This is a genomic window from Haladaptatus sp. CMSO5, from assembly GCF_036689885.1.
In the GTDB taxonomy this organism is placed as follows: Archaea; Halobacteriota; Halobacteria; order Halobacteriales; family Halococcaceae; genus QDMS2.
The window spans coordinates 2,597,516-2,650,819 of record NZ_JBAHVW010000001.1; the positions used below are offsets into that span (position 1 = coordinate 2,597,516).

The following is a 53,304-nucleotide window of genomic DNA, read 5'->3' on the forward strand; positions in this document are numbered from 1 at the left end:
AGCGGGCATCGGTGGCCAAATAATCGCGTACGTGTACTGAACCATGGCACGAGTAGAACTCGAAATTCCAGACGATGTGACGGCCGAAGTCGACCGCTTCGACCTCACAGTAAGCGGCCCAGAAGGATCGGTAACGCGCCGACTCTGGTACCCGAACGTCACCGTCTCCGTTGACGACAACGTTGTCGTCGTCGAGAGTGACGTTGAGAAAGCCAAGATGAACGCCACCATCGGGACGTTCTCGAGTCACATCGAGAACATGTTCCACGGCGTGACCGCAGGATGGGAGTACAAGATGGAAGTCTTCTACTCTCACTTCCCAATGCAGGTTCGCGTCGAAGGTGACGACGTTGTCATCCAGAACTTCCTCGGTGAGAAGTCCCCGCGACGGACCACCGTTCACGGCGACACGGAAGTTCAGATTGACGGCGAGGAGCTGACGCTTTCCGGTCCCGACAAAGAACACGTCGGCCAGACCGCAGCGGACATCGAACAGCTCACGCGCGTCAAAGGCAAAGACACTCGGGTGTTCCAGGACGGCGTCTACATCATCGAAAAACCACAGCGAGGTGACGCCTGATGGCAGACGAAGACCAACCACAAGAACTGACCGACATCAGCGGTGTCGGCGAGGCAAAGGCAGAGGCACTCCGCGAAGCAGGCTTCGATACGGTCGAAGCCGTCGCGCGCGCCTCCCAGTCTGAGCTCGCCGAGGTTGATGGCATCGGTAACGCCCTCGCCGCCCGTATCAAAGCGGACGTCGGCGGGCTCGAAGTCTCAGAGGAGACGGAAGCCGAAGTCGAAGACGAAGACGCGGAAGCCGAGGAGGCAGCCGCAGAAGACGTCGAAACCGAACTGCAACCACGCGGCCTGGTCGATAAGACCCCCGACCTCGACGACGAGGAAGCACGCCTGCTTCAGGCGCGTTCCCGCGCGGGCAAACCGCAGTTCAACCGCCAGGACTACCACAAGAAAAAACGCACGCCGACCTCGTGGCGCAAGCCACGCGGTGGGCTCTCGAAGCAGCGCCGCGGCATCAAGGGCAAGGGCCCGATGGTCGAGGCAGGCTACCGCACCCCGAAATCGATTCGTGGGCGGCACCCAAGCGGCTTCGAAGAAGTGCGCGTCTTCAACGTCGATGACCTCGATGGTCTCGACGGTGACACGCAGGCAGCCCGTATCGCTGGCTCCGTCGGTGCTCGCAAACGCGAACGCATCGAAGAGGAGGCAGAGGAGATGGGCGTCCGCGTGCTCAACCCAACCTACGTCGAAGTTGAGGTGACAGAAGAATGAGCGACCTGAAAGCCCAGCGCCGTCTCGCAGCCGACGTCTTAGACGTCGGGAAGAACAAAGTTTGGATGGACCCAGAGGCCTCAGCCGAGATTGCAGAAGCAATCACGCGCGAGGACATCCGCGAACTCGTTGCGGACGGCTCCATCACGGCAAAGGACAAGCGCGGGAACTCCCGCGGTCGTGCCCGTGAGCGCAACAAGAAGCGCGCCTACGGACACCGCAAAGGCCCCGGTTCCCGCAAAGGGAAGGCTGGCGCACGGCAGAACAAGAAAGCAGACTGGACGAGCCGCATTCGCGCACAGCGAAAGAAGCTCAAAGAACTCCGCGACGAGGGTGAACTCAACCGCACCCAGTACCGCTCGCTTTACAACAAGGCAAGCGGTGGCGAGTTCCGCAGTGTCCAGTACCTGCTCAACTACATCGAACAACAGTACGGTGACGAATAATGGCTAACGGACCACGATACAAGGTTCCGATGCGGCGCCGCCGCGAGGTCAGAACGGACTACCATCAGAGGTTGCGCCTGTTGAAATCCGGCAAGCCTCGTCTGGTCGCTCGAAAGAGCAACCAGCACATCAGGGCGCAGCTGATCACGGCTGGAGACGAAGGCGACGTGACACTTGCGAGTGCAACGTCTGCCGACCTCGCCGATTTCGGCTGGGAGGCCCCGACTGGTAACCTGCCTGCAGCGTACCTGACCGGCTATCTCGCTGGCAAGCGTGCGCTCGCAGCAGGCCTCGAAGAGGCAGTGCTTGACATCGGCCTTAACACGGCAACCCCCGGCAACAAAGTGTTCGCAGTTCAGGAAGGCGCAATCGATGCAGGACTCGACATCCCGCACAACGAGAGCGTCCTCGCTGACTGGTCTCGCACCCGCGGCGAACACATTGCCGAGTACGCAGAATCGCTCGACGAACCACTCTACAGCGGAGAGTTCGACGCGACCGAACTCCCCGAGCACTTCGACGAAGTGCGTGAACGACTGGAGAACGAACTATGAGCAGAAACAACAACGGCTGGGAGCCACGAACCCGTCTCGGTCGGAAAGTCGCAGAGGGCGACATCACCACGATGGAAGATGCCCTCCGCTCGGGTCTCCCGCTTAAGGAGCCCCAGATCGTCGACCAGCTCCTCCCGGGGCTCGAAGACGACGTGCTGGACATCAACATGGTCCAACGCATGACTGACTCCGGCCGCCGTGTCAAGTTCCGCTCGGTCGTCGCCATTGGTAACCGCGATGGTTACGTTGGCTACGCCCAGGGCCGGGACGACCAGGTCGGTGGCTCCATCCAGAAGGCAATCGAGCGCGCAAAACTGAACATCATCGACGTCTCGCGTGGCTGCGGGTCGTGGGAATGTGGCTGTGGGCGACCCCACACCGTCGCACTCCGCACGTCCGGTAAGGCAGGCAGCGTTGAGGTCGAACTCCAGCCCGCACCACGTGGGCTTGGACTCGCGGGCGGGGAGACCGTCCGTTCGGTGCTCGAACTCGCCGGTATCGAAGACATCTGGACGCGCTCGTCGGGGAACACCCGCACGACCGTCAACTTCGCAAAAGCAACCTTCAACGCGCTTCGCAACACGGCTGAGGCCCGCGTGCCCCAGCACGCCCGCGAGCAGCGTGAGGTGATCGAATAATGCGAGCACTCGTCCAGATTCGCGGTGAAGTGAACATGAAACAGGGCATCCGCGACACGCTCTCCATGCTCAACATCCACAAAGTCAACCACGCGACCTTCGTCCCCGAGACGGAGGCCTACCGTGGCATGATCACCAAGGTCAACGACTACGTTGCCCACGGTGAGCCAAGCAAGGACGTCGTCGTCACGCTCCTTCGGACGCGCGCAGAGCCGCTCGAAGGCGACGCGACGGTCGACGACGAGTGGGTGGCAGCAAACACCGACTACGACGACATCGAGAGCCTCGCAGACGCGCTCTTTGCAGAAGAGACGAACCTCCGCGAGCAAGGCCTCTCTCCCGTGCTTCGCCTGCACCCCCCACGCAAGGGACACAACGGCATCAAGCACGTCACTAAAGAGGGTGGCGAACTCGGTAAGCACACGACAGAGGAGATCGACCAGCTCCTCGAGGCGATGCGATAACCATGACCAGTAAGAAACGACGCCAGCGTGGCTCGCGCACCCACAGCGGCGGTACCCACAAGAACCGGCGTGGTGCCGGAAACCGTGGTGGCCGCGGTCGCGCCGGTCGCGCAAAACACGAGTTCCACAACTACGAACCGCTTGGTAAACACGGGTTCACCCGGCCGCCGTCACTCCGCGAAGACGTCCGCACTGTGGACGTCCAGACGTTAGACGAGAACGCGGTGCTCTACGCCGCAGACGGTCTCGCAGAAGAGACCGACCACGGCTTCAAGCTGGACGCCCGCGACATCGTCGAAGACGGTCACGACGTCGATGTCGTGAAGGTGCTCGGTGGAAGCCAGATTCGTAACCAGCTCGTCGTAACGGCTGACGACTTCAGCGAGAGCGCACGCGAGCTCATCGAGGGCGAAGGCGGCGACGCCATCCTCAGTGAGCGCGGCCAAGAGCGCCAGGCTGAACTCGAAGCAGACGACGAAGACGAAGACGAGGACGCGGAGTAGACCCATGGGCTGGAAGGAGGCTGCTGAACCGGTGCTCACCCGAATGCCGTCGGTACGCAGACCGGAAGGTCACGTGCCGTTCCGGCGCAAGCTTGGCTGGACAGCGGGCATTCTGGTGCTGTATTTCTTCCTGACGAACGTGTTCCTGTACGGACTCGGCTCCGGACAGTCGGACGTGTTCGGGCAGTTCCGCTCCATCCTCGCGGGTGGTCAGGGAACCATCCTGCAGCTCGGTATCGGTCCGATCGTCACCGCAAGCATTGTGCTGCAGCTACTCGGCGGCGCCGACCTCTTGGGCCTCGATACGAGCAACCCACGAGACCAGATTCTGTATCAGGGCCTCCAGAAGTTCCTGGTGGTCGTGATGATTTGTCTCACCGGCCTCCCGATGGTGTTCGCAGGAAGCTTCCTGCCCGCAGACCCACAGGTCGCCCAGAGCCTCGGCATTGGACTCACGGGCGTCAAGTGGCTCATCTTCGCGCAAATCTTCGTCGGCGCAATCCTCATCCTGTTCATGGACGAGGTCGTCTCGAAATGGGGCGTCGGCTCGGGGATTGGCCTGTTCATCATCGCCGGTGTCAGCCAGAGTCTCGTGGGTGGCTTCTTCGCCATTCCCGGACTCGGCTCGAACGAAGCAGGGCTGTTTGCGACGTGGTTTGGCATGCTCACCGGCAGCGTGGACATGCCAAGCATTCTGTCGCTTTCGGGCCTCCAGGTGCTGTTCGTCGGTGAAGGGCAGATTCTCGCGCTCATCACGACCCTCCTCATCTTCGGTGTGGTCGTGTACGCAGAGAGCGTCCGCGTCGAGATTCCCCTCTCGCACTCGCGCGTGAAGGGTGCTCGCGGGCGCTTCCCGGTCAAGCTCATCTACGCGAGCGTCCTGCCGATGATCCTCGTTCGTGCGCTCCAAGCGAACATCCAGTTCCTCGGGCGCATCTTAGAGGCCCAGTGGGCCGGCATGCCCGGCTGGGTCGGCACGTACGCCCAAGGCCAGCCCGTGAGCGGGCTGTTCTACTACCTCGCGCCCATCCAGTCACCCGGACAGTGGATGTGGTGGCTTGGACAGACAACGGCCGAGCCGTGGATGATCATGATCCGCGTGCTCATCGACCTGACCTTCATGGTCATCGGTGGGGCAATCTTCGCCATCTTCTGGGTGGAGACCACCGACATGGGGCCGGAAGCAACCGCGCGTCAGATTCAGCGCTCGGGGATGCAGATTCCCGGCTTCCGCCAGAGCCCCGGTGTCATGGAAAAGGTCTTAGAACGCTACATCCCACAGGTCACCATCATCGGCGGTGCCCTCGTGGGCCTGCTCGCCGTCATGGCGAACATGCTCGGCACCATCGGTGCCGTCTCCGGTACGGGCTTGCTGCTCACCGTCTCCATCACGTACAAACTGTACGAGGAGATCGCAGAGGAGCAACTCATGGAGATGCACCCGATGATGCGCCAGATGTTCGGCGGCGGCGACTAACTCCGGTTCGCAGTTTTTATTTTTTGCAGTACCGTTCAGAGAGACGCGGCTGAAGCGGCTCGGTTGAAGTTTTCACCAAGATCTCGGCGGATGAAATGATTATTCACTGAATAATAACAGTGTGTCTCCAGAGTTGTCAGCGTGGACATAATGAAACGACTATTAGTCGCACTTACTGCAGCACTTGTTATCACCTCGACAGCGGCGGGGGCATCGCTTGCATTTTCTTCACCGGTTGCAGCGACAGAACCGACGACGATAGAGTCGTGTACCACCATCAACGCCTCGGGCGAGTACGTACTCGCCAACAACATTACCGGGGCACAGGATGGGTGTATTCAGATCACTGCCGACAATGTGACCCTAGACGGTGATGGGCACGTGTTGGACGGGGAGGGGGAGAATTACGAGCGGGCAATTGTCGCAACGGATGTAGAAAACGTAACCGTTCACAATGTGAGCATCACCGAATGGGCGGGTGAAGGCATCTTGTTCGAATCGGTCACAGGTGGGGAGGTTCGTGAGTCCTCCTTTGAGGTGGTTGACCGGGGAGCTGTGGTTTCAGATTCAAGCAATGTTACCGTTGTGGACAACCACATCTTCGACGTCAATATTGTCGGTGTCGAACTGGAACGAACTAACAATAGTCACATTACAGCGAACCTCTTTGAGGAGAAATACATCTACGCAGGCATCGAGTTATCACACTCACACAACAATCTGATTGACCAGAATACGGTCAGAGATATCGGTGGGAATGTGCTCAACGCCAAGGAATCGAACAGAAACGTGATTGTGAACAATACCGCAACGGACACCTACGGTGGCGTCATCATGCGAGATTCAGACGGGAACCGAATCTCTGAGAACACGCTTTCGGATACTGATACGGCCGTCTCTGTCCGTGGAGCGAAAAACGTCATCAGCAATAACACTGTAATTGGTGGCTTCACTGGCATCAGCGTCGGTGGGTCCGAGGATACGGTGGTAAAGAACGACGTGTCCCACACAATCGACTTCGCAATAACAGTTGATGGGACGAACCAGACAATCACAGACAATCACATCCGCGGAGGCGGTGAAGGTATCTCCGGAAGTGGAGGTGGCGTCCGTGTCGAAGGGGCAAATCAAACCATCGCGAACAACAATATCACGGGTGCAGTCAATAGCGTCAAAGTCCAGTTTTCCAATGGAACTATCGAAATTGTCGACAATAACCTCGAAAGCTTCCAGCGTGGTGTCTGGGTTGCGGATAAAGAGCGTGCAGTCTGTGGACAGAAAGAAAGCACCAATGCAAGCTTCGTAGAGGTTCACGGCAACGCAATCGCCGATGACGGCTACCACTTCTACGGCGTGTTGAACGAAGCAAACGGCACCGTCAATGCAACCGGAAACTACTGGGGAGCAACAGACGGCCCTTCGAGCCCTGAGGACCAGACCGTTACCGACCCGAAAACCGGTCGCCAAGCGAACGGAAGCGGGACAACCGTCTCAGACGGTGTGCGATTTGACCCCTTCCTTACAACCGACCCGACCACAGACGACGCGCAGTCAGAAGCATAACCAACTCACAATCGAATCAACGAGATTTTTTCGTGACTTGAGAGACGGAACTCGTAGAGCGGTTCACTCGCAAAGACGGTGCCCTCATACGGACGTTTATCCACTCGCACACGAATCCGAGAGCATGCGCGCTGCAGTGTTGCGAGAGTACGGAGAACCGCTCAAAATCGAAGAGCGCGAGCCACCGACACCGGAGCCACACGGCGCGGTCGTCGCCGTAGAAGCGTGTGGCATCTGTCGCAGCGACTGGCACGCGTGGATGGGCCACGGCGAGTGGGCCGACGACCAAGTGCCCCGCGGGCAGGTGTTGGGCCACGAACCCGCAGGCGAAGTCGTGGCGGTTGGCGAGCAGGTCACAGCCCTCACAGTAGGAGACCGTATCGCGGTGCCGTTCAATCTCGGTGACGGGACGTGCCACTACTGTCGAAACGGGTACGGAAACGTCTGTGTGAACGACCGGGCACTCGGGTTTCAGCCGGAAGCTCCCGGTGCGTTCGCAGAGCAAGTTCACCTTCCGTGGGCGGAGTACAACGCGATGCGATTGCCAGAGGGCGTCAGCGCCCGCGACGTGGCCGCAATTGGGTGTCGGTTCATGACGGCGTTTCACGGCCTCGCACACCGCGCCGCCCTCGGGCCGGGCGACTGGCTCGCTGTCCACGGCTGTGGCGGGGTTGGCCTCTCTGCGGTGCACGTTGGGAAGGCACTCGGCGCGCGTGTCGTCGCGGTGGACGTAAACGAGAGTGCACTCGGTCGGGCGAGTGACCTTGGTGCGACGGAAGTCGTAAACGCAACCGAGTGCGAAGTTCCCGCGACAATACAGGCACTCACGGACGGTGGGGCACACGTTTCGATGGACGCACTCGGTATCGCGGAGACGTGTCGGAACTCCATCCGGTCGCTACGGCGGCGCGGCGAACACGTCCAAGTGGGACTTTCGACCGACGCAGAACGCGGCGAGGTATCGGTGCCGACCGATTACATGGCGAGACACGAACTCTCCTTTCACGGTTCTCGTGGGATGCCGCCGACGCGTTACGACGAGCTGTTCGGTCTCATGCAGGCAGGTGCGGTCACGCCCGGAAAGCTGGTCAGTCGCGAGGTTGCCCTCTCAGACGTTTCAGACCGCCTCGACGCGATGACTCGCTACGAGGTCGAAGGCGTGGAGGTCGTGACCGACTTTGCGAACTGAGCTCAGTCGAGGCCGTCCCAATCAATCGGTCCGCTCACGAAACGCTCTTTGAGCCGCGGCAACACCGTTTCCGCCCACGCCTCGACGAAGTAGTCGTAGGCCTTCGTCCAGTCTGGGCTTTCACCCCACCCGCTGTGGGTGAGGCTGACCTGCGTGCGGTCGTTCGGGAGGTCACGGAAGCGGACGACGACGCTCGTCCGTTGGTCGCGGACGGTGGGCAGCGAGGGCGGGGCGTTCCACGTGAAACTCAGCATCCGCTCCGGTTCGATGGCGAGGATGACGTTGCCTTCGCCCCCACGGAAGCCGTCCTCGGCCTCGGGATTGAAAAGCATCTCGTAGGCACCCATCACGGTGAGGTCAATGGTACAGTCGGGCGCGAAGAAGCTTCGCGCGCCCGCGTCGGTGGTCCAGGCGTCCCAGACGGCGGCTCTGCTGGCCGGGACGGTAACGGTTGCGTGGATGACGCGCTCTCTGCCGACAGAACGAAGCTGCATGTAGAGCATAGGCTGGCAGAGAGCGTAAAGCCGTGCTCTCGCCACCCTGTTGAGGCAGCCGTACCCAGAGACAAAGACGCTGAGAGTGGAGGCCCCCACACCGAGCGACGACCGTCGGCCGGTCGCTCACACCCCCATTGGATATTGCAATACCCAATATTGGAGACGCGTGCTGAGATATTGAGCGCTACTCAGGGCGATTGACCGGTCAACAGCCGACACTCCGGCGTGAGATTGAAATCCATGGTACGCTAACTCACACCACATGTGGGTGTTAGAAATCGGCCTCGAAGCCGCCGGTGTCGAGACGGGAATGGGAGACCTCGTCGCCGCGGCAGTAATCTGGATGATGGTGCTCGCACTCCCGCTGTTACTGGGAAAAGCCTACGACTTCTGTTATGACTTTTTCAATCCGGTTGTCGAAGACGACTGGGAATAACAAGGGGCGAAACCGGTGGGCGTTAGTCGAAGCTGAAGAGACCGCCGTCAGAGTCGTCTGATTCGGTCGTCGTGGTCGTTGAGGTGGTCTCCTCGGTGGTCGTGGTGGTTGTCGTCGAATCGGTCGTGGTCGTTTCGGTGGTGGTCGTCTCGGTAGTGGTCGTTGATTCCGTCGTCGTTTCTGTAGTCTCGGTCGTCGTGGTGGACTCCGTCGTCGTCGTGTCCGTAATCGTCACCGTTGGTTCGGCGGTTGTAGTCGTCGTACTCGTGGTCGTCGTTGACGTCTCAGTCGACTCGGCTGGCTCGTCGGTCGTCGCCGTCGTGGACGTGGTCGTGTCTTGGGCGGTCGTGGCTTGCGTCGTGGTCGCCGCAGACGTGGTTTGCGTCGGGGTTGCCGTGTTGGCCGTGTCAGATTGGTTGCCCTCGGCGAGGTTGCTGACGGACGACCCCATCTCGGGGGCAAAGGGGGCGATACCCGTCGAGACAGCGATGCCAGAGATGAACAGCAAGAGCCCAACGGCGAAGAGAGATTTTTGTGTCACACCCATCGTTGATTACTCCTTACCTGTCACCCCTCGTTATTATCGGGAGGCTAAACGCGTGAAACGGAAGAAAAAGCGCGGCGGTGTGGTCGATTACCGGCCGAATAACCGCTCGCGAAGGGTGCGACTGCGGCCCTTCTCTGCGAGCAACACCGAACACGAGATGTCGTCGACCACGTCGAGGACGAGCGACCCGCGAACGAGGCGAGTGAGCAGGCCCTTTTCGGTCGCGCCGATGATGACGAGCGAGGAGTCTTTCGCCGCCGTCTCGATGGCGCCCTCGACGTCGCCAGTGGTGTCGATGCGGAGGTTCACGTCCGCGAGGTCGTGTTCTCTGGCCCACTGTTCTAAGAACGCGCGGCCATCTGCTTCCTCGTCGGGTGAGTCGACGGCGTGAAGCAGGGTAATCTCGGAATCGTACTCTGCGCGCAGCATCGTCGCCACGGCCGCAGAGAGGTCTGAATCCGGGCCACCGGCGGTCGGGACGAGCAGCTTCGAGGGGTCGAACCCACGGTCTTTGAGCACGAGGAAGTCACACGGGATGTCCTCGGTGAGTTCGTCTAACGCGCTCTCTGCGCGACCGGGTGCGCCGTGGGAGTCTTCCCCCCACCCCATCACGACGAGGTCTGCCTCGTGGGTTTTTGCCGCGTCGAAAATCTCCTCGAACGACCGGTGTGAGAGGATGGTGTGAGTGTCTACGTCCACGCCGAACGTCGTCGCGTCTTTGTGGGCGCGTTCGAGCAACGTCGAGGACTCCGCGTCGAGTTGGTCTTTGTACGCCGCCGCCCCCGCAAGCGCCGTCTGGTCGGGGACGGTGATGATGTGGACGGCGTCAACGGTGCCGCCTTTCTGTTTTGCCACCGCACTCGCAAGCGAGATGAGGTCTTTCTCGCTCGCGGGGTTTGCAAGCGGCACCATCACGCGATACTGGCCGCCGTCTGGCTGGACGGCCCCTGCCGCGGAGACGGCGGGTTCCGGCATCACGTCAGAGCGGTTCAGGATGTACTGGCTCAGAATGCCCTGTTTCTCCGTGCGCGAACGGGCGTAGAAGACGTACCAGAGCGCGGCGAAGGCGACGAAGGCGAGACTGAGGGCGACGATTTCCGGATTGATGAAGGCGATGAGCGCGAACGAGATGACCGCCCCGAGAATCGGCACGACGGGGTAGAACGGCACCTCGTAGTCGGGTTTGTAGCCCGCCGGATTCGCCTCGCGCATCACGATGAGCGCGATGTTGAGCAGGCCGTAGATGATGAGGTGGAGCGTACTCCCGGCCGTCGAGAGTGTCGCCAAATCACCGAACAGGATGAACAGCAAGATGAACCCGCCGGTGAGCGCGATTGCGCGATACGGCGTCCCGAAGCGGGGGTGAATCGTGTTCAGGTCTTCGGTGACGATTTTGTCCCGCCCCATGGCGAAGTTGATGCGCGAGGAGGCAAGAATCGAGGCGTTCGCACTCGACGCCGTTGCGAGCAGGCCGCCAAAGAGGAGGGCAACTGCGCCAATCGGCCCGAGGAGGATGCGCGCCACGTCCACGACGGCGGTGTCGTTACCCGCGACCACGCTGTTTGGCACGGCGGCGAGGACGACGAGCAAGACAAGCGCGTAGATGGCGGTGACGAGCAGGACGCTCCCGATGACGGCGCGCGGCAGGTTGCGGCCGGGGTCTTTGATTTCCTCTGCGACCGACGTAATCTGGACGAAGCCCAGATAGGAGACGAAGATGATGCCCGTCACGGGGAGCAGCGGTCCGTAGCCGTCCGGCGCGAACGGCCGGAGCGAGGAGATGTCTGCTTGCAGTGCCCCGACTAGCGTGAACACCGTGAGGATGCCCACGAGCGTGACGACGATGATGTTCTGCAGGCGGCCCGTCTCCTTTGCGCCGACGTAGTTGATGAGCGTAAACAGGGCTGCACCGACGAGGGCAATGATTTTCGCACCCGTCAGGGTGAGCGGCCCAAGCGCGAGGGTGGGCACGTCTACGAACACGGAGACGTACTGGCCAAAGCCGAACATGTAGAACGCAGAGGCAAAGGCAAGACCCATCCAGTTGGCCCAACCTGCAATGCTGCCGAACAGCGGCCCGAGGGCGTGATTGACGTAGTAGTACGCGCCCCCGGCTTTCGGCATGGCCGTGCCGAGTTCACTCGCGGAGAGTGCGGTGAGCAGGGCAATCCCGCCACCGAGGACGAACGCCGCGGCGGCGAGTGGGCCGGCGGTTTCGACGGCCACTCCGGGCAGGACGAAGATGCCCGCCCCAATCATGGTGCCCACGCCGATGGTCAGCGCGGCGAGCGGCCCGAGGTCTTTTGCGAGTTCTTCGTCACTCATTTGTCAGTGACGTCCGGCAAGACGACCACCGGCCGGTCGGTGTCGGTCACGAGAGATAGTGCAACGTCCCCAGAGAGCAGGCGAACCCACCGGCTCCCTCCACGCGGCGAGAAGGCGATTGCCGTCGCGTCTACGTCCGAAGCAGTGTCGAAAATCGTCTCTGCAACGTCCGTCCCGTAGCGCAGTTCGGTCTCGACGGTGCCCGTGGTGAGCGTGTCTTTGACCACGGCGAAGATGTCTGCTGCGCCCTCCTGTCGTTGTTCGACGGAGGCTTTGTCGGGTGCGCCACCTGCTTTTTCGATGACGTGAAGCGCCACAACGCGGCTGTCGGCGTCGAGATACGGCGCGAGCGCGAGACACGTCGTTCGCGCGTCGGTCTCGTCAGCGACCGGGACGACGACGCAGTCGACGAGGGAGTTACCCATCGACACCACCGCCCGGTGGCTCGTGTTCGATAGCGAGGCCGTGACAGTTCCCGTTGCTGGCGAGTGAATGGTTCATGATAGGTGCAGACAGACTACTCGAACTTAACTGGTCGGTGTCGTCGGTCGATACGTGAGCAAGTTGCACACTGAGACGGTCTGAGGAATAGAAATGAACTTACCTCCCCCGGCAAAACACGACAACCATGAAGAGTCTCGCTCGTGAGGGGTCTGGATGCGAGTAATCGTTGTGGGAGCCGGTGAAGTCGGCTCCAGTATCGCAGCGAGCCTCGCAGACAGCCACGAAGTGGTCGTGATTGATATTGACCGCGACCGCGTCGAGGCGCTCACCTACTCCCTCGACGTGCTCGCTATCGAAGGCGACGGCGCAGACCTCGACACGCTGAGAGAAGCCGGTATCGAACAGACCGACATGGTCATCGCCAGCACGGACGACGACGAGACGAACATCGTGACCTGTGGCACGGTCAAAACCACGAGTGACGCCTTCACCATCGCCCGGGTGAAGAACACGAAGTATCTCACGACGTGGCAGAGCAAAGAAGGCGCATTCGGCGTCGATTTCCTCGTGTGTACGGACTTGCTGACCGCAGAGAGCATCGTCCGCGTCGTTGGCCTCCCCGCGACCCAAGACGTAGACGCCTTCGCGGGCGGAAGCGTCCTCATGGCCCAGTTTGGCATCTCGGCTGAAAGCCCCATCACCGGTCAGACGATTCGAGACGCAGACCGCTTCGACTCACTCACCTTCGCCGCCATCTTGCGGGGAGATGCGGTCGTCATCCCGCGCGGGGAGACGACCATCGAAACCGACGACCAAGTCATCGTCATCGGCAGCCCCGAGAGCGTCCGCGGCTTTGCGATGGAACTCGCCCCCGGACAGGGCGGCAACGGCCAAGACGTGGTCATCATCGGCGGCAGCGAAATCGCCTTCCAGACCGCCCGCCTGCTCGAAGCCCGCGGCTTTCATCCCCGCCTCATCGAAGACCGAGAGGCGCGCGCGCTCGAACTCGCAGAGCGTCTGCCGAACACCACGGTCATGGAGTCAGACCCGACCGACATCGAGTTTCTCACCCGTGAGATGGTCGGACAGGCAGACATCGTCATCGCGGGCCTCGAATCCGACGAGCGCAACCTGCTCGCCTCGCTGCTCGCAAAGCGCCTCGGGGCAAAGCGTACCGTCGCCATCGTCGATGCCGGCGAGTACGTCGACCTGTTCGAGGCCGTTGGCGTGGACGTGGCCGTAAATCCCCGTGAGGCAACTGCAGAGGAGATTACGCGCTTTACCCGCGACGAACAAGCAGAGAACGTCGCGCTCATCGAATCAGACCGCGCCGAGGTGCTCGAATTCGAAATCGACGCAGACAGCATCCTCGCGGGCCGCCCGATTCAACAGTCGGTCGCAGACCTCCCCGAGGGCGTCGTTATCGGCGCGGTGACGCGCGACAACCGCATGATTACCCCCCGTGGTGACACCGTCATCGAGGTGAACGACCACGTTGTCCTGTTCGTTGACCACGACGCAATCGACGCGGTGACCGCGAGCGTATGAAACGGCGCGTAAACTGGTGGACGAGTGTCAGTCTGACCGGCACCGTCATCAAATATCTCTCCGTTGCGCTGTTGCTACCGCTGTTCGTCGCGCTCGTAGACGGAGAGGGCGTCATGACGTTCGTGGCAACCATCGCCATCACGCTCACCGTTGGCGTGGCCCTAGAACGCTTCGAACGCGACGACGAACTGGGCTTTCGTGAAGGCTTCCTGATGGTCGCACTGACGTGGTTCGGCGTCGCCGTCATCGGGACGATTCCGTACCTCATCGCGGGCTACGGCACCGAATCCATGCTCGCAAATCCCGTGAACGCGCTGTTCGAGTCGATGAGCGGGTTTACCACCACAGGCGCGACGGTGATGGGCGACTTCACGATTCACTCGCGCGCCATCCTCATCTGGCGACAGTTGACCCAGTGGCTCGGCGGCATGGGGATCGTCGTCCTCGCCGTGGCAATCTTGCCCGAGCTGTCTGTGGGGGGCGCACAGCTCATGGACGCAGAAGCGCCCGGCCCCGGCCTCGAAAAGCTCACTCCGCGTATCGCAGAGACGGCGCGGGCACTCTGGGGGGCGTATCTCGGCTTCACCATCCTCCAAATCGTGTTGCTCTACGGGCTGCATCTCGGCGGGATGGCCCCGAACATGGACGTTTACAACGCCGTTGCCCACGCGCTCACGACGATGCCGACGGGCGGGTTCTCCCCGGAAGCCCGGAGCATCGAAGCGTTCTCTGCGGCCGTCCAGTGGGTCATCATCCCGTTCATGGTCGTCGCCGGGACGAACTTCACGCTGTTCTGGCACGTCCTCACCGGCGAGTCAGAGCAGTTATTCGAAGACAGCGAGTTTCGCGCCTATCTCGGCGCGATGGCCGTCCTCTCTGCGGTGATTGCTGGCTTGCTGTTCACGGGTGCGGGCCTCGACGCTATCGCCGGGCAGGTGCCGCCAATCATCGGTGAGAGCGAAGACGCGCTGCGCCACGCCACCTTCCAAGTCATCTCGATTATGACGACGACGGGCTACGCCTCGATGGACTTCAACACGTGGAGTGCGCCCACCCAGTACCTCCTCCTGTTCGCCATGTTCATCGGCGGCAGTGCGGGGTCTACGGGTGGGGCAGTCAAGGTCGTCCGCTGGCTCGTCATCCTCAAATCGCTCCGTCGTGAGCTGTTTACGACGGTCCACCCCGAAGCCATCTCGCCGGTGCGCCTCGGCGGGCGGGTGGTCGATGAGCGCGCGATTCGCGGCATCTACGCCTTCACGCTGCTGTACGTGCTCATCTTCTTCTTCGGCGTGCTGTTCGTGCTCGTGGACATGACGCGCATCCAAGACTCGCTGTCGGTGCTCGAAGTGATGAGCGCCGTCGCCGCGACGCTCGGAAACGTCGGCCCGGGCTTTGGCGCGGCCGGACCGATGAACAACTACCTCGTGTTCACCCAAGAGAGCAAGCTCCTGATGGTGTTCTTGATGTGGGTTGGGCGACTGGAAATCTTCCCGGTGTTCGTCCTGCTCACGTCGGCCTACTGGCGGAGTTAGGGGTTGAGTCCGTAAACGGCCGCCCGGATGAACACGAGGATGGGGATGATTTCTAAGCGACCGACCCACATGTTGAGAATCAACATCCCTTCTGCGAGGCGCGGCATCGTCGGCCCGGTGATGCCGGTCGAAAGCCCGACGTTCCCTTGAGCGCTCGCCACTTCGAACAGCGCGTCTGCGAAGGAGAAATCGGGGCCAGCGAGGTTCGTGAGGACGACGCTTGCGACGAGAAGCAAGATGAGCCAGAGGATGGTGACGATGGCCGCCTCTGCGAACTCGCGTTCCATCTCGTTTCGGTGGAGCGTTCGGCCGTCCATCTTGAGCGTGATGACGGCGTTTGCGGGCAGAAACACCCGTCTGAACTGCCAGCGAATCCCACGGCCAATCGTGTAGCCACGGATGATTTTGATGCCACCAACCGTACTTCCGGCGGCCCCGCCCATCGTCATCGCGCCGGCGAGGATGACCTTCCCGCCTGAAGACCACGTGCCGATGGGTGCAGACTGAAAGCCCGTACAGGTGAGCGCGCTGATGAACTGGAAGGTCGAATCGCGCAACGAAAGCGCGGGCGCGAGCGTGGCGAGGTTCTGAATCGTGAGCACGGCGACACCGAGGCCGAATAGGATGAACAGCCAGCGCGTCTGAAGGTCCGAAAAGAAGTGACGTGGGTCACGCTCTGAGAGGACGAGGTAGTGGATGGGGAACGCTATCGCCCCAATCGCCATCACCGGCAGCAAGACGACTTCGATGAGCGGCGAGTTATAGGTGCCAATCGAGTTGTCAGTGACGGAAAATCCGCCGGTCGAAAGCCCCGTCATCGCGTGGTTTATCGCCTGCCACGCGACTTCGGTCGTCGGGAGTGTGCTGCCGTACTCAGAGAGGCGAATCGCCACGAACAAGAGCGCAATCGACAGGAGGGTGTAGCCGAGGAACATCTTCCAGACGGTTCTGACTGTTGAGACGATGCTCGGGTGGATTTTCTCCTCGCGTGTTTCACTCTGGTAGAGTGCGTAGCTCCCACTGCCGGGGCGGGCGAGAATCGAGACGGTGAGGACGATGACGCCCACGCCCCCGACCCACTGGATGAGCGAGCGCCACCAGAGCAGCGCCTTTGGCAGGGTTGGCTCGTGAACCGCCATCGTCAGTCCACTGCCCGTCCACCCGCTCATCGACTCGAAAAAGGCGTGCAGCGGCGAGCGAAAGTAGGCGAGACTCGAGCCGTAATCGACGCCCGCGGGGACGTAGCTTGCCGCGACGGACTGGGGCACGATGTACGCGGCGAACAGGAAGGGTAACGCACCGAAAATAGCGGTCGCAAACCAGCCTGCGGCGGCGATGACCATCCCGTGTTTCATCAGCGGGGCTGGCGCGTCGTCGAACAGTTTTCTGGCGAGGCCGCCGACACCGGCGGTAACCGTGGCGGCGAGGACGAACGCCCCGGCAACGTAGAGTTCTCCGAACGCGAGCGCCACGCCCGCAGAAAGCGCGAGCAGGGCGGCTTCCATCAACACGAGCGCGCCGACGTCGCGGAAGATGGTGGCGAGGTCGGTCGGCACGATACCGTCGTGGGCTGGGTTCGCCATCTCAGTCGTGGTCCTCGTAGTGACCGAAGATGTCGGTTATCTCCGGTGTTGCGCCCTTGCCCGAATACACGGTCAGCAGGTCGCCTGCTTCGAGTCGCGTGTTCCCACGGGGTGTAATCGGATGGCCCCCACCGTTTCGCTCGATGGCCACGATGAGCATTTCCTCCGAGAGGAGCCCAGCCGTGTCGGCTTCCTGCAGCGTCTTGCCATCGATTGGCGAGTCCTCTTTGACGGTGATTTCGAACACCTCGGCCTCGTCACCGATGCGCATGTAATCGACGATTGCCGGGCGTTTGACCGAGCGATAGAGATACTCTGCGATGAGGCGCTGTGGGTTCTCCATCGTGTTCACGCCAATCTGGCGGAAGATGTCCATGTGGTCTGGGTTGTGCACGACGGAGACGATTTTCGGGATGGACAGCTCCTTCGAGAGCAGACAGACCATGATGTTCGTCGCATCCTGGTCGGTCGTGCTGATGAGCGCGTCTGCGCGGTCTGCGCCCGCATCGAGGAGCGTGTCTTTGACCGTGGCATCGTCGTGGATGACGAGACAGTCGAACGACGAGGCGACGAGTTCGGCCTTAGCCTCGTCGCGTTCGATGACAACGACCTCATTTCCCCCCGCGGTCGCAATTTCGATGAGCGGAGTGCCAATGTCACCAGCACCAACGATGACGATATACATCTGGAGTCGGGGTTCTCCGCCGGTTATTGAAAGTGTGTCGCTTCTCAGATTTGCGTGACCCACGCGACGTAGTCGTCCGACCGCTCGTAGACAGTACAGAACGCCACGTCAACGAACGCCGCGACGCGTTCTGGGTCGGTGCGCGCGGCGATGCGGACGTTCGCACCCTCTGCTTCCTCAGGGCGGGTGAGCTCGTCGATTTTGAACGCCGGATAGTCTGCGAGCAGGGCTTTGAGGCGGTCGAGTTCGGCCGCGGTGCAATCGAGGTTGAGCGTGCCAGAGGCGAACTGTATCCACGGAGCGAGGGACTCGCCCTCGACTTCGGCTTCGATGGTGAGAAACTGGCTGTCTCGACTGTCGTGTGCGGCAATCGCATCGACGAAAAGTGCCCGGCGCGCGTCGGCGGTATCGGCGGCGAATCGCGTCATGCGGACGGCTTTGTCGCGGAGGCGTAAAAGCGAGGGGGCCGCAAGTGGGCAGGACCTTCGCCCGTTTCCATACGCCTTTTAGGGCTGGCCTCAAATTCTCGGCTATGAGTCAGCCGCACATCCTGTTGCTCGGCGCACCGGGCGCTGGTAAAGGCACCCAGAGCAGTCGAATCGTGGAGGCGTTCGATGTCGAACACGTCACGACAGGTGACGCACTGCGCGCCAACAAGGACATGGAGACGGAGTACGGCACGCCTCGGTCGTTCATGGAAGCAGGCGAACTCGTCCCCGACCCTGTCGTAAACGCCATCGTCGAAGAGGCGCTCACGAGCGCGGACGGCTTCGTCTTAGACGGCTACCCGCGCAATTTAGAGCAGGCAGAGGAACTCGACGGCATGACCGACCTCGACCTCGTTGCCTACCTCAACGTTGCAGAAGAGGAACTCGTAGAACGTCTGACCGGCCGCCGCGTCTGCAGTGAGTGTGGCACCAACTTCCACATCAAATTCAACCAGCCCGCAGTACAGGGCGTCTGCGACGAGTGTGGCGGCGACCTCATCCAGCGTGACGACGACACCGAAGAGACCGTTCGCGAGCGCCTGCGCGTCTTTCGGGAGAACACGGAACCGGTCATCGAGTTCTACCGCGAGCGCGGCCAGCTCGTCGAAATCGACGGCGAAGGCACGCCCGACGAGGTCTGGGGGAAGCTGAAAACCGCCATCGAAGCCGCACAGTAAGCGACTTTTCTTCCGGCGCGAAGCCGGTTTTCCGGCGCGCGCAGAGTAAAAGGTTGATTAACAGCTAGTGCCAAGAGAGGGCAATGGCACGGACAGCGGAAAAAGTGACCGCACTCGTCAACCAAGACGGGTCGATGGCCGACGCCCTCAACGTCGTCCTCGAACACGCCCAAAACGGAGATGGCTCCGTGACGTGGGGCGATGTGAAAGGCGAGATTACGAGCGGCGAGTGGGGTCGTCTCATCGAGAAGGGCATCCTAGTGGAGGGAAACGGCGAAGGGTTCGTCGTCAACAATCCCGACCAGGTGCGCGCGGCGCTCGATGACACCACCCCGGGCACGAAAAGTCGGTCGCGGTCGAAGAAGTCGAACAGTAGCGACACAGATTCGAGTTGGTCATCCTACGATAAGGCCGCAGCCCTCATCACCGTGGGGCTGTTCGCGGGCTACTCCTATGGCCCCGTTCGCGACATCATCGGTGGGGGGATGAACGTCCTCCTTGGTCCGCTCGAATCGATGTTGCCGTTCTACGTCGTCGTGATGGTGCTTGCACTCTTTACTGGGCTTTACTCGACGCTCTTGCAGGCGAACCTCATGGACATGGAGAAGATGGGCGAGTACCAGTCTGCGATGAAGGAGATTCAAGAGCGGCGCAAGGCCGCCCAAGAGCGCGGCGACGACGCCGAACTCGAACGCATCCAAGAAGAGCAGATGGAAGCCATGGGCGACAACCTCGGCATGTTCAAAGAGCAGTTCCGCCCGATGGTGTGGATTATGCTCCTGACCATCCCGGTGTTCCTCTGGATGTACTGGATGCTCCTCACCCGCGGTGACGTGATTACGCCGAGTCAGATCACCATGCCCCTGATTGGGACGGTGGGCTGGGAAGAGGGTGTCCTTGGCCCACTGCAGGCGTGGATTCTCTGGTACTTCGTCTGCTCGGTGAGCTTCACCCAAATCATCCGCAAATCGCTCAACATCCAGACGACGCCGACGTAACGAACTTCTTTTTACTCCCTCGCTCGGAGGGTGTATATGCTAATCACCGTCTCCGGACCAGCCGGAAGCGGCAAGAGTACCACCGCGAAGGCGCTCGCCGAGGCACTCGGCTACGAGCACATCAGCGGTGGCGACCTCTTTCGCTCTCTTGCAGAAGAACGTGGACTGACACCGCTCGAACTCAACAAACGCGCAGAAGAAGACGAGCAAATCGACCGCGACTTGGACCGAAGACTGCGCGACATCGCCCGCGACAAAGACGACGTGGTGCTCGAATCGCGCCTCGCTGGCTGGCTCGCGGGCGAGTACGCAGACCTCCGCCTCTGGCTCGACGCGCCACTGCACGTCAGAGCCGCACGGATTGCAGACCGCGAGGGCAAACCCGTAGAGCAAGCACGAAAAGAAACACGCGCGCGCTCAAGCAGTGAAGCCCAGCGGTATCAAGAGTACTACGGCATCGACATCACCAACCTCTCTATCTACGACCTGAACGTCAACACAGCGCGCTGGAGTCCGGAAAGCGCGCTCGCCATCGTCCGAACTGCGGCCGAAGAGTACACCGCAGCAGACGACGAAGGGACGGTCGAGATAACCATCGACTACCAGTTCTAATGCACACACGCGGCCCACCCGAAGAACGACGCCCCACAGACCGCCTCCAGTTCGGGGTCATCAACCTCGACAAACAACCCGGCCCCTCCGCCCATCAGGTGACCGGCTGGGTGCGCGATTTGGCCGGAGTCGAACAGGCCGCCCACGCGGGAACCCTAGACCCGAAAGTCACGGGCTGTCTCCCGATTTTGCTCGGTGACGCCACGCGCATGGCACAGGTGTTCTTAGAGGGCGAAAAGGAGTACGTCGCGGTGCTCGAACTCCACGGCCGCGCACCTGCGGACCTGGAAGCGACAGTGGAGGAGTTCGTCGGCCCGATTTACCAGAAACCGCCGCGCAAGAGCGCCGTGGTTCGTCGCCTGCGCGTCCGCGAGATTTACGACATCGACGTACTCGAAGTCGCAGAGCGCCAAGCCCTCCTGCGAATTCGCTGTGAGAGCGGCACGTACATCCGCAAACTGTGCCACGATATCGGCCTCGCGCTCGGAACCGGCGGGCACATGGGCCACCTCCGCCGGACGGCCACGACGCCGTTCGACGATTCGACCATGGTGACGCTCCACGACTTTGCAGACGCGCTTGCCTTCGCCGAAGACGGCGACGAAAGCTGGCTCGACGAAGTGGTGCAGCCAGCAGAGCGCGCGCTCACTCACCTGCCGAAGGTTACGATTGCGCCAAATGCGGCCGAACAGGTCGCAAACGGCGCGCAGGTGTATGCCCCCGGCGTGATTTCAGTCGAAGGCGTCGAAGACGGCGACGAGGCAGACCGCCCACTCGTGGCGTGCTACACGCCGGACGGCGCGGTCGTGTGCCTCGGCAGACTGGTCGGTGCCCCGTCACGGGAGACGGGCTGTGTGGTCTCCTTAGAGCGCGTCCTCGTCTGAGGAAACCCGTAGGCGGGACGCCGAAGCGAAGGGCTTAATGTGCACACTCACATCTGCCGTATTGCGGGACCGTGGGGTAGCCTGGTATCCTCTGCGGATGGGGTCCGTAGGACCTGAGTTCGAATCTCAGCGGTCCCACATTCTTACGTGAACAACGACAACGAGCACCGCGTAGCGGTGCGAGTTACTCGGCGAGCGTCAGAATGTGGACAGAGCGGAGATTCGAGCAGGGAGCGAGAGGTGCGCGAAGCGCACGGAAGCGACCGAGTTCGAATCTCAGCGTCTTGCGCGAGCGGAGCGAGCGCAAGGCTCGTTGCGAACGTAGTGAGCAACGGTGGTCCGCACGAATGTAATGAGTGCGGATTACGTCACGACCAACGGGAGTGACGATGGTTCACGCGAGCAGCGCGAGCGTGAATGAAGGAGCGACCAAAGGGAACGACTGAAGTCCCACATTCCAACTCGCGTCCACCTTGCACATGCAAGCCCCAACCCGCCGCCGTACAGGACTTTCAAGCCAATCGGCCCAAGCACATACAAGTGGTCGCGCCAAATCAGTGGTATGGGGTTGGGTAAATTACTGAACTCTCGGGGAATAAAGCGGTTGAGTACGCTGTCGATGATTGCAGAGGCGGCGGTTGCGTTCCGTCGTGGAGAGAAGAAGATTGGAGCGATGCTCATCGGGGCGGCCGTGCTCTCCATGCGCTGGAGCGCCGTTGGGCTGGCCGGTGAGGGATTGATTCGACTGTACCGTCGGAAACGACCACTCTAAGCAAGCCAATGACAGACGATAACTCCGAAGACAAAGCCGAGGCAGCACAGACACAGCAAGAAGCGCGAAACGAGCACGAACAGGAGCGCAAACAGGAAAAGCTCGAACGCGAAGACCAGAAACGAGAGCAGGAAGCCGAAAAAGCGGAGAATCCGGACAACCACCGCGACGGCGAGCCGTTCCAGAGCTGATTTTTTAGAGCAGTCCGGCGACGACGAGCAGCGCGAGGGCGACCGCGCCCGCGGTGAAAAACAGCGGGAGGTTCTGCTCTACGGCCACCTTCGCGGTTTTACTGCCGAGTTCGCGGCGGAGACGGCGGAGGCCGACCTGCAAGAGTCCGGAGAGAATCACCCAGAGGACGACCATCGAGATGACGAGATGGCCCCGCCCGGTCGAAGCGAGCGAGCCAAAGGTGTAGAAGTTCCCGGCGAGGTGGCCGCCGGTGATGAGCAAGAGGAGAATCGAGGCGGTCGTCACGGTGGTAAAGCGCCCGGCAATCCACTTGAGACCGTCAGTGCTCATCTGCCCGGCGCGGGCGGCGGGGAGGATGATACCGACGAAAAAGAGCGTGCCACCGACCCAGATGCCGGCGAACAGCATGTGGAAGACGGCCATAATCGTATCAATGAGTGCCATGTTCCGAGTAAGGCACCGGGGTGTCCAAATTGTTCCGGTTGCTGAATTGTTCGGGTCGAGTGGTTAGTTGTCGTGCTTTGCGGCGGGGTTGGTCACCGCGCCGATTGCGGCCGAGCCGAACAGTTGGCCGTACTTTGCGAGCACGCCCGAATCGTAGTTCGGTGCGGGTGCCTCCCAGTCGTCGAGTCGGGCGGCAAGTTCGGCCTCAGAGAGGTCGATGTCGAGGGAGCGTTCCGGGATGTCCACCGTAACGATATCGCCCTCTTCGAGGACGGCGATTGGCCCGCCGACGAACGCTTCGGGAGCGACGTGGCCAATCATCGGGCCGCGCGTGCCGCCGGAGAACCGGCCGTCGGTGATGAGCGCCACGTCGTCTTCGTGGCCCGCCCCGACGACGGCGGCGGTGACGCCGAGCATCTCGCGCATGCCGGGGCCGCCCTGTGGCCCTTCGTTGCGGATGACGATGACGTCGCCCGATTCGATGTGACCCTCTTGGACGTAGGCCATCGCGTCCTCTTCGTCCTCGAAGATGCGGGCGGGGCCTTCGTGGTGGAACTTGTCGTCGCCGGTGACTTTGAGCACCGCGCCGTCGGGCGCGAGGTTGCCTTTGAGGATTTTGATTGCTCCCTCTGCCTGTTTCGGTTCCTCGACAGTGTAGAGGAAGTCGGTCTCGATGTCCTCGTCTGCAGGCAGGTCGAGCTGGTCGAGTTCCTCTGCGATGGTGCGGCCGGTCACGGTCATCGCGTCGCCGTGGATGAGTCCGGCGTCGAGCAGGCGGCGGATGACGATTGGGACGCCGCCGATTTCGTGGAGGTCGTTCATGACGCGCGTGCCGCCGGGCTGGAGGTCGGCGATTTTCGGCGTGCGACGCGAAATCTCGTCGAAGTCGTCGATATCGAGGTCGATGCCCGCCTCGCGGGCGAGCGCGAGCAGGTGGAGCACGCCGTTGGTCGAACCACCAATCGCGGTCTGGACGGCGATGGCGTTCTCGAAGGATTTTCGGGAGAGAATGTCGGAGGGACGGCGGTCTTCGCGGATGACCTCGACGGCGAGTTCGCCTGCGCGTCGGGCCACGTCGTAGCGTTCGTCGTGTTCTGCGGGTGCGCTTGCACTCCCGAGGGGTGCCATGCCGAGCGCTTCGCTGATGGATGCCATCGTGTTCGCGGTGAACATCCCACCGCAAGAACCCGCGCCGGGACAGGCGTGGCGCTCTAGCTCGTCTAATTCTTCTTCGCTCATGTCGCCGGTTGCGTACGCGCCGACGCCTTCGAACACCTGGACGATGGTCACGTCGCGGCCGTCGTGGTGGCCAGGCATGATGGAGCCACCGTAGAGAAAGACGCTCGGGAGGTCGGTTCTGATGGATGCCATCATCATCCCCGGGAGATTTTTGTCACAGCCCGCGACCGTGACGAGGCCGTCGAGTCGTTCCCCGAAGGCGACGAGCTCAACCGAGTCGGCGATGACTTCCCGGGAGATGAGCGAGGCTTTCATCCCTTCGGTGCCCATCGAGATGGCGTCCGAGATAGTGATGGTGCCGAATTCAATTGGCATGCCGCCCGATTCGTCAACGCCCTCGATGGCCGAGGCCGCAACGTCGTCTAAGTGGACGTTACACGGCGTGATGTCCGCGGCGGGGTTTGCGACGCCAATCATGGGCGAGGCGAGGTCTTCGTCGTCGAAGCCCATCGCGCGGAACATGGCGCGGTGTGGCGCTCGTTCTGGCCCCTCGGTGACATCGCGGGAGGGAAGCCCCTCTGGCTTCTCTAACTTCTGCTTGTGACGCTGGCTCATACGCGGAGGTAGCCACGGAGGTTCTTAAAAGGCCGCACCCGAACAGATGTTGCTGTCATTCCGAAACAACAGAACACCTTTGCCGTCGGGGGCGGGAAAGCAGGGTGATGAACGCCGACTGGCCGGAGGCTGCCGTCGTCATCGCCGCCTACGAGGAGGCCGACTCGATTGGCCGCACGTTCGACGCGATCGCTGGGCAGGACGCCGAGGTCATCGTCGTGGTCGGCGGCGACGATGAAACGGCCGAGATTGCGATGGCCCACGACGCCGTCGACCGTGTTCTCCGCGACGAAGCCGAAGACGGCCCGAGCGCCGCGCGCAATCAGGGCGCACGCGCCGCGTCAGCAGAAGTCGTCTGTTTCACCGACGCAGACACTGTTGTTCCAAATTACTGGGTCGCAAAGCATCGGCGTCACTATACGGATGAAACGGTGGCGGGCGTTGGCGGCCCGCTCCGACCACAGGGAAACAGCACGAAACACCGAATTTTGTTCAAACTCCTCTCTGACTACTGGTATCGTATGGCGTGGCCCGTCGGCTTCGTCCAGCAATCGGGGAACAACTGTTCGTATCGCCGGAGTGCGTTTCTCGAAGCCGGTGGCTTCGACGAGGAGATTCCGTTCATGGAAGACACCGAGTTGTCCCTCCGGATGAAGCACTACGGGCGCATCGTCTACGACAAGGAGTGTCCGGTGTACACCTTGACGCGTCGCCAGACCAACCAGGGCTACGTTGGGCTGTTTCTCACCTACGTTCGCGGCTATCTCGATTACTTCGTCCTCGACCGGCGACCCGACGACGGCTACTTTAAATAGTCAGTTGCCACTGTCGAAACCCCGATACCACAACCACGCCAAGCGACGGCCATGGTGCGGGTCTCGACCGGTGGTCGTCTCCACTTTGGCTTTAGCAACCTCTCGCTTGCGCACGCGCGCCTCTACGGCGGCGTCGGCGTCACGCTCGCAGAGCCACGCGTGGTGGTCGAAGCCCACCCCGCAGACGGCGTGGTGTGTGACCACCCGGTCGCCGCCCGCTACGCACAAGACGCAGTCGCCGTCCTCGGCGTTCCCGGCGCGCGCGTGACGGTTCACGAAGAGCTGCCGCGACACGTCGGTCTCGGGAGCGGCACGCAGCTCGCGTTGGCGACGCTCAAAGCCGTCGCGGAGGCGAACGACCGGGAAATTTCCGTGCGCGAAGTTGCGCCGACGCTCGGCCGCGGCGGGCGCAGCGGCATCGGAGTGGCAGGTTTCGAGTCAGGTGGGTTCATTTTCGATGCGGGTCACCCGACGGAGCGATTCACGACAAATCGCCCGGCGAACGGCGAGTGGGACGTGCCAGCGGTTGCGGCGCGCCACGACATCCCCGCAGACTGGCGGTTCGTCGTCGTGATTCCAGCCATCCCTTCGGGTCGAAGCGGCGCGGACGAAGACGAGAGCATTCGGACGGTCGTCGAAGACGCAGACCCGGTGCTCGCAGACGACATTTCGACCCAAATTGCCCGGCGCGTCCTGCCCGCGGTCGCAGAGGGCGACTGGCGGACGTTTGGCTCGGCGGTGGCGACCATCAGCCGCCTCAATGGCGCGTGGTACGCAGACGAACAGGGCGGCGTGTTCCGCCCGCCCCTCGGGGAACTCGTGAATACGCTGACCGCGAGCGGGGCGGTGTCGGGCGCAGGCCAGTCGTCGTGGGGACCAGCAGTGTTCGGCGTGACCGACCGCGACCACGCGGAAGCAGCCCGAAACGTGGCACACGACGCGCTCGATGGGGTTTCGGTGTCGGGCGAGGTATTCGTCTCCCGTGGTCGAAACGCTGGGGCGGACATTCATTCGGAGTAACACGTAAGCGGGAGGCCTGCCATAGCCCGGTATGAAGCGCATCCCCTTTGGCATCCCGCGGCTCGACTCCATCATCGACGGTGGCGCACCCGCCGGGAGCGTCGTCTTGCTGTCTGGAGAAGCAGGGGCAGGGGCACGGGAGTTCATGTACACGAGCGCCGTGATGAACGGCCTCGCAGACGGTGATACGGAACTGTTCGACCTCTACTACGGCGACGTGCAACCGGAAACGGTGTTTCCGGACGAAGTTCATTATCTGTCATTTACCGCAGACGAAGCTCAACTCACCCGCGAGATTGGAATGACCATCGACGAAGAAATCGTCGAACAGAGCGTCGAGGCAATTACGTTTCACGACCTCTCAGACGAGTATTTCAACGAGAGCCAAGTGCCGAGAGAGTGGTACGCAGAGAAGGCGCTCTCAATCGAAGACCTCGGCACGTCACACGACTCAGAAGGCGTGCTTACGGCACTCTCCCACTGCCTCGACCGCGTCGCAAGCGGCAACCTCGTCGTCATTGACTCGCTCACTGACCTCGTGAGCATCGTCTCCGACGAACGCCCGTGGGCTGACATCACGCTGATAATTAAAGGCCTGCAGAAGGCTGCGTACCGGTGGGATGGCCTGATTCTCCTCTACATCAACGCAGAGACGATTCAGCCAGAAGAACACGAACAACTGGTCGAAGCGACCGACGGGACGATGGAATTTACGTGGGAAACCGGCGGGTCGAGTCGGGCGCGAACCATGTTCGTCAAACAGTTCCGCGGCATCCTCCCGCGGATTGAGGCTGAAAACATCGTCCGATTCGAAACTGAAATTAACGACGCTGGATTCGACATTAGCAACGTGCAGAAAATCAGATAATTTTGAAGGAACGTTTAAGGTGATTGTTCCGAAATCTGTAGTGAATGGAGGGTGAGGAATCGAGGGATGTGGCGGTGCGGATACCGGAGTCGCTTGACGAGTGGCTCACAGCAAAAACAGCGGCGCTTGGCGTGTCGCGTGAGACGCTCCTCGTCCAATTGCTCGCTGCGTATCGGTTGACTGACGAAACCACCGCAGGCGACCTCAAAGCGGCGCTCGAACAACACAATGCAGTCGATAGTAACCAGCTTGCGGCAGTCGAGTCTGCGCTCACACAGAAAGTCGACACAGAAGTGGGCGAGCTAAACGAGAAGGTCGACTCGCTCATTGACGACGTACGAGCGCGCGTCATTCAGGTGAAAAAAGAGGCAGACGCGAAATCGGAGAGCGACCACACGCACCCAGAACTTTCGACCGTCGAAACCCTCGAACAGTCAGTAAACCGCCTCCAAGACGAGGTAGATCGGCTGGAAACCGCCGTAGACCACGAGACGAGCACGCGCACGGACGAACACACGGCGCTTCGTGAGCGTATCGACGACCTCGAATCGAAGCTCCAGACCGTTGCCCGCGTCACACTCGACATGCGCAACGTGGTGCGCACTGACGCAGAGCGCGCAGAGCGCGAGCGACTGCTTTCAACCCTCAGAGAGATTGCGACGGAGGAGGGCGTGCGCAACGCGAAGTGTGGCGCGTGTGGCGCACCAATCGACGTGGCGCTCCTCAATGACCCAACCTGTCCGGGCTGTGGCCACCTGTTCACAGACATTGAACCGGGGACGTGGCTCATTCGCTCGCCACGACTCGTGAACACCCGCCCCGAACTCGAAGTCGGAAGCGACGAGGAGACCGACTTAGACGTGCTCGCGGAGGTCGTCGGCGAGGTCGAAGTCGCCCCCGGAGGTAACAACCAATGACGCGCGACGACCACGACATCTTCGACCAACTCGCAGCGGAGACGAGCCACGAGGTGAAAGACCCGCTTTCAGAGCTCGGCGCCGAGTCGCTGCGTGACGAAGAAGCCAAAACGCTCGCCGAGGACGACCTCTGGGACGCGCTCGCGGACACAGACGACATGACGATTACGAGCACAGCCGGCGAGGGCGACGAGGCCATCGTGGAAAAACAGGCATTCTGTGAGTCCTGCGAGCACTTCACCGCACCGCCGGAGGTCGGCTGTACGAACGACGGGACCAAAATCGTCGAACAGACCGACATGCGCCACTTTAAAGTGCGAAACTGCCCCGTCGTCGCCCAACGGCGCGAACTCGAAGAAGAGCGCTAACCCTTTTTTGCGCAGAGCGACAACCCGCGTCCATGCAATTTTGCGACGAGTGTGGTTCCATGATGCACGCAGACGGCGATGAGATGGTGTGCAAGAGCTGTGGCGCGCGCGTGCCAAAGGACAAGGAGGCCGCGAAAAGCTTCGTCAGCACGGAAAAACAAACCTTCGACGACGTTATCGAAACCAGCGAAGAGGCCTCAGACGAGGGGAAACCAACCGCCAAAGAAGAGTGCAAAAAGTGTGGGCACGACCGCGCGTGGTACACCATCAAGCAGACCGGGTCTGCTGACGAGCCGCCGACGCGGTTTTTCAAGTGTATGGAATGCGGGCATCGGTGGCGAGGGTATAGCTGAGAGCAGGTGTCGAGTAGCTGACGCGATAGTTCGAGACACATCACGCCGATTGGCTGACGTGCTGCGGGCCCGAGACTGAGTGGGCTCACGTGAAGCAAAACACCATTACCTCAGTGTCCGTTGCTAGTGGTATGGGTTCTACGGACAAGGTGACCGTCAGAGACGTGATGTCCACGCCGCTTGAGACGATTTCGAAGGGCGCAACGATTCGGGAAGCCGCCCAGCAGATGCGTGAAAAGGATATCAGTGCACTGGTCGTCGAGACCACTCCGCGAGCGATTATTAGCAGTACGGACGTGCTCGATGCCGTCGCGAGCGGGCGTGACATCTCGAAGCTGACCGTCGCTGACGTGATGACCACCAACGTCGAGACGGCCACGCCAAACCTCTACATGGAGGAGGTTGCCGCGATGATGACCAGTTACGGTATCAAACACCTCCCGGTTGTTGACGGCGACTACGTGGGGATGATCTCTTCAACCGACGTGATGGCGTACCTCTCCTAAGCAACGTAGTAGTCAAGATATGGGAAGCGAGCAGGTTCACAACTGGACGACGAGGCCCTCACGGGCTCGTTCGTACGTCGTCTCGAATGGGTCGGTGCGGTCGCGGAGCGTCTCTCGCAGCCACGCAGCCTCGTCCTCGGTCGCCGGTCTGACCCCGTCGTCGATGTGGAACGGGACGAGCCGTATCTTTTTGAATTCCCCGTCGATGAGCGTGACTTCGAACAGGTAGCTCTTGTCGTTACCCAGGTCGTCTTTGATACCGAAATCGTCCACAAGGTCGCCGGTATCGTGGAGGATGACGCCGTCTTCGTACTGTTCTATCGCTTGAACCACGTGTGCGCTGTGCCCGTGGACGAGGTCAACGCCGCGGTCTACGAGCCAGTGGCCGAACTCAACCAGTCGGTCGCGGGGACGTTCGATCCAGTTTTCGCCCCAGTGGACGGACGCGACGAGGAGATCCGGATCCGTTGCTTTCGCTCGCTCTATTGCGTCACCGACGACGCGCTGAGTTCCCGGACCGTCGTAATTCCGAGAAATCCAGGCGATTCCGGGTCGATCCTCGGTCGCCGCGTAAAATTCGTACTCGTCTGAAAACGAGATGGCGGCGACATCGAGGCCGCCGACCGAAAACGTCGCGGGTGCGCGCGCAGCCGCCGCGTTTTCGCCAGTGCCCGCGTGCTCGATACCGCCTGCATCGAGTGCGTCGATCGTGTCGGTGAGGGCAACCGCGCCGAAATCCATCGCGTGATTGTTGGCGAGCGAGGCGAACGTAACGTTCCCGGCGTTGAGCGCGGGAACCGCCCACGCTGGGTCCCCGCGAAAGTAGTAGGTGCGGTCGGGAAATCGTTCTCCACGCGTCGAGAGACAGCATTCGAGGTTACAGAAAACGCCCTCGAGCGACTGGAGTCTGGGCTGGAAGTCACCCCAGATAGTCGCCGGGTCAACGTCTTCGTCGCCATAAATTCCGTTGAGCGATCGTCCGACCATCGTGTCCCCGCCGAATCCAATGGTCGTTTTTCGGTGTGCAGTCGTCGTCGAGTCGTCAGTGGTAGCCGAGGGGGTGGCCGACTCGGAGGTTGGAGGGGCGTCGGCCCCAGTGGGGATATCGGATGGGGGCGAGTCAGTGCTCGTTCCGATGCAGCCTCCGAACGCCGCCACGCCCATCGCTGAGAGGAATGCGCGTCGATTCCGCTTCATCCAGTTGTTGATTCGATGTTATGTTCTAAATAACTGCCGCCGTGGATGTGTAAATAACTGCCTACCAACTGTCCGCAACTGCCCGCGACGACACTGCTTTGCTGGGTCGACGAGGTTGTGAGAGGGTATTTATTGCGAAAGGGATTTCCCCCCTACTACCCGAACCCCAGTCGTGAGTACAGACGCGCGACGAGTCGAGGTGCATCCGGGCTGTGAGGCGGTCGTGGACTTCGACCCCTCGCTCACCTTCGAGTGCGTAGAGGAGTGTACGTGGTGTTGTACCCACGGGGTGCTCCTCTACGAGCCGGACTTTTTCGAACTCGCGAAGCACGCCGACTTGAACGAGGCGACGACGACGTTCCGGGGGGAGAACTTCGTCAAGCGCGAGCAGAAAAATCGTGAGGAGCACGTAAATGAGGAGGGTCAAGCCTGCTTTTTCCTGCGCGACGACGGTCTTTGTGAACTCCACTTAGAGCACGACTGGAAGCCAGCGCGGTGTTCGGTGTTTCCCCTGCAAGTGACGGTCGAAGACGGCGAGATTCACGTGTCGGTGCGCGAGTCGGCCCACGAGCACTGCGAGGGACTCGACGTGAGCGAGCGGAAGGTCATCGACAATCTGGATGCGTTCTTGCCGCAGGTGCTCTGGGAACTCGACGACCCGGACACGCTGAAGGAACTCTGAGTTAGAACAGGAGGTGGGTTTCGAACCCAAGGACGATTGCGTAGTTAGTGAGTGTGATGCCCAGATATGCGATTACCAGCGGGAGGAGTGATTCGCTCCGTTGGTAGGTGGAAGTCACGAGTGCGAACACCGTGAGTTCGAGCGCGAAGAGGTCGATTCGATAGGGGAGTGAAAACCCGGTCAGAACGTCTCGCCTCGACGCATACGCCGCGAGGAACACGATGCATCCGGTGAGGCATATGAATCCCATGCCAAAACCGCCGGCCACCGACGCAGAGCCAAGCAGTGTGGCGTGCGACTGGGCGCTCGCACGCAACCCCCGACGCCACAGATAGACCACGCTCAACGCTCCGCCAACGACGCTGAGTTCAACGAGAACTCGACGGACTGAGCGAGAGGGCAGCGACCGGGTAGACATGGAACATATAAGTATCCAAAATATTTAAATTGGCAGGTATATCTTAAATTTTGTAATGTTTCGGGATGCACGAGGATGAGAAGCCAAACTTACGCGACCGCAAGCCACGCGAGGAGCACCGCGAACGCGCCGAGTGAGGTGCTGACGACGGCGTGTACCCGCAGTCGGTCGAGCAGTGCGTGGGCGTCGTCGGTGAGTTGGGCGACTTCACCGACCTCGCCCCCGACCTCACAGCGGGGGAGGAAGTCCATGGCAATGTGGAGGAAGATGCCGGCGGCGAAGCCGAACACGGCGGCGTTCAGTTGGGCGGAAGCAGGGAGGGAGACCAGCCCCGAGAGGATGGCGGTGATGCCGACCCCCGCCGCGGGAAGCAGGATAATCGAGGTGGATTTGTCGTTCGAGGCGAGACGGCGGGCGGCGGCGTACCCGGCGGGACCTTTGTGCGAGACGATGGCGAGCCCGAGGACGAGGCCGAGTTCGGGGAGCGTCGCGTAGACGATGCCGATGATGATACCCGCGGTGAGCGAGTGGGCGGTCAGGTGGGCCGTCGTCGCGTCGAAGGGCAGGTCAAGGTGGGCGAGGCGGTGGCCAATCGTATGGGAGGCGAAGCCGAGGAGGATGCCCGCGGCGACGCCGAAGCCGCCGACCTTGGGGTCGAAGCCGAACGCTTGGGGGAGGAGAAAGACGGCGGCGCTCGTGACCATCGCGCCCGCGGCGAGGCCGTACCCCCAGACGAGGCGGCCGGCGTGTTTCGAGGCGGCGGCGCGCTTGCCCGGGATTGCGGCCCCGGCCATTGCGATGAAGGCGACCCACCCGATGGTGAGCACCTTCCAGAGGCCCGCCGAGACGGCGAGCCCGGAGAGGACGACGAACGCGAGCACACCGGCGTACCCGACATAGGTGCGAGCGGGCGCGGAGGCTCCGGGCTGAGACATGTTGTTAACGCAGTGGTTGTAATTAATAAGTTCGTCGGTTCACCGGGTTGCGCGCTTCCAGTCACCGAGGCCCACGATTTTCCCATCTACGGCTTCCGCCGGGCAGTCGGTCGCAGCCCAGTAGAACATCGGCGCGACCGCTTCTGGCGACCGGCCGGTATCTGAGAGCGCTGTTTCGACCGCACCGGGGTCGACAATTCCCACGGGCTGGTCGAGTTCGGCGGCGAATCCCTGTACGAGCGCTTCGGCGACTGTCTTCGAGATGGCGTAGCTGCCGTACCCCGGTGTATACTCACGCGCCACCGACCCGGAAGTGACGAGAATGCGGGCATCGGAAGCGAGGTGCGGGAGGGCTTCGCGGATGGTCGAGAACACGCCACGGGCGTTCGTCCGGAGATGGTCGTCAAAGGCGGCGTAGGACGCTTCGGTGAGTGGCGTTTCGCCGGGCGTGCCGTGATACACACCGGCGTTTGCGACGACGAGGTCAATATCGCCGTTCACCCGGGCGGCCGTTTCCATCAGAAACTCCACGTCGAACTCGTCGCGCACGTCCGCTCGCTGCGTGGTCACGCCACCCGACGCGTCTGCGAGGTCGGAAGCGAGCGCCGAGAGTGCGTCTGCGTCGCGCCCAGCGGCGACGACGTGTGCGCCTTCGGTGGCGAACGTGCGCGCGACCGCCCGCCCGATGCCACGGGTTGCGCCGGTGATGACTGCCGTGTACTCCTCCATACCGATGCGTGCGAACCCGGGCATTAAGGCGATTTCCCTGTCTCGTTGGGGTGGTTCCTTATCATCGTAGAACATGTAGAGTATCTCATGAGTCCACACTCGCGCCAGTCGGTCGTCGTCATCGGTGGCGGCATCGGCGGCCTCTCGACTGCGTGCTACCTCGCTTCTGCTGACTTCGACGTCACGGTTTTAGAAAAGAACGAACAACTCGGCGGCAGAGCCAGCCGTCTCACCGAAGACGGCTTTCGCTTCGACATGGGGCCGTCGTGGTACCTCATGCCCGACGTGTTCGAGCGCTTCTTCCGTCACTTCGGCAAACTCCCCTCCGAGTACTACGAACTCGACCGCCTCGACCCCCACTACCGGATTTTCTTCAAAGACGGCGACCAGGTGGACATCACGCCCGACCGCGAGCAGGTGAAGAAGGTGTTCGACTCGTACGAACCCGGCGCGGGCGCAAAACTCGATGCGTATCTTGAGGAAAGCGAGCGCAACTACGAGGTTGCGATGAACGAGTTCGTCTACAAAGACCGTCCGAAACTCCGCGACTGGGTCGACCCCTCCGTGCTCAAGGCCGCACCAATCGGCCTCAACCTCGTCGGCTCGATGCAGGACCACGTCGAGAAATACTTCGAGCACCCGAAACTCCAGCAGATAATGCAGTACACGCTGGTGTTCCTCGGTGGCTCGCCGAAAAACACGCCCGCGCTCTACAACATGATGAGCCACGTCGATTTCAACCTCGGGGTCTACTACCCCGAAGGCGGCATCGGCGCGGTCGTAGACGGCATCGTCGCACTCGCAGAGGAACTCGGCGTGGAGTTCGTCACCGACTGTGAGGTGACGGAAGTGACCCGCCGACGTGAAGGCTTCCTCGTCGAAACGACGCAAGACGAGTACCACCCAGACCTCGTCGTCTCAGACGCCGACTACGCCCACACGGAACAGGACCTGCTCCCCGAACACGAACGACAGTACTCGGCCGACTATTGGGAGGACAGAACCTACGCGCCCTCCGCCTTCCTGCTCTACCTCGGCGTCTCCGGCGACGTCGAGGAACTCGCCCACCACACGCTCGTCCTTCCCGAAGACTGGAACCAGCACTTCGACCAGATTTTCGAGACCCCCGCGTGGCCCGACAACCCGGCGTACTACCTCTGTGTCCCCTCGAAAACCGACGCCACAGTGGCTCCCGAGGGCCACAGCAACCTCTTCGCGCTCGTCCCTATCGCACCCGGCCTGACCGACACGCCGAAACTCCGCCGCCAGTACCGCGCGAAGATACTCGATGATATCGAGAAGAACACTGGCGTCGCCCTCCATGACCGCATCGTCTTCGAGAAATCGTTCTGCGTGCGCGACTTTGCAAGCCGGTACAACAGCACGCAAGGAACCGCACTGGGCCTCGCCCACACGCTCAGACAGACCGCCCTGCTTCGCCCGCCACACCGCTCAAAGAAGGTGAACGGCCTCTACTTCACTGGCTCGTTTACCACCCCCGGCATCGGCGTTCCGATGTGCCTCATCAGCGGCGAACACGCCGCAAACGCCGTCATCCACGATTCGACGCTATGAGAACTTCGACGCTTTCGCGTGCGACCGACGTGTTCGCCAACGCGCTCCCCGCAGAAAGCACGCTGCATGGCTACCTCCTCAGGCTCTCGCGGCCTCGCTTCTGGTTCTACCTCGCCGGGCCGGTCATCGTCGGCGCGGCCTACGGCGCAGCGTCGCTCGACGCGTTGCTCTCCCCGCTCAGCGTCGCCCTTTTTCTGTACTTCCTGCTCCCGGCGAACGTCTTCCTGTACGGAATAAACGACATCTTCGACCGGGAAGTGGACGTTGAAAACCCGAAGAAGGACGAAAAAGAAGTTAGATACTCGGGTGAGCGCGGCGTGCTGGTCGCGATTCTCCTGTCGGGGCTGTTCGGCCTCGTCTTCGTGCCGTTTCTGTCGCCGCTCGCGCTCGCCGTGTTCGCGGTGTACTACTTCCTCGCTGTCGAGTACAGCGCGCCGCCGTTTCGGTTCAAGACGACGCCGTTCCTCGATTCGCTCTCGAATGGACTCTACATCCTGCCCGCCGTCGTCGCCTACACCGCGCTCGCCGGAAATCTCCCGCCCACCCTCGCCATCGCAGGCGGGTGGCTCTGGACGATGGGGATGCACACCTTCTCTGCGATTCCTGACATCGAACCCGACCGCGCGGCGGGCATCCGCACGACGGCAACCGCACTCGGTCAGCGGCGAACCTACGTCTACTGTGCAGTCTGCTGGTTCGCTGCGGCCATCGCGTTCGCGCTCGTCCACCCGCTGCTCGGCGCGTTGCTCACTCTGTACCCCCTGCTGGTGTTCGGCATCGTCGTGGCCGGCGTCGGCGTAAATCGCGCGTACTGGTGGTATCCCGCCGTCAACACCGTCGTCGGGATGGTGCTGACCTTCGGCGGCCTCTGGAGGTTCGTCGGTGGCGGCTGAGGTGTCGAAAGGGTTTGATAAACTCGTCCACGACAACCGGTTCACGATTGCCGTCCTCTTCCCGCTCGTCGGCACGTTCCTGCTCATCCTCGGCAGCGAGGGCTACGTCCCGGCGGAACTCGCGCTCAATCCCTTCTTGCTCGTCGCGGCGACGTTCGTGATGCGCCTGCCGCTCATCGCTGGGTTGACGCCGCTCGTGACCCGGCGGGCAGCAGTTGCGCTCTATGCGCTCACCATCTTCACCTACGCCGTCGAACTCGTCGGCGTCAGAACCGGGCTTCCCTACGGCGAGTTTTCCTACCAACTCGCGCTCGGGCCGATGCTGTTCGGTGAAGTCCCCCTCGCCCTGCCCATCTTCTACTTTCCCCTCCTGCTCAACAGCTACCTCCTTGGCTTGCTCCTGCTCGGGCCACGCGCGACCTCTCGGTTGCGGCGGATTCTCGCAGGCATCGGTATCGTCCTCGTGATGGACCTCGTGCTCGACCCGGCCGCCGTCGACCTCGGCTTCTGGGCGTACGTCGGCGGCGGCGCGTACTACGACGTACCCGTCTCGAACTACCTCGGGTGGGTGTTCTCCGCCACGATTGCGATGTCGCTCATCGAACTTGGCTTCCACGCGGACGAGGTGAAACGTCGGCTTGCGAACTGCTCGTTCATGCTCGACGACCTCGTGAGCTTCGCCATTCTCTGGGGGGTCGTAAACGGCTACTTCGGCAACTGGATTCCCGCCGCGCTCGCCGTCGGTTTCGCCCTGACCTTGCTTCGTCTCGACCGCTTTGACTTCGCCGTCGGCTCGGTCGTCAGGTCACGAAAAACGAAACACAGCTAGCGCGCCTGCGTGGGCGTGCCGGTCGGTTCTGGCGGTCTCGACCGCGTGGTTCCCGTCGTGCTCACCTTCTCGAAGACGGCCTCCGGGTCCGAGTTCCACAGCCACTGCCACCGGGTTTCAGCGATGAGTCTGAGCTTTCGCACAGCAGAGAGCGACGGCGTCTGCGTGAGCGTGTCCATTCCCTGCTCTCGGATGAGGCGGTGGTGGTCTGCGTAGAGGACGGCGGATAGCAAGATGGCGAACTGGCTGTCTTCGGGCAGGTAGCGAATCCCTGCGACGCCCTCGCGGTAGAGGTCTTCTGCCCGCGTTAGTTCGAAGGAGATGGCATCTGCGAACTCGGGAGTGAACTCGCGGCGTTCGATTTGGGCCTCGCTCACGCCGAAGGTGTCGAGGGTGGTTTGCGGGAGGTAGATGCGCTCTCGGTCGACGATGTCCTCTCCCACGTCGCGCAGGAAGTTGGTGAGCTGGAACGCCTCACTGAGACGGGTCGCGTGGGGGAGGGCGCGTTCCGGTTCCTCGGGTTGCATCACGCAGGTCATCATCCGACCAACGGCGGCCGCAGACCCGCGCATGTAGGTTTCGAGTTCCTCGTAGGTCGCATACCGGTCCTTTTCGATGTCGGCACACATCGCGTCGATGAACGCTTCGACCTCTGTGTCGGGGATGTCGTAGGTCACACAGAGGTCGCGGAAGGCGAGGAGGACGGGGTCGTCGGTCTCGCGGCGGCCGAGCACCTCGTCGCGGAGTGCCGCCAACCGCCGACGCTGGGCGTCGGGCGTGAGGTCGTTTTCGCTGTCGACGACTTCGTCCGCGATGCGGAAGAAGGCGTACAAGACGTACGTTGCGTGACGAATCCGCTTTGGGAGCAGTTTCGTCGCATAGTAGAACGTCTTGCCAGTCCGGCGGTGGATGGCCTTACTTTTGGCTATTGGGTGGCGGTGTACCATGCGGGAACAATAATCCATTTGACGTTTCTCAGCGTTATAGAGATTTGCGCGGGTTCGAAGAACCACCCAACCAGTAAGGTATGACAGGTATCCACGTCCAGCGACCCAGCTCTACCGGTAAGAGGAACAACACGTTCGGGCGTGAAATCTCAGCCTACCGCCCGAGTAGTCACACGATAGCAAACAACATGGAACTCATCTTCCTGGTGAGAGATTCTCCGTGTTCGAGACCGATCCCGCGAGTTCGCGTGCCGGCTACGTCGCCCCGACTGTGCCAAGCAAACGCAACGAGGAACCCGACTGATGGCAGGCCCCCTACCGCTCAGCGTGTACGGCGCCGTCGTGGCGCTGTATCTCGGATTGAAGCTGGTTGGTTACCTCAGATACCGGCCGTTCGGACACGCAACAACGACGCCCACGGTGAGCGTCATCATCGCGGCGTACAACGAAGACCCGGCGCTGATGCGCGCGTGTCTCGACAGCATTCTCGACCAGTCGTACCCCGTGAGCGAAGTGTTCGTCACCGACGACGGCAGCGAAGACAAGCGGGCGTGGCGCGCGGTAAACCAGTACGCGGCGCGCGACTCACGCATCGTCACCCACCGATTCGCGGAAAATCGCGGCAAGCGCCACGCACAGGCCGCCGGCTTCGAGCGAGCGACTGGCGACCTCTTCGTCACGGTCGACTCAGATTCGATTCTCGAACCGGGGGCGCTCACTGAACTGGTCAAACCGTTTGCCGACGCGGACGTGACCGCCGTCACCGGCTATCCGAAAATCCTCGACCGAGAGAAATCCCTGCTTTCTCGGCTCATCGACATGCGGTATTGGAGTTCGTTCAACGTAGACCGCGGCGCACAGTCGGTGCTCGGCATCACCACCTGCTGTACCGGCGTGTTCAGCGCGTATCGCGCAGACGTGGTGCGCGAGGTGCTAACCGCCTACGTCGAACAGGAGTTCCTCGGCAAGCCGTGTCACTACGGCGACGACCGCCACCTGACGGCCCACGCGCTCAAGCGCGGGAAAGTGGTGTTCCAATCGACCGCCCAGGCGTGGACGGCCGCCCCGGACGGATTTTCAACATACCTTCGCCAGCAGACGCGGTGGATGCGGAGTTTCTGGCGCGAGTCACTGTTGGCACTTGCGTGGGCACCGAAGCGAAGCGCCGTCCTCGCCGCGCTCGTGGTCGTGGAGTTGAGTCTCCCGCTCGCCCTGCTCGGCGTCGGCGTCGGGACGATGCTCTATCGCGTGTTCGTCCTCGGCGCGCTCGCAAGCCTCGGGACGTACCTGCTTGCGATTGCGGTGATGGCGTATCTCAGAAATCTCGCCTACAGCCGTCGCCACCTCGGGACGTTCCTCATCGCGCCACTCTACGGCGTGTTGTTCTTCACCGTCCACCTCCCGCTGTTGCTCTACGCGCTCGTGACGCTCCGGACGACCCACTGGGGGACACGACAGGTCACGACGGGTGACTCGCGGCGGGTCGCTCCCGGCGGTCGGCTTGGATTCTCGCTCGGCCTCGGCAGTCTGCTCAGACAAGACCGGGCGAACGCGGTGCTCGTGCCGATTCGCGGCGCGCGCCTCCATCACCTCCAACGGCGCAGCGACCGCAACCCGACCACCGACGCCGCGCCAGTGACCGACCCGAGCGCGCCCCGCGAGGAGACTCCGGCCACACGTCACCGCGTCGTTCCACCGGATACGTCGCTCGCCGTCCAGCGATTCCGTGGCGTCGCAGACGAAGCGGACGACGGCTGAAAATGCTCTTTTTCGTGGGTGTCGAACTCGTTTACGGCCCGAGATAGCCCCACGCGAGCAGACGGTCGCCGTCGCCCTCAATCCACCGGCGGCCGATGTCGTCACGGTAGTACAGGTTCGGGATGATGATGTTCTCGATGCGGTCGTAGGCTTTCTCTTGTGCTCTCGCCATCGTCGGCCCCTTGCCGGTGGCGATGATTGCGATTCCTGAGGTTCCGGCGACGCGCCACTGGCCGTTTACCTTCTTCGTGTCCTCGATGTGGATGCCGTCGCGGTCGTCGGTCTCGAAGACGATGGCGGCGTTGCGCGAGTTTTCGTCGAAGGTCTTGTCGTCGTCGAACGGGAACGGCGGCACGCAGATGCGAACCGCAATCTGGTAGCCGTTGTGTACCTGTAACTCGGGGTCATCGCCGTGTGCGAGTTTGTAGAAGAACTCGCCGGTCGGCGTTTTGAACGATTCTTCTTGGAGGACGATAGTGGGGTAGCCAAAGCGCGGCGTGAATTCGAGCGGGTAGATGCCCGAACTGTTGACGATGCAGTTGATGTCGATGCTTCCCACGTACCCCTCCGCAGCGAGCCAGTCTTCGAGTTTGCCGAGGGTTTCGCGGAACAGTTTGTTCCGCCCCGTCCAGAACATCGAAGTGCCCATCTCACCCGTCGAAGGGCCAATGTTCCCCGGAAACAGCTTCTTGTGCTCAAAGTTGAAGTTGATCGGCTCGACGAATTTGTTGCCGTTGAAAAAGCCACAGACGGCGATTTCGACGCCCGAGACGCGGCGCTGGAGCTGAAAACCCTTCATCCGGTGGCCCCACGCCTTCTTGTAGGCGCGAAGCACGTCCACCACGTCGCTGCCGTCGTCTTCGCGGCCGACGTAGAGCAGGCGTTTGACGTTCTGTACCTCGCCAAGCGGTTTGATGACGTACGGGCCGGGATTTTCCCTGATGTACTCGATGCCCGCGTCGAAGTCGGAGAACTCGCGGTGTTGGATGGTGTTTACGCCGTGTTCTCTGAGTATCTCCATCGCGTAGCCGCGGTCGTCTTCTAAGCGGTCTGTATTTTGCGTGCCGCCGACGACGGCTTTCCCCTGTTCGCGCAACTCCTCTGCGAGTTTCCCCGTGCCGACTTCAGAGCCGACCCAGATGTCGTCGAAGATGATGACGTCCGCCCAGTCGATTTCGGCCTCCCAGTCGTCGGTTTTTTCGACGAACCCATCTGCGATTTCGCGGTCGTCTTCGGTTTCGATGTAGTACTTGACGTCGTGGCCCTCCTCGGCCACCTGCCACGCAGTATCCCCGATGAGGGCGGCATCGAGCGAGCAGAACAAGAAGTTCTTGGGGTCCATAGGAAGTCCGACTCAGGCCACCAATAAAAAGCCCCCTCAGGGTGGGCATTTCACCAGAGGAGAGGCGATTGGGGGCTGTGCCACGGCCCCGACTGCAAGTGCGAGCTACGGAACCACCCGGTCGAACACATTTAAGGTCTTCACACCCAATTTTCTGACATGGTTCGATTTCTCGTCGGCACGAACGACGTCAACACGAGCGAGGCACTCGTTTCGTACCTCGAAGGGCGCGCAACTGACGGCGACACGGTGTACGCCATAAACTCACTCATCGGCGGCGACGACACGGACGATAAAGACGTGTTCGCCGGACGCGACGCAATCGAGTACATAGAAGAGGCGTTGGGTGACACAGTAACCGTCGAAAGCCACCAGCTCGTCCGCGGCAACGCACCCGCAGACGACATCAAGAACTTTGCCGACGAAAACGACGTTGACGAAGTCGTCATCGGCATCCGCAAGCGCAGTCCGACGGGGAAAGTCGTGTTCGGCTCGACCGCACAGGACATCCTCCTGAGTTCGAGTCTGCCCGTGGTTTCGGTGCCACTCTCCCAATAGACAGACAAACCATTTTTGTCGTCTGTACCCTATCTGTAGGTATGAGCCGAGAGCATCTTCAAGCAGCAAGCGACCAACTCGCAGAAATCGCCGCGGGCTTAGACGACGACAGCCTCGCAGAGCGTCTGTCCGGCATCGCAGAGCAGGTTGGAAAATTCGCCAGCCAAGAGCGCGGCCCAGACCACGGCCGTCTTGCCCGTATCGAAAACGCGCTCCACGAAATCAAAGCGAAGGTCGACGACGACCAGAAAAAAGCCATCGAACAGGCTCACGAAGAAATCAAAGCCTTCCGCGCGACGGTTTCGGGAATTTAAGCCAGCAACTCTTCTTTGAGAATCGGGACGAACGTCCCGATGTCAGTCACCATCCCAATAGCCTGCGCGCTGCCGCGGTCTAACAGTTGCGTGACGGTCGCGGGGCTGATGTCTACGCAGACGACCTTCGTCGTGGACGGCAGGCAGTTGCCGACGGCCACCGAGTGCAGCAGCGTCGAGAGCATGAGCACCATATCCGCATCCCTCGCCTGCTCGCGGATGGCGTTCTGAGCTTCGATGGAGTCGGTGATGGTGTCGGGGAGCGGGCCGTCGTCGCGGATGGACCCGGCGAGGACGAACGGCACGTCGTTCGTGACACACTCGTACATCACACCGGAGTCGATGAGTCCTTCCTCGACGGCCGCTTCGATGCCGCCCGCCCGGATGATTTCCGAGATGGTGTAGATGTGGTGTTTGTGACCCTTGCGCGGGTGGTCTAAGGTTTCGACGTCCATCCCGAGCGAGGTTCCATATAAATCGCGCTCTAAGTCGTGAACCGCGAATCCGTTGCCCGCGGAGATGCCGTCGATGTAGCCTTCACGGACGAGTTCTGCGAGCGCTGGGCCTGCGCCCGAGTGGAGGAGCGCCGGGCCACAGACGGCGAGGATTTTCCCGCCTTCGTCTTTCGTTTTCTGCATTGCGTCTGCGATGTTCGAAATCGTCGTTTGCGAGGGGCGCTCAGAGGAGATGCCACCTTGCATGAAGCCGAACGCGCCGCCCGCCTCACGGGGGCGCTCTGGGGGTTTGACCTTGATGCCCGAGTCGCCGGTGACGACGAGGTCGCCTTCTTCGATGGCATTGAGCACCTTGGTGTACGCGCGATTGTCGTCGGTGTCGATGACGACCGCACAGTCCATCTCGATGTCTTCGACGGCGAGCCAGTCGCCCTCGTAGCGGACCCACGTCGGGTGGTTGGTCGTCGAGTAAAATCCGATCGGGACGACCTGGTCGCGTGGGGCGGGGTCGAGTTCCACATCGCGCACGTCAGACGGGTTTGCCCCCGACTGGTGGAGTTCGTGCAGGATACGGTCTAAGTCTGCTTCGGTCTCCGCAGACACCGTCAGTCGGGCGTAGGATTCATCCGTCTTCTGGCGACCAATGTCGAACTCCTCGACGTTGAACCAGCCGTTGAAGTCCATGATGATGCCGAAACACGCCTGCATCATCCCCGAGTCGATGATGTGGCCCTCAAGTTCGACTTCGCTCGAAACGCTCATGAAAACACCTCGGTGACGGGGCGATAAGACGGTTGTGGGATACTGTCTACTGCACTCGTATGCCACACGCAAGTGACTCACTCGGCCAGCCGACACTCGACCGACCACGAGCACGCAGCGCCCGCGAGGAGGCGCTGGTAGAGCGCCTGCAAGCCCGGCGGTTCGGTCGCGGGGAGCACGTGAAACTCCACTGCACCCGCGCGAATGGCGACCCGGAACACGTCGCCCGTCTCGCGGTCGTAGACGAGAAACAGCGGCATCGGCAGGTCGAACCAGTCGCCGTAGGTGTACGGGTCGTCGTCAAGGATGGAGACCAACAGCGTCTTGAGGTCGCTATCTTCCTGTTCGGGGTCGGGCGTGAGCGTGAAGATGGTCTGTCCCGCGAAAGTGACGCCGCCGTCTCTCGAATACTCGCGTCGCGGGCGTTGTGGAATCTCGAACGTTGGAAGCTCCGTACTCATGACCCCTCTTATCCATGTGATTGGTTCGCAATCACTTATATATGCTCGCCCAAGAAGTCCACGGGGCAGCCGTTTATCTCGCCGCCGCGCATGCCTTCTGCAATCCAGTATATAGAGAGCAGGAGCGTGACGAGCGCGAGGAGGGCGAATTCGAGGCCGTCGAGCGGGAGGAAGGTAAGCGAGACGGAGATACCGAACAGCGAGAGCAAGCCGATGATGAGCACGGAGCCACACGCCGCACAGCCCGCCCCGAGCGTGCCGAGGATGAGGCCCGCAACCCCAGAACTGCCTTGGCGCACCGAGAGATCGTGTTCGCGCAGGTGGTAGGTGACCATCGCAATGTCGACGCCAAACAGCAGCGCGATGAGTACGAGAATCGAGCCGACGAGCAGGTCGAACGAGTCGCTCACGAACGGGTACAGCCCCGAGAGCAAGGCGAGTTGATTTTCGAGTGGGAGGGTTCCCGAGAACAGCGCGAAGCCGACGAGGTCAGGGTTGAGCGAGAAGACGAACAGTGTGAGGCCGAAAAACGCGCCGACGAACGTCACGACGGCGTAGAGCGGAATGGTGACGACGAGCCGGGCGGTGCGCGCCATCAGCCGCCAGTCGCGCCCGCGGGTCGGCAGTCGGACGCGGCTCATAGCTGGAGGGCGTTTTCGAACACCCGCACGTCTTGGGCACCTTGTATCTGCGTTTGGAACTCGCCGTCTAAGAACAGGTAGAACGTCGGCGTGGCGCTCGCACCGGCGGCTTTACCGGAGCTTAGGTCGAGTTGCACGGCGTCGTCGTACACCTTCTCGCGGGCGTCGCTGACGACGGCTGCCGCATCTACGTCGGTCGCGTCGGCGAGGAACTGTTCAGTTCGTTCAAGGACATTCGCTTCCGCGAACGACGACTGGTCTGCATAGTAGTGGTCTTTCAGCGTCCAGAAGGCGCCCTCGTCGCGGGCGTAGGTGGCTTCGAGCGCTTGGACGGCGGGCTCCCCCCACGGGTAGATGATGGGGTACACCCGGAACGCGAACGCGACGTTTCCGGTGTCGATGTGCGTTGCTTTGAGTTCGGGAAACGTGTTCTGCTCAAACCGGCGGCACGTCGGACACGACGGGTCTTCGTAGGCGACGATGAGCGCCTCTTGGTCTACCGACCCAAGGATGGGCTGAACGTCGATGTGCTCAAGCGCGGGGTGGGTCTTCGACGTTTCAGTGGTGGTAGTTTCGCCGTTGGTCTCCGGAGACCCGGCGTCGCTCGCGCCGCCGAGACAGCCAGCGAGCGCAGCAACCCCGGTGATGGCGGTTCCCGCGAGGAAGCGTCGTCGATTCATACCATTCGTTCGGGTGCGGTGCTTATGGTGGTTTTGCGGAATTGCACCAAACTCACACCAAAATTCGGGGAGCGTTTAACCGACTGGAACGCCTCTGTACTGGCATGTGTGGGCGATACAGCCTGTTTACGCCGCCTGACGAGGTCGAAACACGATTCGATGCCCGCTTCGACCGCCGCTTTCGACCTCGGTACAACGCCGCGCCGAGCCAAGACCTCCCCGTGATTCAAAACACCACCCGCGACCAGATTCGCACCCTCCGCTGGGGGCTGATTCCGTCGTGGGCGGCCGAGGCGAAGGTGGGGAACAACCTCATCAACGCACGTGCAGAGACCGTCCGCGAGAAGCGAAGCTTTGCAAACGCCTACGAACAGCGCCGCTGTCTCGTCCTCGCAGACGGCTTCTACGAGTGGGCGAAGACGGACACCGGCAAACAGCCCTACCGTGTCGCGTTCGACGACGACCGCCCGTTCGCGATGGCGGGGCTGTGGGAGCGCTGGAAGCCGCCACAGAAACAGACCGGTCTCGGGGATTTCGGCGGTGGGAAACCCGACGGCGCGGTCGAACCCGTTGAAAGCTTTACCATCATCACGACCGAACCCAACGACGTGATCAGACCGCTCCACAACCGGATGGCCGTCATCCTCGAACCCGAGGCAGAAGCCGCGTGGCTCACCGGCGACCCAGCAGAAGTGTACGACCTGCTCAAGCCGTATCCGGGCGACGACCTGCGTGCCTACCCCGTCTCGACGGCGGTCAACAACCCCGGAAACGACCGTCCTGAACTCATTGAGGAGGTTGACATTGCCGCATGACGGGTGACCACATCGACCACATCGAGTACACCTACACCCACGGGATGACCGACGATGACGTACAAGACATCCTTAAAGAGACCAACACGGGCGTCCTCGGCTTGTCGCGTGACGGGAGCGCCTACGCGATTCCAGTGGCGTTTCACTACGACGGCGAGCGCTTCATCATCCGGCTTGGCCGCCACGCCGACAGCGAGAAAATGTCGTTCATCGAGACAACGGCGTCTGCGTGTCTCACCTGCTACGACTACGAGCCACCGGACACCTCGTGGAGCATCATCGCCCGCGGCCCGCTCCGCGAGTTGGACGCAGACGAACACGAGGCATACCCGGACGCAGACATCAACGAGGCGTTCATCCCGCTCAGAATTTTCGGGGAAGCCCCAGAAGAAATGGAGCCTGTGCTGTTTGAGTTGAGCGTGATGGAGTTGACCGGCCGACGAACCGGCTAGTCGAACAGGTCGGAGTAGCGCTCTGCGAGATTCGTGTACTCCCCTGAGGAGTAGTCGGTGAAGATGGTTTCCGGGTCGATGGTGGTCTCAGACAGCGGCGTCACAATGGCGGGCACGCCGCGAGCGAACGACGCTGGTGGAATGTGATACTCCTCTGGAACCACGGAGCCGGAGGCGACAATTGTCTTTTCCCCGACGACGACGCCTGCGTTCAACACGGCGTTGAAGCCGACGAGTGCGCCGTCTTCGACGGTAGCCTCGTTGATGACCGCACCGTGACCCACCATGACGCGGTTGCCGATGTTCGACGCGTGAACCACGGCGTTGTCCCCGATGTGGGACTCCTTGCCGACGCGGACTGGGCCGATATCGCCCCGCAGGATGACGCCGGGCCAGACGCTCGCGTCGGCTTCGACCGTCACGTCACCGATGAGCGTCGATTCCCGGCTGACGTGGGCGTGTTCGTGAACGTTCGGTCGCATCCCCTCGAATTCGTAGTACCGTTGGTCACCCATGAAAAGATGTACGCGCGCTAACGTGATAACACTGCGCACGATGTGGCCAGTTAGGCCGCAAGCATAACACGTAAACGAGCGCTCTGAGACTTCTCGCGCATGCACTTAGCCCGCGTTCGAACCCCCGACGGGGTGGTTACCGGCGAGTACGATGACGGCGTCGTCATGCACAACGAGACGGCCTACGAGGTCGGGGAAGACGCGACCCTGCTCGCGCCGAGTGAACCATCGACCTTCTACTGTGTCGGGCGCAACTACGCGAAGAAAATCGAGCAGATGTCCTACGAAATCCCGGACGAACCAGACTTCTTCATCAAGCCCGCCGTCTCGCTACATCACCCTGAGCAACCGATTCTATATCCCAGTTTCACGGACGACCTGACGTACGCAGGCGAACTGGCCGCCGTCATCGGTGAGGAATGTCACGAGATTACCGCAGCCGAGGTGTCGGACGTGGTCCACGGCTACACCATCTTAAACGACTTAGACGCGCTCGACCAGCCGCGGCGGACGGCGCGCAAAGCGTTCGACGGCTCTGCGCCCCTCGGCCCCGTGATTGCCACCGACGTAGACCCCGCGAATCTGGCGATGGAGACGAAAATTAACGGCGAGACGCGCCAGAAAGACCACACCGAGAACATGCTGTTCGACCCGCTCGACATCGTCGCGTTCCTCTCAGAGCGCTTTACGTTCAAACCCGGCGACGTCATCTCCTTTGGCAGTCCGGCGAATCCGGGCGGCCTCGAACCCGGTGACGAAATCGAAATCTGGTACGAGGGCATCGGCACGCTACGAAATACGGTCGAATCGTCATAGGTTCATTACCGTAGCCATCCAACAGGTACGCAGGGTGGCGTATGTACCAACACATTTTACTCCCGGTAGATGGAGACGAGGGAACCGAGGCGGCGGTCGAACACGCGATAGACCTGGCAAACACGTACGGCGCGAGCCTCCACGTCCTGTTCGCCGTCGAGGTTCGCGGACTCGATTTGTTGGAAGAACCGAACCTCGAAAAGTTCCGCGAAGACCTCGAAGCAGAAGGGGCGGCGGCCCTCGAAGACGCGGAGGTGCGCGCAGAGGACGCTGGCGTGACCACCGTCACGACGCTCGTCCACGACGACCCGCGGGAGGCGATTTTGACGTACGCAGACGAAAACGACATCGATCTCATCGTACTCGGACAGGGACGAGGAGGGCTGTCGCGACTGGTCCTCGGGAGCGTCACCGACCGTATCGTCCGCGAGGCATCCGTACCGGTGCTCGTCGTGGGTGACGCTGAGGACTGAATTCAGACGCGCTGTGAAACACCACTCCGAGTTGGTAGTGGGAGTTTTTCACGTGTCAGCGGTGATTTCGAGCGTGAATCCCCACGTGAACTGGGGAGAATCAGCTTGTGACTCACCACTCTTATAGACCGTTTCAAACCGGTACGTAGCCGACGGAATACACCCCTCTTCAGTGGGGTCGTCAACGACAATTATTCGGTTACTCGAAGCCTCACCAGGATTTAGTGTGGTGAGCGGCAGGCCTTCTGTCGTCCAAACAAGTTGGTCTGTGGATTTTCCAGTTGTTCCAATGCACTCGGGAGCGTAATTCGAAGGCGGGCTGTCTGGCGCAGTCAATGAGTACAAAAGAATTCCTGCAGTGCCGCTCCCCCTACTCGAACCTTTGTAGTAGGCCGGGCGAAACCGTTGTGCCGACGCTCCAGTATTTGTGACCGATGATTTCAGGATTGCTGTGTGATTGTGGGAGATAGTCGGTTGTTCGACTGCAATCTGTAAATCCACGCCAAAGGCGTCATCGACAGCGTCCACCTGTGTGATCGCGACACTTCTTTGAAAGTCACTTTCCTCTGCTGACGAGGGGTGACGCGGAGTATTGTTTACCCATTGAGTCCCGACACACCCGGCGAATGCTGGCACGACCCCACCAAGTCCACGAATAAAATTTCGCCGCCACATACGTTCTCAATGGACGGATTTTGTTAAATTGTTGTCTATAAGTGAAACAGCTATTTGCCCGACGCTTCTCATGGCGTTGGGTTTCAGCATGTGGCGGCTTCTGACTATCACGCCTCAGCGATACCCCACATCCTCGTCCAGCGCAATACGGCTCTTTACGAAGTTCCCCGTCCCACGAGCGATGACGTTCCCGTCGCTGTCTCTCACGACTGCGTCTGCGATGAACTGACTCCCGCTCTCGTGGACGACTTCACCGACGGCCTCCATCCAGCCCTCGGTGATGGGCCGGGTGAGATAGAGGTTGAACTGGGAGGTGAGGACGAACACGTCTTCGACGAGCGAGTTGACCGCGAAGAAGGCAGCGTCGTCTAAGGCTTTGAAGTAGCTCGACCCGTGGACGGCGTTCGCGGCGTGGAACTGCTCTTCTTTGACCGGCATGGTGAGCGTTGCTTTGCCCTCCTCGATGTCGATTTCGGGTTCGTAGTACTCGTTGCACGGGGCGGCTGCGTACATCCGTTCGAGCTTGCGAAAGTGGGCGGTGTTGGGCATGGGAAAACTGGGAGGGGTGTCAGCATAACTCACAGGGTTTCGGCAGGCGGCGGTGCTGTGACAGCGCTGCGCACGGCGTTTTCGGAACAAAACGCTTTACCCGCCGTTGGGGCAAGGAGCGGCAATGAGCTACAAAATCGGCCTTGTCGGCAAACCCTCTGTCGGCAAGTCGAGTTTTTTCAATGCGGCTACGATGAACGACGTCCCGGAGGGGGCTTACCCGTTTACAACCATCGACCCGAGCGTGGGCGAGGCCTACGCCCGCGTCGAATGTGCGGCACCTGACTTCGAAGAGGAGTGTACCCCGACAACGGGCTACTGCGACCACGGCATGCGCTTTGTCCCGACGAAACTCGTAGACGTTGCGGGCCTGATTCCCGGCGCACACGAGGGCAAGGGCCTTGGCAACCAGTTTCTGACCGATCTGAACGAAGCCGACGTGCTCATCCACATCGTGGATTTTTCGGGGAAGACGGACGCAGAAGGCGAACCGACCGAGGGTCACGACCCTCGCGACGACATCGAGTTCTTGGAGAACGAACTCGACATGTGGTATTTAGAAATCTTGGAGAAGGGTATCGAGCGCTACAACGGCAAGTATCAGGCAGAGGAGCTGAAAATCGAGGTCGAACTTGCAGAGCAGATGTCGGCGTTCCGCACGAACAAGGACGAGCTCAAGCAAATCATCCTCCGCTGTGATTTAGCCCTCGACCCCGACGAGTGGGATGCAGACGACCGCGAGCAACTCGCCCGCGAGATTCGGAAGGTGACCAAGCCCATCATTATCGCGGCGAACAAGATGGACACGCCGGAAGCGCAAGCGAACTACGAGGAAATCACGGCAGATCCCGAGTACGAGCACCTGACCATCATCCCCGCGAGCGCCCACGCAGAGAAGGCGCTCAAGAAGGCGGACGAGCAAGGTGTCGTCTCGTATCGCCCCGGCGAAGCCGACTTCGAGATTCTGAAAGACATCTCCGCAGAACAGGAGAAGGGCTTAGAGCAAATTCGGGAGTTCATGCAGGCCCACGACGGCACGGGTGTCCAGCAGGCGCTCGAAGCCGCGCTGTTCTCAGAACTCTCCGTGAAAGCCATCTTCCCCGGCACGGCAAACGGCAAGTGGGACGAAAAAGGCAAGTTCCGTGACTGTTTCCTCCTCCCCGACTACGCCACCGCAGAAGATTTCGCCTACCACCTCCACACCGACATCGGCGACGGCTTCCTCCACGCCATCGACTGCCGGTCGAATCGCCAAGTCGGCGCAGACCGCGAGTTGTCCCACCGCGACGTTATCGAGATTATCTCGACGAACTGACGCGTAGAATACGCTTATCGTCGTTCCCCGCGGAGCACCGGTATGAACGGGTATGGGCGGGGATTTTCGACGCTCACAGAGGAGCGAACCGAAGCGTCGCTGCTCATCGTGGGTGCGATACCCGACTGGCTCAGGGGAACGCTCATCCGAAACGGCCCGGCCCACTTCGAACTCGGTGACGGGCGCGTCACCCATTGGTTCGACGGGTTGGCGATGCTCAGGAAGTTCACGTTTGACGACGGCACCGTCACGTATGCGAATCGCTTTCTCCGCACCGAGACGTACAAGGCGCGCAAGCAGGGCCACCTCGGGCCGGGCGAGTTCGCCTCCGCGCCCACGACGGGCTTTCTCGCGAAACTCAAGTCGATTATCGTCCCGGAGACGACGGACAACGCCAACGTCACCGTGGTAGAACTCGGCTCGCGCATGGTCGCGCTCACCGAAGTCCCGCGTGCCATCGCGTTCGACCCAGAAACCTTAGCAACGCGCGGAGCGGTCGCCTTCGATGACGAACTGTCGGGCCACGTCATGACCGCCCACGTCCACCACGACACCGCGCGAGAAGAGACGATTGGCCTGCTCACGAAGTTTGGCAAGCCGAGTACGTACATCGTCTATCGCGTGGCGGACGGGAGCCTCCGCCGTGAGGAAATCGCATCGGTCAGCGTTTCGCGTCCGGCGTACATCCACAGCATCGGCCTCACCGACCGTTACGTCATCCTCACGGAAGCGCCGTTTACGGTGAACCCGCTCAGTTTCCTGAAACTCGACAACGATGGCTTCATCGAACACTTCACTTGGGACGGCACCGACGAGACGCGATTTATCATCATCGACCGCGAAAACGGCCGCGTCGTCGCCACCCCTCGGGCGTCGTCATTTTTCACGTTTCACCACGTAAACGCCTTCGAGCGCGAGGGACACATCGTCGTAGACCTCGTGGCCTACCCCAATCCCGACATCATCGACGGCCTCTATCTCGACCGGCTCGAACGCGGCGAGTTCAAAGGACTCGTTGGCGAACTCAGACGCTACACGCTGCCGACTGCTGGCACAGAACGGGTCGAGTGTGAGCCGCTGTCCGAGATTGCGATGGAGTTGCCAACCATCGCACCGACCGTCCGCAGACAGCCCCACCGCTACGTCTACGGGCAAGGAAGCGTCATGGACGGCGACGGCTTTTCGAACTACCTCGTCAAAGCCGACGTGGAGTCGGGGTCGAGCGCAATCTGGACGGCCCAAGAGACGTTCTGTGGCGAACCCGTCTTCGTTCCGAGACCGTCCGGGGAGCGCGAAGACGACGGGGTAGTGCTCTCGGTGATTCTCGACACCGCAGGCGAGCAGTCGTCGCTGCTCGTGTTAGACGGCGAGACGTTCAGCGAACTCGCCAGAGCGCCGCTTCCTCACGTCCTGCCCTTTGATTTTCACGGCGCGTTTTTCGACCACGTCTGGTGACCGGCGAACAGTTATCGTGACGGGAGCCAAGACAGCCACATGGCTCGCGTTCCGTATCTCGATTTTGACGACCTTTCTCCGGACGCCGCGGCGCTCGTCGAGGAGACCAGCCTCGGGCCGCTAAACGTGTTCCGGGCGCTCGCGAACAACCCGGCCGCCCTCGCCACCCTCACGAAGTCTGCGGGAGTGCTCTGGACGGAGGCCGGACTCGACAATCGTGGCGCAGAGTTCGTCATCCTTACCGTCGCTCGCGCCACGGACAACGCCTACGAGTGGCACCAACACGTCGAACTCGGCCTCGATGCAGGGCTCACCACTGCAGAACTGCACGCAATCAACACGGGCGATACAGACGCACTGTCGCCCGAAGACGCCGCGCTCTATTCGTACGTCACCGCCTACGTGGACAACGCCGTCGATGACGCAGTTCACGAGCAGTTGGCAGAATTCTTCGACGACAGCGCAGTCGTCGGCATCACCATGCTCGCAGGCGAGTACCTCGCTCTCGCGCGAACCATCGACGCCCTCGGCATCGAAGTAGAAGGCGAATTCGTCGGATGGGATCTCAAAAACCTCGATACGACAGCCTGACAGACTGTACGGCGCAGTGTGAATGCGAATTTTTGTGCCACCCGCCCTACCCTCTGTAACCGTGTGTCGCGGTGGCAGGCGGTGGTGAACGATGGCACAGAAAATTTCCCCCGAGCAGCGCAATCGCAGCCTCAGTTTGCGGCTGTTCACCGACTACCTGATGGGCGGTGAGGATGTGATAGACGAAGTCGTCGCCCCCGACTTCAGAGGCCACGGCTTTGGCGGCCACGACGGCGAAGTGGTTGGCCCGGCCGGGCTCAGAGAGTACTTCGGTGAGACGATTGGCACGCTCTGGTACGACATCCACGACCAGGTCGCAACGGACGACACGGTCGTAACGCGATGGACAGTCCACACCCCGAGAGACATCGTCCGCGGCGGCCCGTCACCGACGGGTGGCGAAACGGAGATGTCCGGTATCACAATCGACCGCTTCGAATCAGGAAAGCTACAAGAGACGTGGATGCAGGCGGACTACCTCCACCTGTATCGCCAACTCGGGCTCGTCAGCGAGCCGGAGCTGTGAGCTACGCCCGGCGAAGCCGCGGGAACCAACGCGGCGTCTCGGTGCTGTAGCGGTCGTACTCCTCGCCGAACTTTTCGCGGAGGTGTGGCTCCTCGTAGGAGATGATGAAGGCGTGAAACAACAGCCAGATGAGCGCGCCATACACCATCAACAGCCCCGACTGGAAAAACAGCGCCTCACCGAACACGATCGAGAGGACGCCCACGTACATAGGATTGCGGACGACGCCGTAGAGACCCGCGGAGACGAGCGACTGCGGTTCGTCAGACGGGGCAGGCGTGCCCCCAGCGGCCGCGAACAACGCAACCGTCGTCGTGTAAATGCCGATGCCGATGAGAAAGAGGGTAATGCCGAGATAGCGAAACGGGCCAAGTGGCAGGACGAACATCGACGGAAAGCCTGTGAGAAGGATGTACGGCACGAGGACGGTGACCGTCCCCGGCCCGATGAGCGTAAAGAGTGCAGACCGGGCCAGAGGGTGCATACGTGTCATTGGGTGTACTCGTTGAAATCC

The 53,304-nt window shown here is 61.4% G+C and carries 65 protein-coding genes and 1 tRNA gene (1 of these 66 running past the window's edge); 43 read left to right on the forward strand and 23 right to left on the reverse strand.

The features are described from left to right. The 11 genes from V5N12_RS13885 to V5N12_RS13935 form a co-directional block, all read left to right on the forward strand. Positions 1–40 carry the 3' portion of a 30S ribosomal protein S8 gene (locus V5N12_RS13885; protein WP_332899764.1) on the forward strand. It extends 353 nt beyond the left edge of the window, so only the last 40 of its 393 coding nucleotides appear in the window; its start codon lies beyond the left edge, outside the window; the stop codon is at positions 38–40. A 3-nt stretch (positions 41–43) separates the two neighbouring features. Continuing rightward, complete coding sequence (locus V5N12_RS13890) at positions 44–580, forward strand: 50S ribosomal protein L6 (RefSeq protein ID WP_332899765.1); 537 nt, start codon at positions 44–46, stop codon at positions 578–580. Then, positions 580–1,293 (forward strand): 50S ribosomal protein L32e, encoded by a 714-nt coding sequence (locus tag V5N12_RS13895; RefSeq protein ID WP_332899766.1) that lies wholly within the window; start codon positions 580–582, stop codon positions 1,291–1,293. The genes V5N12_RS13890 and V5N12_RS13895 overlap by 1 nt, the downstream gene beginning before the upstream one ends. Further along, positions 1,290–1,739 (forward strand): 50S ribosomal protein L19e, encoded by a 450-nt coding sequence (locus V5N12_RS13900; protein ID WP_332899767.1) that lies wholly within the window; start codon positions 1,290–1,292, stop codon positions 1,737–1,739. Before V5N12_RS13895 ends, V5N12_RS13900 begins: the two co-directional genes overlap by 4 nt. Then, positions 1,739–2,293, forward strand: coding sequence for a 50S ribosomal protein L18 (locus V5N12_RS13905; protein ID WP_332899768.1), 555 nt, complete (start codon positions 1,739–1,741; stop codon positions 2,291–2,293). Before V5N12_RS13900 ends, V5N12_RS13905 begins: the two co-directional genes overlap by 1 nt. Further along, positions 2,290–2,931, forward strand: coding sequence for a 30S ribosomal protein S5 (locus V5N12_RS13910; protein ID WP_332899769.1), 642 nt, complete (start codon positions 2,290–2,292; stop codon positions 2,929–2,931). The genes V5N12_RS13905 and V5N12_RS13910 overlap by 4 nt, the downstream gene beginning before the upstream one ends. After that, positions 2,931–3,395 (forward strand): 50S ribosomal protein L30, encoded by a 465-nt coding sequence (locus V5N12_RS13915; protein ID WP_332899770.1) that lies wholly within the window; start codon positions 2,931–2,933, stop codon positions 3,393–3,395. Before V5N12_RS13910 ends, V5N12_RS13915 begins: the two co-directional genes overlap by 1 nt. A gap of 2 nt (positions 3,396–3,397) precedes the next feature. After that, the gene (locus V5N12_RS13920; RefSeq protein ID WP_332899771.1) at positions 3,398–3,898 is read left to right on the forward strand and encodes an uL15m family ribosomal protein; all 501 of its coding nucleotides are present in this window, start codon (positions 3,398–3,400) and stop codon (positions 3,896–3,898) included. Positions 3,899–3,902: 4 nt separating this feature from the next. Then, complete coding sequence (gene secY / locus V5N12_RS13925; RefSeq protein WP_332899772.1) at positions 3,903–5,375, forward strand: preprotein translocase subunit SecY; 1,473 nt, start codon at positions 3,903–3,905, stop codon at positions 5,373–5,375. Between the two features lie 150 nt (positions 5,376–5,525). Next, on the forward strand, positions 5,526–6,938 hold the full coding sequence (locus V5N12_RS13930) for a right-handed parallel beta-helix repeat-containing protein (protein WP_332899773.1): 1,413 nt from the start codon (positions 5,526–5,528) through the stop codon (positions 6,936–6,938). 124 nt (positions 6,939–7,062) lie between these two features. Then, positions 7,063–8,127: a zinc-binding dehydrogenase gene (locus V5N12_RS13935; protein WP_332899774.1), complete on the forward strand. Its 1,065-nt coding sequence runs from the start codon at positions 7,063–7,065 to the stop codon at positions 8,125–8,127. 2 nt (positions 8,128–8,129) lie between these two features. Here the strand turns inward: V5N12_RS13935 and V5N12_RS13940 are convergent, their stop codons facing one another. Beyond that, positions 8,130–8,621 (reverse strand): SRPBCC family protein, encoded by a 492-nt coding sequence (locus V5N12_RS13940; RefSeq protein ID WP_332899775.1) that lies wholly within the window; start codon positions 8,619–8,621, stop codon positions 8,130–8,132. A gap of 265 nt (positions 8,622–8,886) precedes the next feature. Between V5N12_RS13940 and V5N12_RS13945 the strand changes: the two genes are divergently transcribed. Further along, positions 8,887–9,060, forward strand: a complete 174-nt coding sequence (locus V5N12_RS13945) for a hypothetical protein (RefSeq protein ID WP_332899776.1) — start codon at positions 8,887–8,889, stop codon at positions 9,058–9,060. Positions 9,061–9,082: 22 nt separating this feature from the next. Here V5N12_RS13945 and V5N12_RS13950 read toward each other — a convergent pair whose 3' ends face one another. The 4 genes from V5N12_RS13950 to V5N12_RS13965 all read right to left on the reverse strand — a co-directional run bounded on the left by V5N12_RS13950 (position 9,083) and on the right by V5N12_RS13965 (position 12,502). Beyond that, entirely contained in the window at positions 9,083–9,601 is a 519-nt protein-coding gene (locus V5N12_RS13950; protein WP_332899777.1) for a hypothetical protein, read from the reverse strand. 93 nt (positions 9,602–9,694) lie between these two features. Beyond that, positions 9,695–11,932 (reverse strand): amino acid permease, encoded by a 2,238-nt coding sequence (locus V5N12_RS13955; protein WP_332899778.1) that lies wholly within the window; start codon positions 11,930–11,932, stop codon positions 9,695–9,697. Beyond that, complete coding sequence (locus V5N12_RS13960) at positions 11,929–12,357, reverse strand: universal stress protein (RefSeq protein ID WP_332899779.1); 429 nt, start codon at positions 12,355–12,357, stop codon at positions 11,929–11,931. Before V5N12_RS13960 ends, V5N12_RS13955 begins: the two co-directional genes overlap by 4 nt. After that, positions 12,350–12,502: a hypothetical protein gene (locus tag V5N12_RS13965; protein ID WP_332899780.1), complete on the reverse strand. Its 153-nt coding sequence runs from the start codon at positions 12,500–12,502 to the stop codon at positions 12,350–12,352. The genes V5N12_RS13960 and V5N12_RS13965 overlap by 8 nt, the downstream gene beginning before the upstream one ends. A gap of 87 nt (positions 12,503–12,589) precedes the next feature. Between V5N12_RS13965 and trkA the strand changes: the two genes are divergently transcribed. Both trkA and V5N12_RS13975 read left to right on the forward strand, forming a co-directional pair. After that, positions 12,590–13,924, forward strand: a complete 1,335-nt coding sequence (gene trkA, locus V5N12_RS13970) for a Trk system potassium transporter TrkA (protein WP_332899781.1) — start codon at positions 12,590–12,592, stop codon at positions 13,922–13,924. Further along, a complete protein-coding gene (locus V5N12_RS13975) occupies positions 13,921–15,456 on the forward strand; it encodes a TrkH family potassium uptake protein (RefSeq protein ID WP_332899782.1) in 1,536 nt (511 codons plus the stop codon). Before trkA ends, V5N12_RS13975 begins: the two co-directional genes overlap by 4 nt. On the opposite strand, the gene V5N12_RS13980 is transcribed toward V5N12_RS13975, so the two are convergent. Genes V5N12_RS13980 through V5N12_RS13990 form a run of 3 tightly spaced genes read right to left on the reverse strand, consistent with a single transcriptional unit; the run spans position 15,453 to position 18,152 of the window. Continuing rightward, a complete protein-coding gene (locus V5N12_RS13980; RefSeq protein WP_332899783.1) occupies positions 15,453–17,039 on the reverse strand; it encodes a TrkH family potassium uptake protein in 1,587 nt (528 codons plus the stop codon). The two genes, V5N12_RS13975 and V5N12_RS13980, sit on opposite strands and share 4 nt — an antisense overlap. 1 nt (position 17,040) lies before the next feature. Continuing rightward, a complete protein-coding gene (locus V5N12_RS13985) occupies positions 17,041–17,724 on the reverse strand; it encodes a potassium channel family protein (RefSeq protein WP_332899784.1) in 684 nt (227 codons plus the stop codon). Between the two features lie 44 nt (positions 17,725–17,768). Next, entirely contained in the window at positions 17,769–18,152 is a 384-nt protein-coding gene (locus V5N12_RS13990; protein WP_332899785.1) for a hypothetical protein, read from the reverse strand. Positions 18,153–18,256: 104 nt separating this feature from the next. Between V5N12_RS13990 and V5N12_RS13995 the strand changes: the two genes are divergently transcribed. The 7 genes from V5N12_RS13995 (at position 18,257) to V5N12_RS14025 (ending at position 22,346) form a co-directional block, all read left to right on the forward strand. After that, positions 18,257–18,889: an adenylate kinase gene (locus V5N12_RS13995; RefSeq protein WP_332899786.1), complete on the forward strand. Its 633-nt coding sequence runs from the start codon at positions 18,257–18,259 to the stop codon at positions 18,887–18,889. A gap of 83 nt (positions 18,890–18,972) precedes the next feature. Next, entirely contained in the window at positions 18,973–19,887 is a 915-nt protein-coding gene (locus tag V5N12_RS14000) for a DUF106 domain-containing protein (protein ID WP_332899787.1), read from the forward strand. Positions 19,888–19,923: 36 nt separating this feature from the next. Then, positions 19,924–20,499, forward strand: coding sequence for a (d)CMP kinase (gene cmk, locus V5N12_RS14005; protein ID WP_332899788.1), 576 nt, complete (start codon positions 19,924–19,926; stop codon positions 20,497–20,499). Next, positions 20,499–21,383 carry an RNA-guided pseudouridylation complex pseudouridine synthase subunit Cbf5 gene (locus V5N12_RS14010; protein ID WP_332899789.1) on the forward strand — a complete coding sequence of 295 codons (885 nt, stop codon included), beginning with the start codon at positions 20,499–20,501 and terminating at the stop codon, positions 21,381–21,383. The genes cmk and V5N12_RS14010 overlap by 1 nt, the downstream gene beginning before the upstream one ends. Before the next feature lie 65 nt (positions 21,384–21,448). Beyond that, positions 21,449–21,521, forward strand: a tRNA-Pro gene (locus V5N12_RS14015). Positions 21,522–21,945: 424 nt separating this feature from the next. Further along, entirely contained in the window at positions 21,946–22,155 is a 210-nt protein-coding gene (locus tag V5N12_RS14020) for a hypothetical protein (protein ID WP_332899790.1), read from the forward strand. A gap of 8 nt (positions 22,156–22,163) precedes the next feature. Then, complete coding sequence (locus tag V5N12_RS14025; RefSeq protein ID WP_332899791.1) at positions 22,164–22,346, forward strand: hypothetical protein; 183 nt, start codon at positions 22,164–22,166, stop codon at positions 22,344–22,346. A gap of 4 nt (positions 22,347–22,350) precedes the next feature. On the opposite strand, the gene V5N12_RS14030 is transcribed toward V5N12_RS14025, so the two are convergent. After that, complete coding sequence (locus V5N12_RS14030) at positions 22,351–22,791, reverse strand: hypothetical protein (RefSeq protein ID WP_332899792.1); 441 nt, start codon at positions 22,789–22,791, stop codon at positions 22,351–22,353. A gap of 63 nt (positions 22,792–22,854) precedes the next feature. After that, on the reverse strand, positions 22,855–24,585 hold the full coding sequence (gene ilvD, locus V5N12_RS14035; RefSeq protein WP_332899793.1) for a dihydroxy-acid dehydratase: 1,731 nt from the start codon (positions 24,583–24,585) through the stop codon (positions 22,855–22,857). A gap of 107 nt (positions 24,586–24,692) precedes the next feature. Here ilvD and V5N12_RS14040 point away from each other — a divergent pair, with 107 nt between their 5' ends. The 7 genes from V5N12_RS14040 to V5N12_RS14070 all read left to right on the forward strand — a co-directional run bounded on the left by V5N12_RS14040 (position 24,693) and on the right by V5N12_RS14070 (position 29,432). Next, positions 24,693–25,400: a glycosyltransferase gene (locus V5N12_RS14040; RefSeq protein ID WP_332899794.1), complete on the forward strand. Its 708-nt coding sequence runs from the start codon at positions 24,693–24,695 to the stop codon at positions 25,398–25,400. Between the two features lie 51 nt (positions 25,401–25,451). Continuing rightward, a complete protein-coding gene (locus V5N12_RS14045) occupies positions 25,452–26,420 on the forward strand; it encodes a beta-ribofuranosylaminobenzene 5'-phosphate synthase family protein (RefSeq protein WP_332899795.1) in 969 nt (322 codons plus the stop codon). A 31-nt stretch (positions 26,421–26,451) separates the two neighbouring features. Beyond that, positions 26,452–27,288, forward strand: a complete 837-nt coding sequence (locus tag V5N12_RS14050; RefSeq protein WP_332899796.1) for an RAD55 family ATPase — start codon at positions 26,452–26,454, stop codon at positions 27,286–27,288. A 44-nt stretch (positions 27,289–27,332) separates the two neighbouring features. Next, entirely contained in the window at positions 27,333–28,205 is an 873-nt protein-coding gene (locus tag V5N12_RS14055) for a hypothetical protein (RefSeq protein ID WP_332899797.1), read from the forward strand. Beyond that, complete coding sequence (locus tag V5N12_RS14060) at positions 28,202–28,573, forward strand: hypothetical protein (protein WP_332899798.1); 372 nt, start codon at positions 28,202–28,204, stop codon at positions 28,571–28,573. Before V5N12_RS14055 ends, V5N12_RS14060 begins: the two co-directional genes overlap by 4 nt. 32 nt (positions 28,574–28,605) lie before the next feature. Beyond that, complete coding sequence (locus V5N12_RS14065; protein WP_332899799.1) at positions 28,606–28,926, forward strand: transcription factor S; 321 nt, start codon at positions 28,606–28,608, stop codon at positions 28,924–28,926. 131 nt (positions 28,927–29,057) lie between these two features. After that, positions 29,058–29,432, forward strand: coding sequence for a CBS domain-containing protein (locus V5N12_RS14070; RefSeq protein WP_332899800.1), 375 nt, complete (start codon positions 29,058–29,060; stop codon positions 29,430–29,432). Between the two features lie 36 nt (positions 29,433–29,468). Here the strand turns inward: V5N12_RS14070 and V5N12_RS14075 are convergent, their stop codons facing one another. Then, on the reverse strand, positions 29,469–30,629 hold the full coding sequence (locus V5N12_RS14075; protein WP_332899801.1) for a CapA family protein: 1,161 nt from the start codon (positions 30,627–30,629) through the stop codon (positions 29,469–29,471). A gap of 172 nt (positions 30,630–30,801) precedes the next feature. Between V5N12_RS14075 and V5N12_RS14080 the strand changes: the two genes are divergently transcribed. After that, a complete protein-coding gene (locus V5N12_RS14080) occupies positions 30,802–31,311 on the forward strand; it encodes a hypothetical protein (protein WP_332899802.1) in 510 nt (169 codons plus the stop codon). A gap of 1 nt (position 31,312) precedes the next feature. On the opposite strand, the gene V5N12_RS14085 is transcribed toward V5N12_RS14080, so the two are convergent. From V5N12_RS14085 to V5N12_RS14095, 3 genes are all read right to left on the reverse strand, one after another. After that, positions 31,313–31,561 (reverse strand): hypothetical protein, encoded by a 249-nt coding sequence (locus V5N12_RS14085; RefSeq protein ID WP_332899803.1) that lies wholly within the window; start codon positions 31,559–31,561, stop codon positions 31,313–31,315. 257 nt (positions 31,562–31,818) lie between these two features. After that, on the reverse strand, positions 31,819–32,664 hold the full coding sequence (locus V5N12_RS14090) for a ZIP family metal transporter (RefSeq protein ID WP_332899804.1): 846 nt from the start codon (positions 32,662–32,664) through the stop codon (positions 31,819–31,821). 39 nt (positions 32,665–32,703) lie between these two features. Then, the gene (locus tag V5N12_RS14095; RefSeq protein WP_332900107.1) at positions 32,704–33,393 is read right to left on the reverse strand and encodes an SDR family oxidoreductase; all 690 of its coding nucleotides are present in this window, start codon (positions 33,391–33,393) and stop codon (positions 32,704–32,706) included. 87 nt (positions 33,394–33,480) lie between these two features. On the opposite strand from V5N12_RS14095, the gene V5N12_RS14100 reads away from it, so the two are divergent. Genes V5N12_RS14100 through cruF form a run of 3 tightly spaced genes read left to right on the forward strand, consistent with a single transcriptional unit; the run spans position 33,481 to position 36,690 of the window. Further along, a complete protein-coding gene (locus V5N12_RS14100; protein ID WP_332899805.1) occupies positions 33,481–34,968 on the forward strand; it encodes a phytoene desaturase family protein in 1,488 nt (495 codons plus the stop codon). After that, complete coding sequence (locus tag V5N12_RS14105; RefSeq protein WP_332899806.1) at positions 34,965–35,861, forward strand: prenyltransferase; 897 nt, start codon at positions 34,965–34,967, stop codon at positions 35,859–35,861. The genes V5N12_RS14100 and V5N12_RS14105 overlap by 4 nt, the downstream gene beginning before the upstream one ends. Further along, the gene (gene cruF / locus V5N12_RS14110; RefSeq protein ID WP_332899807.1) at positions 35,851–36,690 is read left to right on the forward strand and encodes a bisanhydrobacterioruberin hydratase; all 840 of its coding nucleotides are present in this window, start codon (positions 35,851–35,853) and stop codon (positions 36,688–36,690) included. The genes V5N12_RS14105 and cruF overlap by 11 nt, the downstream gene beginning before the upstream one ends. Here cruF and V5N12_RS14115 read toward each other — a convergent pair. After that, positions 36,687–37,637, reverse strand: coding sequence for a phytoene/squalene synthase family protein (locus V5N12_RS14115; RefSeq protein WP_332899808.1), 951 nt, complete (start codon positions 37,635–37,637; stop codon positions 36,687–36,689). The two genes, cruF and V5N12_RS14115, sit on opposite strands and share 4 nt — an antisense overlap. Positions 37,638–37,940: 303 nt before the next feature. On the opposite strand from V5N12_RS14115, the gene V5N12_RS14120 reads away from it, so the two are divergent. Continuing rightward, entirely contained in the window at positions 37,941–39,395 is a 1,455-nt protein-coding gene (locus V5N12_RS14120) for a glycosyltransferase (protein ID WP_332899809.1), read from the forward strand. Positions 39,396–39,426: 31 nt separating this feature from the next. Here the strand turns inward: V5N12_RS14120 and V5N12_RS14125 are convergent, their stop codons facing one another. Then, positions 39,427–40,737, reverse strand: a complete 1,311-nt coding sequence (locus V5N12_RS14125) for a phosphoribosylamine--glycine ligase (protein WP_332899810.1) — start codon at positions 40,735–40,737, stop codon at positions 39,427–39,429. A gap of 159 nt (positions 40,738–40,896) precedes the next feature. Between V5N12_RS14125 and V5N12_RS14130 the strand changes: the two genes are divergently transcribed. Both V5N12_RS14130 and V5N12_RS14135 read left to right on the forward strand, forming a co-directional pair. Further along, positions 40,897–41,295 carry a universal stress protein gene (locus V5N12_RS14130; RefSeq protein ID WP_332899811.1) on the forward strand — a complete coding sequence of 133 codons (399 nt, stop codon included), beginning with the start codon at positions 40,897–40,899 and terminating at the stop codon, positions 41,293–41,295. Between the two features lie 41 nt (positions 41,296–41,336). Then, positions 41,337–41,609, forward strand: coding sequence for a DUF7553 family protein (locus V5N12_RS14135; RefSeq protein ID WP_332899812.1), 273 nt, complete (start codon positions 41,337–41,339; stop codon positions 41,607–41,609). Here V5N12_RS14135 and V5N12_RS14140 read toward each other — a convergent pair. The 4 genes from V5N12_RS14140 to V5N12_RS14155 form a co-directional block, all read right to left on the reverse strand. After that, on the reverse strand, positions 41,606–42,826 hold the full coding sequence (locus tag V5N12_RS14140; protein ID WP_332899813.1) for an ornithine cyclodeaminase: 1,221 nt from the start codon (positions 42,824–42,826) through the stop codon (positions 41,606–41,608). The genes V5N12_RS14135 and V5N12_RS14140 overlap by 4 nt on opposite strands. A gap of 77 nt (positions 42,827–42,903) precedes the next feature. Next, positions 42,904–43,287: a hypothetical protein gene (locus tag V5N12_RS14145; RefSeq protein ID WP_332899814.1), complete on the reverse strand. Its 384-nt coding sequence runs from the start codon at positions 43,285–43,287 to the stop codon at positions 42,904–42,906. Positions 43,288–43,322: 35 nt separating this feature from the next. Beyond that, positions 43,323–43,928 (reverse strand): hypothetical protein, encoded by a 606-nt coding sequence (locus tag V5N12_RS14150; RefSeq protein ID WP_332899815.1) that lies wholly within the window; start codon positions 43,926–43,928, stop codon positions 43,323–43,325. Beyond that, on the reverse strand, positions 43,925–44,608 hold the full coding sequence (locus tag V5N12_RS14155) for a DsbA family protein (RefSeq protein ID WP_332899816.1): 684 nt from the start codon (positions 44,606–44,608) through the stop codon (positions 43,925–43,927). The genes V5N12_RS14150 and V5N12_RS14155 overlap by 4 nt, the downstream gene beginning before the upstream one ends. A 104-nt stretch (positions 44,609–44,712) precedes the next feature. Here V5N12_RS14155 and V5N12_RS14160 point away from each other — a divergent pair, with 104 nt between their 5' ends. Beyond that, on the forward strand, positions 44,713–45,423 hold the full coding sequence (locus V5N12_RS14160) for an SOS response-associated peptidase (protein ID WP_332899817.1): 711 nt from the start codon (positions 44,713–44,715) through the stop codon (positions 45,421–45,423). After that, positions 45,420–45,875 carry a pyridoxamine 5'-phosphate oxidase family protein gene (locus V5N12_RS14165; protein WP_332899818.1) on the forward strand — a complete coding sequence of 152 codons (456 nt, stop codon included), beginning with the start codon at positions 45,420–45,422 and terminating at the stop codon, positions 45,873–45,875. Before V5N12_RS14160 ends, V5N12_RS14165 begins: the two co-directional genes overlap by 4 nt. On the opposite strand, the gene V5N12_RS14170 is transcribed toward V5N12_RS14165, so the two are convergent. Then, positions 45,872–46,390: a gamma carbonic anhydrase family protein gene (locus V5N12_RS14170; protein ID WP_332899819.1), complete on the reverse strand. Its 519-nt coding sequence runs from the start codon at positions 46,388–46,390 to the stop codon at positions 45,872–45,874. The two genes, V5N12_RS14165 and V5N12_RS14170, sit on opposite strands and share 4 nt — an antisense overlap. Before the next feature lie 99 nt (positions 46,391–46,489). Between V5N12_RS14170 and V5N12_RS14175 the strand changes: the two genes are divergently transcribed. Beyond that, positions 46,490–47,206, forward strand: a complete 717-nt coding sequence (locus V5N12_RS14175) for a fumarylacetoacetate hydrolase family protein (protein WP_332899820.1) — start codon at positions 46,490–46,492, stop codon at positions 47,204–47,206. A gap of 41 nt (positions 47,207–47,247) precedes the next feature. Next, positions 47,248–47,679, forward strand: coding sequence for a universal stress protein (locus tag V5N12_RS14180; protein WP_332899821.1), 432 nt, complete (start codon positions 47,248–47,250; stop codon positions 47,677–47,679). Positions 47,680–48,468: 789 nt separating this feature from the next. Here V5N12_RS14180 and V5N12_RS14185 read toward each other — a convergent pair. After that, complete coding sequence (locus V5N12_RS14185; RefSeq protein WP_332899822.1) at positions 48,469–48,903, reverse strand: PaaI family thioesterase; 435 nt, start codon at positions 48,901–48,903, stop codon at positions 48,469–48,471. A gap of 124 nt (positions 48,904–49,027) precedes the next feature. On the opposite strand from V5N12_RS14185, the gene V5N12_RS14190 reads away from it, so the two are divergent. The 4 genes from V5N12_RS14190 to V5N12_RS14205 all read left to right on the forward strand — a co-directional run bounded on the left by V5N12_RS14190 (position 49,028) and on the right by V5N12_RS14205 (position 52,790). After that, a complete protein-coding gene (locus V5N12_RS14190) occupies positions 49,028–50,218 on the forward strand; it encodes a redox-regulated ATPase YchF (RefSeq protein WP_332899823.1) in 1,191 nt (396 codons plus the stop codon). A 42-nt stretch (positions 50,219–50,260) separates the two neighbouring features. Further along, positions 50,261–51,673 (forward strand): carotenoid oxygenase family protein, encoded by a 1,413-nt coding sequence (locus tag V5N12_RS14195; protein WP_332899824.1) that lies wholly within the window; start codon positions 50,261–50,263, stop codon positions 51,671–51,673. A gap of 39 nt (positions 51,674–51,712) precedes the next feature. Continuing rightward, a complete protein-coding gene (locus tag V5N12_RS14200) occupies positions 51,713–52,264 on the forward strand; it encodes a carboxymuconolactone decarboxylase family protein (RefSeq protein ID WP_332899825.1) in 552 nt (183 codons plus the stop codon). 91 nt (positions 52,265–52,355) lie between these two features. After that, entirely contained in the window at positions 52,356–52,790 is a 435-nt protein-coding gene (locus tag V5N12_RS14205) for an ester cyclase (protein WP_332899826.1), read from the forward strand. 1 nt (position 52,791) lies between these two features. On the opposite strand, the gene V5N12_RS14210 is transcribed toward V5N12_RS14205, so the two are convergent. Beyond that, on the reverse strand, positions 52,792–53,274 hold the full coding sequence (locus V5N12_RS14210; protein WP_332899827.1) for a methyltransferase family protein: 483 nt from the start codon (positions 53,272–53,274) through the stop codon (positions 52,792–52,794). Between the last annotated feature and the right edge of the window lie 30 nt (positions 53,275–53,304).

Bases quoted from the DNA above. Each gene is read 5' to 3' on its own strand.
- V5N12_RS14120 (WP_332899809.1), top strand. From the start codon at position 37,941: ATGGCAGGCCCCCTACCGCTCAGCGTGTACGGCGCCGTCGTGGCGCTG.
- V5N12_RS14210 (WP_332899827.1), bottom strand. From the start codon at position 53,274: ATGCACCCTCTGGCCCGGTCTGCACTCTTTACGCTCATCGGGCCGGGG.
- V5N12_RS14200 (WP_332899825.1), top strand. From the start codon at position 51,713: ATGGCTCGCGTTCCGTATCTCGATTTTGACGACCTTTCTCCGGACGCC.
- V5N12_RS14155 (WP_332899816.1), bottom strand. From the start codon at position 44,608: ATGAATCGACGACGCTTCCTCGCGGGAACCGCCATCACCGGGGTTGCT.
- V5N12_RS13995 (WP_332899786.1), top strand. From the start codon at position 18,257: ATGAGTCAGCCGCACATCCTGTTGCTCGGCGCACCGGGCGCTGGTAAA.
- V5N12_RS13980 (WP_332899783.1), bottom strand. From the start codon at position 17,039: ATGGCGAACCCAGCCCACGACGGTATCGTGCCGACCGACCTCGCCACC.
- V5N12_RS14185 (WP_332899822.1), bottom strand. From the start codon at position 48,903: ATGCCCAACACCGCCCACTTTCGCAAGCTCGAACGGATGTACGCAGCC.
- V5N12_RS13915 (WP_332899770.1), top strand. From the start codon at position 2,931: ATGCGAGCACTCGTCCAGATTCGCGGTGAAGTGAACATGAAACAGGGC.
- V5N12_RS14105 (WP_332899806.1), top strand. From the start codon at position 34,965: ATGAGAACTTCGACGCTTTCGCGTGCGACCGACGTGTTCGCCAACGCG.
- trkA (WP_332899781.1), top strand. From the start codon at position 12,590: ATGCGAGTAATCGTTGTGGGAGCCGGTGAAGTCGGCTCCAGTATCGCA.
- V5N12_RS14205 (WP_332899826.1), top strand. From the start codon at position 52,356: ATGGCACAGAAAATTTCCCCCGAGCAGCGCAATCGCAGCCTCAGTTTG.
- V5N12_RS14130 (WP_332899811.1), top strand. From the start codon at position 40,897: ATGGTTCGATTTCTCGTCGGCACGAACGACGTCAACACGAGCGAGGCA.
- secY (WP_332899772.1), top strand. From the start codon at position 3,903: ATGGGCTGGAAGGAGGCTGCTGAACCGGTGCTCACCCGAATGCCGTCG.
- V5N12_RS13935 (WP_332899774.1), top strand. From the start codon at position 7,063: ATGCGCGCTGCAGTGTTGCGAGAGTACGGAGAACCGCTCAAAATCGAA.
- V5N12_RS14100 (WP_332899805.1), top strand. From the start codon at position 33,481: ATGAGTCCACACTCGCGCCAGTCGGTCGTCGTCATCGGTGGCGGCATC.
- V5N12_RS14060 (WP_332899798.1), top strand. From the start codon at position 28,202: ATGACGCGCGACGACCACGACATCTTCGACCAACTCGCAGCGGAGACG.
- V5N12_RS14050 (WP_332899796.1), top strand. From the start codon at position 26,452: ATGAAGCGCATCCCCTTTGGCATCCCGCGGCTCGACTCCATCATCGAC.
- V5N12_RS14090 (WP_332899804.1), bottom strand. From the start codon at position 32,664: ATGTCTCAGCCCGGAGCCTCCGCGCCCGCTCGCACCTATGTCGGGTAC.
- V5N12_RS14020 (WP_332899790.1), top strand. From the start codon at position 21,946: ATGGGGTTGGGTAAATTACTGAACTCTCGGGGAATAAAGCGGTTGAGT.
- ilvD (WP_332899793.1), bottom strand. From the start codon at position 24,585: ATGAGCCAGCGTCACAAGCAGAAGTTAGAGAAGCCAGAGGGGCTTCCC.
- V5N12_RS14075 (WP_332899801.1), bottom strand. From the start codon at position 30,629: ATGAAGCGGAATCGACGCGCATTCCTCTCAGCGATGGGCGTGGCGGCG.
- V5N12_RS14125 (WP_332899810.1), bottom strand. From the start codon at position 40,737: ATGGACCCCAAGAACTTCTTGTTCTGCTCGCTCGATGCCGCCCTCATC.
- V5N12_RS13940 (WP_332899775.1), bottom strand. From the start codon at position 8,621: ATGCAGCTTCGTTCTGTCGGCAGAGAGCGCGTCATCCACGCAACCGTT.
- V5N12_RS14115 (WP_332899808.1), bottom strand. From the start codon at position 37,637: ATGGTACACCGCCACCCAATAGCCAAAAGTAAGGCCATCCACCGCCGG.
- V5N12_RS14065 (WP_332899799.1), top strand. From the start codon at position 28,606: ATGCAATTTTGCGACGAGTGTGGTTCCATGATGCACGCAGACGGCGAT.
- V5N12_RS13990 (WP_332899785.1), bottom strand. From the start codon at position 18,152: ATGACGCGATTCGCCGCCGATACCGCCGACGCGCGCCGGGCACTTTTC.
- V5N12_RS13910 (WP_332899769.1), top strand. From the start codon at position 2,290: ATGAGCAGAAACAACAACGGCTGGGAGCCACGAACCCGTCTCGGTCGG.
- V5N12_RS13920 (WP_332899771.1), top strand. From the start codon at position 3,398: ATGACCAGTAAGAAACGACGCCAGCGTGGCTCGCGCACCCACAGCGGC.
- V5N12_RS14085 (WP_332899803.1), bottom strand. From the start codon at position 31,561: ATGGGATTCATATGCCTCACCGGATGCATCGTGTTCCTCGCGGCGTAT.
- V5N12_RS14175 (WP_332899820.1), top strand. From the start codon at position 46,490: ATGCACTTAGCCCGCGTTCGAACCCCCGACGGGGTGGTTACCGGCGAG.
- cmk (WP_332899788.1), top strand. From the start codon at position 19,924: ATGCTAATCACCGTCTCCGGACCAGCCGGAAGCGGCAAGAGTACCACC.
- V5N12_RS14165 (WP_332899818.1), top strand. From the start codon at position 45,420: ATGACGGGTGACCACATCGACCACATCGAGTACACCTACACCCACGGG.
- V5N12_RS14000 (WP_332899787.1), top strand. From the start codon at position 18,973: ATGGCACGGACAGCGGAAAAAGTGACCGCACTCGTCAACCAAGACGGG.
- V5N12_RS13905 (WP_332899768.1), top strand. From the start codon at position 1,739: ATGGCTAACGGACCACGATACAAGGTTCCGATGCGGCGCCGCCGCGAG.
- V5N12_RS13985 (WP_332899784.1), bottom strand. From the start codon at position 17,724: ATGTATATCGTCATCGTTGGTGCTGGTGACATTGGCACTCCGCTCATC.
- V5N12_RS13975 (WP_332899782.1), top strand. From the start codon at position 13,921: ATGAAACGGCGCGTAAACTGGTGGACGAGTGTCAGTCTGACCGGCACC.
- V5N12_RS14045 (WP_332899795.1), top strand. From the start codon at position 25,452: ATGGTGCGGGTCTCGACCGGTGGTCGTCTCCACTTTGGCTTTAGCAAC.
- V5N12_RS14095 (WP_332900107.1), bottom strand. From the start codon at position 33,393: ATGGAGGAGTACACGGCAGTCATCACCGGCGCAACCCGTGGCATCGGG.
- V5N12_RS14170 (WP_332899819.1), bottom strand. From the start codon at position 46,390: ATGGGTGACCAACGGTACTACGAATTCGAGGGGATGCGACCGAACGTT.
- V5N12_RS14160 (WP_332899817.1), top strand. From the start codon at position 44,713: ATGTGTGGGCGATACAGCCTGTTTACGCCGCCTGACGAGGTCGAAACA.
- V5N12_RS14135 (WP_332899812.1), top strand. From the start codon at position 41,337: ATGAGCCGAGAGCATCTTCAAGCAGCAAGCGACCAACTCGCAGAAATC.
- V5N12_RS14195 (WP_332899824.1), top strand. From the start codon at position 50,261: ATGAACGGGTATGGGCGGGGATTTTCGACGCTCACAGAGGAGCGAACC.
- V5N12_RS14190 (WP_332899823.1), top strand. From the start codon at position 49,028: ATGAGCTACAAAATCGGCCTTGTCGGCAAACCCTCTGTCGGCAAGTCG.
- V5N12_RS14025 (WP_332899791.1), top strand. From the start codon at position 22,164: ATGACAGACGATAACTCCGAAGACAAAGCCGAGGCAGCACAGACACAG.
- V5N12_RS14040 (WP_332899794.1), top strand. From the start codon at position 24,693: ATGAACGCCGACTGGCCGGAGGCTGCCGTCGTCATCGCCGCCTACGAG.
- V5N12_RS13960 (WP_332899779.1), bottom strand. From the start codon at position 12,357: ATGGGTAACTCCCTCGTCGACTGCGTCGTCGTCCCGGTCGCTGACGAG.
- V5N12_RS13955 (WP_332899778.1), bottom strand. From the start codon at position 11,932: ATGAGTGACGAAGAACTCGCAAAAGACCTCGGGCCGCTCGCCGCGCTG.
- V5N12_RS14070 (WP_332899800.1), top strand. From the start codon at position 29,058: ATGGGTTCTACGGACAAGGTGACCGTCAGAGACGTGATGTCCACGCCG.
- V5N12_RS14150 (WP_332899815.1), bottom strand. From the start codon at position 43,928: ATGAGCCGCGTCCGACTGCCGACCCGCGGGCGCGACTGGCGGCTGATG.
- V5N12_RS13890 (WP_332899765.1), top strand. From the start codon at position 44: ATGGCACGAGTAGAACTCGAAATTCCAGACGATGTGACGGCCGAAGTC.
- V5N12_RS13900 (WP_332899767.1), top strand. From the start codon at position 1,290: ATGAGCGACCTGAAAGCCCAGCGCCGTCTCGCAGCCGACGTCTTAGAC.
- V5N12_RS14055 (WP_332899797.1), top strand. From the start codon at position 27,333: ATGGAGGGTGAGGAATCGAGGGATGTGGCGGTGCGGATACCGGAGTCG.
- V5N12_RS14010 (WP_332899789.1), top strand. From the start codon at position 20,499: ATGCACACACGCGGCCCACCCGAAGAACGACGCCCCACAGACCGCCTC.
- V5N12_RS14180 (WP_332899821.1), top strand. From the start codon at position 47,248: ATGTACCAACACATTTTACTCCCGGTAGATGGAGACGAGGGAACCGAG.
- V5N12_RS14030 (WP_332899792.1), bottom strand. From the start codon at position 22,791: ATGGCACTCATTGATACGATTATGGCCGTCTTCCACATGCTGTTCGCC.
- V5N12_RS14140 (WP_332899813.1), bottom strand. From the start codon at position 42,826: ATGAGCGTTTCGAGCGAAGTCGAACTTGAGGGCCACATCATCGACTCG.
- V5N12_RS13930 (WP_332899773.1), top strand. From the start codon at position 5,526: ATGAAACGACTATTAGTCGCACTTACTGCAGCACTTGTTATCACCTCG.
- V5N12_RS13945 (WP_332899776.1), top strand. From the start codon at position 8,887: ATGTGGGTGTTAGAAATCGGCCTCGAAGCCGCCGGTGTCGAGACGGGA.
- V5N12_RS14145 (WP_332899814.1), bottom strand. From the start codon at position 43,287: ATGAGTACGGAGCTTCCAACGTTCGAGATTCCACAACGCCCGCGACGC.
- V5N12_RS13895 (WP_332899766.1), top strand. From the start codon at position 580: ATGGCAGACGAAGACCAACCACAAGAACTGACCGACATCAGCGGTGTC.